Source organism: Kluyvera genomosp. 2 (genome assembly GCF_036759865.1).
Classification (GTDB): domain Bacteria; phylum Pseudomonadota; class Gammaproteobacteria; order Enterobacterales; family Enterobacteriaceae; genus Kluyvera; species Kluyvera ascorbata_B.
Genome location: NZ_JAPKIA010000018.1, coordinates 57,672 through 115,342, shown reverse-complemented (window position 1 = coordinate 115,342; position 57,671 = coordinate 57,672). Strand labels below are relative to the sequence as shown.

The following is a 57,671-nucleotide window of genomic DNA, read 5'->3' as shown; positions in this document are numbered from 1 at the left end:
ACCACGACGAACGGACGACGGCCAAAACGGTCGCTCAGCAGCCCCATTACCGGCTGCACGAACAGCATACCGATCATAATGGCGATGATAATAAGTACCCCGTGGTCTTCCGAGTAGTGCAGGTTATGCGACAGGTAGCTCGGCATATAGGTCAGCAGCATGTAGTAGGTGACGTTGGTTGAGATAACCAGGCCGATACAGGCCAGCAGGCTGCGCCAGTGTTTGGTGGCAATCTCTTTAAACGACACTTTCGGCCCATCCTGCAGACCCTGACGATCGCCCTGTTCCAGCTTGTCCACGTGCTGCTGAAACGCTGGCGTCTCTTCCAGCGCATGGCGCAGATAGAGGCCAATGATACCCAGTGGCAGCGCGACGAAGAACGGAATACGCCAGCCCCATTCAAGGAAGTTCGCTTCGCCGACCGCCGTGGAGAGCAGAACCACCAGCCCAGCACCCAGCACAAAACCGGCAATCGAGCCAAAGTCCAGCCAGCTGCCCATAAAGCCACGCTTACGGTCTGGGGAATATTCGGCCACGAAGATCGACGCCCCGGTATATTCACCGCCCACGGAGAAGCCCTGTGCCATTTTACACAGCAGCAGCAGCACCGGCGCCCAAATACCTATCGTCTCATACGACGGAATAAGGCCGATACAGAATGTACTGAGGGACATAATAATGATGGTGATTGACAGAATCTTCTGTCGCCCGTATTTATCCCCGAGCATCCCGAAGAATAGACCGCCCAGCGGACGAATCAGGAACGGCACCGAGAACGTCCCCAGCGCAGCAATCATCTGTACGCTAGGATCGGCGTCCGGGAAGAAGACTTTACCCAGCGCGTAGGCCACAAACCCATAAACACCGAAATCAAACCACTCCATCGCATTGCCCAGCGAGGCGGCGGTGATCGCTTTGCGTAGTTTAGCATCATCGATGATGGTGACGTCACGTAACGTGATCGGTTTTACTTTTTTCCTTCTAAGCATGGTTTTCCTCGTTCAATTTCGCCTTGAACGCACACCCAGTGGCGACAAACAATGCGATTGTTTGCGAAGGTGCGTAAAGGGAACCGTGGAGATTCTGGTTCCACTTATCCAAGCGTAGCAGGTTTGCATGTCTGCGTGAGTCTGGCCGTTGCGGACAATCAAACCTGTTGAGCCTGATGGCGAGTCAGTTAAAAATCGGCCCCTCTAAAATGACCGGCTGAGGGGTAATCCTATTTACCCTAACAGCGATTAATAATGTGATCAACTTAACAAAAGAATAGCACTCACATCGATAGGGGTAATATTTCACTGACATTTGAGCAGCCTTCCGCTGTATCAGACCTCGTCTTTTGACGGTTTTTCCACTCATTTTCCTTCCAAGTATTTCACAACAATTTCACAGCAAATATTAAATTAACCATCACTCATATTTTACTTATGGAATATGTGATCCATTTAACTAAAACACCGTTTTATTTTCATTGAATAGGCATTCCACAAAATGCATTATAGCTTCCGAAACAACGTTATACATGCCAGAAAACGCCGCCTTTCCGCCGCGATTCCAGGGATGATAAACGCACGATGATAGCAACATAACTAATTGATAATATTATACTTAACCTCTTCTGCCTTGAAGAAAGGGTACGAAGCGAGGATGCCTCATGAAAATTAAAGCAACAATGGAACGAATCCCCGGCGGGATGATGCTTATCCCGCTATTGTTAGGCGCCGTATTGAATACCTTTGCGCCAAACACCGGCGAATATTTTGGCTCCTTCACCAAAGGCATGATTGGCGGAACGGTACCTATTCTGGCCGTCTGGTTCTTCTGTATTGGGGCATCCATTGACCTGCGCGCGACCGGCACGGTATTACGCAAATCCGGCACCCTGGTTCTGACCAAAATCGCCGTCGCGTGGGTCGTTGCTATGATTGCGGCGATGTTTATTCCAGATACCGGCATTCAGACCGGCTTCTTCGCGGGTCTCTCCGTACTGGCGATCGTTTCCGCGATGGATATGACCAACGGCGGCCTGTATGCCAGCCTGATGAATCAGTACGGCACGAAAGAAGAGTCCGGTGCGTTTGTTCTGATGTCGCTGGAATCCGGCCCGCTGATGACCATGGTTATCCTCGGCTCCGCAGGTCTGGCCTCCTTCGAACCGCATCACTTTATCGGCGCCGTTCTGCCGTTCCTGATCGGCTTCACGCTGGGTAACCTGGACCACGATCTGCGTACCTTCTTCAGCAAAGCGACGCCGGTACTGATTCCGTTCTTCGGCTTCGCGCTGGGTAACACCATCAACCTGAACGTGATTCTCGACACCGGTCTGCTGGGCATTGTTCTGGGCGTTGCGGTTATCGTCATCACCGGTATTCCGCTGATTATTGCCGACCGTGTTATCGGTGGTGGTAATGGTACTGCAGGCGTCGCGGCCTCTTCCGCCGCCGGTGCCGCCGTCGCCAACCCGGTTATCATCGCGCAGATTAACCCTTCGTTCGCTCCGGTGGCCGCCTCCGCTACCGCGCTGGTTGCCGCAAGCGTCATCGTTACCGCGATTCTGGTGCCGATTATTACCGCGCTCTACGCCAAACGTTATGGCGCACCGCAGTCGGCTGAAAATAAAGCCAAAACCGTACCAGAGTCCGCCCATCACTAATCCGTCCCCTCTCCCCCTGGGAGAGGGTTAGGGTGAGGGGAAATCGGTGCACTCCCCCCTCACCCCGGCCCTCTGTCCTGTACAGTCCAAGGGGGAGAGGGGGAAAATCCCCCTTCGTTTTCTGACCATTCGTCAACCCATTCCTCGATACCACCGACAAATGCAGGGTTTTATTGTATAATCAGGGCTATTTTCGGCGATTTGCCGTTTTACAGGTCTTTGCCTTTCGCACTGCACATTTGAGGATATATCCATGTCATTACCCCACTGCCCACAATGCAACTCCGAATACACCTACGAAGACAACGGCATGTTCATCTGCCCGGAGTGTGCGCATGAGTGGAACGACGCTGAGCCGGCGCACGACGCTGACGAGCTGATCGTTAAAGACGCTAACGGCAACCTGCTGGCCGATGGCGACAGCGTGACCGTCGTCAAAGACCTGAAGGTCAAAGGCAGCTCTTCGATGCTGAAAATCGGCACCAAAGTGAAGAACATCCGTCTTGTTGAAGGCGACCACAACATCGATTGCAAAATCGACGGTTTCGGCCCAATGAAGCTGAAATCCGAGTTTGTGAAAAAGAACTGATTGAGTTTGTTGCAGAGTATTGCCGGATGGCGCTTCGCTTATCCGGCCTACAAAATGCACGGCTCGTGGTAGGCCGGATAAGATGCGTAGCATCGCCATCCGGCAATATGCTCCCCGCCCCGCTTCGCCCCCTGAACCGACACGCACTACACTTAATGAGCACTTCTTACCTGAGGTAACGATCATGCCGTTAAGTCCCTATCTCGCCTTTTCCGGCAACTGCGCCGATGCCATTGCCTACTATCAGCAGGCGCTGGGTGCGGAGCTGCGCGCCAAAATCACCTTCGGTGAAATGCCGCCGTCCGCGATGGATGACGAGGGGGGCTGCCCCTCCGGCCAGCAGTTCCCCGACAGCGCCATCGCTCACGCCAGCGTCCACATTGCGGGCAGCGACATCATGATGAGCGACACCGCCGCGCCGGATGACCACGCCTATTCCGGCTTTACGCTGGTGCTCGACACCCAGGACGTCAAAGAGGGTAAGCACTGGTTCGACAACCTTGCCGCCAACGGCAAGGTTGAGATTCCGTGGCAAGAGACCTTCTGGGCGCACGGTTTCGGCCGCGTCATCGACAGATACGGCGTGCCGTGGATGATCAACGTCGTCAAACAGCAGGAACCCACCCTCTGATCCCCGGGAGGCCACGCCTCCCGTTTTGTCACGAAATTCTCGCTAATTCTTCATCGCCAGATCATCTCCCGTTAACCCAAATGTCACACGAGTTCGCCACGATAGGGCCACCTTTTTTGGGGGGTCCCAACATGCAAACGATTATTCGCGTTGAAAAACTCAACAAAACGTTCAACCAGCATCAGGTGCTGCACGCCGTTGACCTGAACGTGCACGCCGGTGAGATGGTGGCTCTGCTTGGCCCGTCCGGCTCCGGCAAATCCACCCTTTTACGTCATCTGAGCGGCCTGATCGTGGGCGATAAAACGCCGGAATGTCGCATTGAGCTGCTGGGGAAAACCGTCCAGCGGGCGGGTCGCCTGGCGCGCGACATCCGCCAGAGCCGCGCTCACACCGGCTACATCTTCCAGCAGTTCAACCTCGTAAACCGCCTGAGCGTGATGGAGAACGTGCTGATTGGCGCGCTCGGCAGCACGCCGTTCTGGCGCACCTGCTTTAGCTGGTTCACCCGCGAACAGAAGCAGCGCGCGTTACAAGCGTTAACGCGCGTAGGCATGGCGCACATGGCGCACCAGCGCGTGTCGACGCTTTCGGGCGGCCAGCAGCAGCGCGTGGCGATTGCCCGTGCGCTGATGCAGCAGGCGAAAGTGATCCTCGCCGACGAACCTATCGCCTCGCTGGACCCGGAATCCGCGCGCATCGTGATGGACACGCTGCGCGACATTAACCAGACCGACGGCATCACCGTAGTGGTGACGCTGCATCAGGTCGACTATGCGCTGCGCTACTGCGAACGCATCGTCGCGCTGCGTCAGGGACACGTGTTCTACGACGGCAGCAGCCAGCAGTTTGATAACGAACGATTTGACCATCTCTACCGCAGCATTAATCGCGTCGAAGAGAACGCGCAGGCTGCTTAACGTCCCCACCATGAGGAATGGAAATGAGTTATAAAGCCGTTGCCGCGCTGGCTTTTACCAGCATGTTTAGCCTCAGCACCCTGTTAACGCCAGTACACGCGGAGGAACAGGAGAAAGCGCTGAACTTCGGCATTATTTCGACGGAATCACAGCAGAACTTAAAACCGCAATGGGAACCGTTCCTGAAGGACATGGAAAAGTCGCTGGGCGTAAAGGTTAACGCCTTCTTCGCACCGGACTACGCGGGGATTATCCAGGGGATGCGCTTTAACAAGGTCGATATCGCCTGGTACGGCAACCTCTCCGCCATGGAAGCGGTGGACCGCGCTAACGGTCAGGTATTCGCTCAGACCGTGGCCGCCGACGGCTCCCCTGGCTACTGGAGCGTGCTGATCGTCAACAAAGACAGCCCAATCAACAACCTCAACGACCTGCTCGCCAAGCGTAAAGAGCTGACCTTCGGCAACGGTGACCCGAACTCTACCTCCGGCTTCCTGGTCCCAGGCTACTACGTCTTCGCCAAAAACAACGCTTCCGCCAGCGACTTCAAGCGCACGGTCAACGCCAGCCATGAAACCAACGCCCTGGCCGTTGCCAACAAGCAGGTGGATGTCGCCACCAACAACACCGAAAACCTCGACAAGCTGAAGGTCTCCGCGCCGGACAAGCTGAAAGAGCTGAAGGTTATCTGGAAGTCACCGCTGATCCCAGGCGACCCAATCGTGTGGCGTAAAAAACTGTCTGAGTCCACCAAGGACAAGGTGTACAGCTTCTTTATGAACTACGGCAAAACGCCGGAAGAGAAGGCGGTGCTGGAACGTCTGGGCTGGGCACCGTTCCGCGCTTCCAGCGACCTGCAACTGCTGCCGATTCGCCAGCTGACGTTGTTTAAAGAGATGCAGGCCGTGAAGGGCAACGGCACGCTGAACGCCGACGAGAAGACCAGTAAGACCGCCGAGATTCAGGCGCGTCTGAGCGACCTTGACCGTACCACGGCGGCGATTGGCGCGATGACGTCAGTGACCAAAGCGGTGCAGTAATGCTTTTCCCCCTCTCCCCTATGGGGAGAGGGAACCAGATGGTAGGCCGGATAAGGCGCTTGCGCTGCCATCCGGCAATAACACACGCACGGAGACCAACCATGCAACACACCATCACCGTTCCCCCGCCCAAGCGCAGTTGGTTTTCGCTTATCAGTTGGGCCATTCTGCTGGCGGTGCTTGTCGTCTCCTGGAAAGGGGCGGAAATGAACCCGGTCACGCTGTTCAAAGACGCGGGCAACATGGCAACCTTCGCCGCCGACTTCTTCCCGCCGGACTTTAGCCTGTGGCAGGACTACCTCAAAGAGATGGCCGTCACCCTGCAAATCGCCGTCTGGGGCACCGCGCTGGCCGTCGTACTCTCCATTCCCTGCGGCCTGATGAGCGCCGAAAACCTGGTACCGTGGTGGGTTTACCAACCGATGCGTCGCCTGATGGACGCCTGCCGTGCCATCAACGAAATGGTTTTCGCCATGCTGTTCGTGGTTGCCGTCGGCTTAGGCCCGTTTGCCGGGGTACTGGCGCTGTTTATTCACACCACCGGCGTGCTCTCCAAGCTGCTGTCCGAAGCGGTCGAAGCGATTGAACCCGGCCCGGTCGAAGGCATTCGCGCCACCGGGGCTAACAAAATCGAAGAGATCCTCTACGGCGTGCTGCCGCAGGTCATGCCGCTGTTAATTTCCTACTCGCTGTATCGCTTCGAGTCCAACGTCCGCTCCGCCACGGTGGTGGGAATGGTGGGCGCAGGCGGCATCGGCGTGACGCTGTGGGAAGCGATTCGCGGTTTCCAGTTCCAGCAAACCTGTGCGCTGATGGTGCTCATAATCCTCACCGTCAGCCTGCTGGATTTCCTTTCTCAGCGTTTGCGTAAGCACTTCATCTGATTAGCGAGGTCTTGTTGGCTATGCACTTGTCTACACATCCGACCAGTTATCCGACGCGTTATCAAGAGATTGCCGCTCGCCTGGAACAGGAGCTGCGCCAGAACTACCGCTGCGGTGACTATCTGCCCGCCGAGCACCAGCTGGCGGCACGCTTTGAAGTCAACCGCCATACGCTGCGTCGCGCCATCGACCAGTTGGTGGAGAAAGGCTGGGTCCAGCGCCGTCAGGGCGTGGGCGTCCTGGTATTGATGCGCCCGTTCGACTACCCGCTCAACGCCCAGGCGCGCTTTAGCCAGAACCTGCTCGACCAAGGCAGCCACCCCACCAGCGAAAAGCTGCTGTCGGTGCTGCGCCCGGCCTCCGGACACATTGCCGAGGCGCTGGGCGTTAGCGAGGGCGACAACGTGATTCACCTGCGCACCCTGCGGCGAGTCAACGGCGTGGCGCTGTGCCTGATAGACCACTACTTTGCCGATCTCAGCCTGTGGTCGACGTTACAAACCTTCAGCAACGGCTCGCTGCACGACTTTCTGCGCGAGCAGACCGGTATTGCGCTGAAGCGTAGTCAGACCCGCATCAGCGCGCGTCGGGCGCAGGCCAAAGAGAGCCAGCGCCTGGAGATCCCCAACATGGCGCCGCTGCTGTGCGTGCGCACCCTGAACCATCGTGAAGGCGATACGCAGGCGATGGAGTACTCCGTCAGCCTGACCCGCGCCGACATGATCGAATTTACTATGGAGCACTGAATGCACGACGAAACCGCTCGCCGCCAGCACTGGATGTCGGTGCTGTCCCACAGCGACCCCGCGCAGCTTGCGGCAAAAATGGTCGCCCTGAATGTCACCGCGGATTACGACACGATCCGTGCGGCAGAAACCGGCCTGGTGCAGCTTCAGGCCCGCATGGGCGGCACCGGCGAACGCTTTTTTACCGGCGACGCCACGCTGACCCGCGCCGCCGTTCGACTGCGCAACGGCACCGTCGGCTACGCCTGGACGCTGGGACGCGACAAGGCACACACCGAGCGCTGCGCGGTGATTGACGCCCTGATGCAGCAGCCAGCCCACTACCAAACCTTACTTGAAACCCTGATTACCCCGCTGGACGCAGACCGCGCGGCGCGCATTGCCGCCCGTCAGGCTGAAATCAACGCCAGCCGGGTCGACTTCTTCACCCTGGTTCGCGGAGATAACGCATGACCCTGGAAACCGCTTTTACCCTTCCCGTGCAGGACGCCCAGCACAGCTTCCGCCGCCTGCTTAAAGCCATGAGCGAACCCGGCACCATTGTCTCGTTGCATCAGCTCAAACACGGCTGGCAGCCGCTCAACGTCGCCACCACCAGCCTGCTGCTGACGTTGGCCGATAACGATACGCCGGTGTGGCTCTCTGACGCGTTGCATAACGATATTGTCAGCCAGAGCCTGCGTTTTCATACCAACGCTCCGCTGGTTGAACAGCCACAGCAGGCGACGTTCGCCGTCTCAAACCACACCATCAGCAGCGAGCAGCTTAACGCCCTGTGCGAAGGCAGCGCCGTCGCGCCAGAAACCAGCGCCACGCTGATTGTTCAGGTATCCAGCCTGAGCGGCGGCCGCATGCTGCGTCTGACCGGCGCGGGCATTGCCGAGGAGCGAATGATTGCTCCCCAACTGCCAAACTGCATTTTGCACGAGCTGACCGAACGCCCGCATCCGTTCCCGCTTGGCGTGGATTTGATCCTCACCTGCGGCGAGCGCCTGCTGGCTATTCCGCGCACCACTCACGTTGAGGTTTGCTGATATGTACGTTGCCGTCAAAGGGGGCGAAAAGGCGATAGCCGCCGCCCATCAGCTTCAGGAAAACCGACGCCGCGGCGATCGTGCACTGCCGGAACTCTCGGTCGCCCAGATTGAACAGCAGCTCAATCTGGCCGTGGATCGGGTGATGACCGAAGGCGGCATCGCCGACCGCGAACTGGCGGCGCTGGCGCTGAAGCAGGCCAGCGGCGATAACGTGGAAGCCATTTTCTTGCTGCGCGCCTACCGCACCACGCTGGCGAAGCTGGCGGTCAGCGAGCCGCTACAAACCGCCGACATGCGTCTGGAGCGCCGCATTTCCGCCGTCTATAAAGACGTGCCCGGCGGTCAGCTTCTCGGCCCAACCTACGATTACACCCACCGTCTGCTGGATTTCACGCTGTTAGCCAACGGCGAGGCTCCGCCCTTGAGCACTACCGACGCCGGACAGACGCCCGCGCCTCACGTCTTTAGCCTGCTGGCGAAACAGGGGCTGGCGAAAACGGAAGAGGATAACGGCGCAGCGCCGGACGACGTTACCCGCACGCCGCCGGTATACCCCTGCTCGCGATCGTCCCGCTTACAGCAGTTGATGCGCGGCGACGAAGGTTACCTGCTCGGTCTGGCCTACTCGACCCAGCGCGGCTACGGGCGCAACCACCCCTTCGCCGCCGAAATCCGCAGCGGCTATGTCGACGTTTCGATCATCCCCGAAGAGCTGGGTTTTGCCGTTAACGTCGGTGAACTGCTGGTAACAGAGTGCGAAATGGTGAACGGCTTCGTTGACCCCGCTGACGAACCGCCGCACTTCACCCGTGGCTACGGTCTGACGTTCGGCATGAGCGAGCGCAAGGCGATGGCGATGGCGCTGGTCGACCGCGCCCTCCAGGCCTCGGCGTACGGCGAAGAGGCGGTTGGCCCGGCGCAGGATGAAGAGTTCGTTCTCGCCCATGCCGATAACGTCGAAGCCGCCGGCTTCGTTTCGCATCTCAAACTCCCCCACTACGTCGATTTCCAGGCCGAGCTGGAACTGTTGAAACGCCTGCAACGGGAGCAGAAAAATGGCTAATCTCAGCGGCTATAACTTCGCTTATCTTGATGAGCAAACGAAACGAATGATCCGTCGCGCGATTCTGAAAGCGGTGGCGATTCCCGGCTATCAGGTGCCGTTCGGCGGCCGGGAAATGCCGATGCCCTACGGCTGGGGCACCGGCGGTATTCAGCTGACTGCCAGCGTCATTGGCGAGACGGACGTGCTAAAGGTGATCGACCAGGGCGCGGATGACACTACTAACGCCGTCTCCATCCGTCATTTCTTTCAACGCGTAACCGGCGTCAACACCACCGAGCGTACGGAAGAGGCAACGCTGATCCAGACGCGTCACCGGATCCCAGAGACGCCGCTGGCTGAAGATCAGATCCTGATCTTCCAGGTGCCGATCCCGGAGCCGCTGCGCTTTATTGAACCGCGCGAGACCGAAACCCGCACCATGCACGCGCTGGAAGAATACGGCGTGATGCAGGTCAAGCTGTATGAAGACATCGCCCGTTTTGGCCATATTGCTACCACCTACGCTTACCCGGTGAAGGTCAATGACCGCTATGTGATGGACCCGTCGCCCATTCCAAAATTCGATAACCCGAAGATGGACATGATGCCCGCCCTACAGCTGTTTGGCGCCGGGCGCGAGAAGCGAATCTACGCCGTACCGCCCTTCACCCGCGTAGAAAGCCTCGATTTTGATGACCATCCGTTTACCGTGCAGCGCTGGGACGAACCGTGCGCCATCTGCGGCTCCACCCACAGTTATCTCGATGAAGTGGTGCTCGATGACAGCGGCAAACGCATGTTTGTCTGCTCCGACACCGACTACTGCCGCCAACAGAGCGAGGCCAAACCCGCATGACGCAACCGTTACTTTCCGTTGATCGCCTGACCCATCTCTATGCGCCGGGCAAAGGCTTCAGCAACGTCTCGTTCGATCTGTGGCCGGGAGAAGTGCTGGGCATCGTCGGTGAATCGGGCTCCGGCAAAACCACGCTGCTGAAATCGATCTCCGCACGCCTGACGCCGCAGGCGGGGGAGATTCGCTATCAGGACCGATCGCTGTACGCGATGAGCGAGGCTGAACGCCGTCGCCTGCTTCGCACCGAGTGGGGCGTGGTGCACCAGCACCCAATGGATGGCCTGCGCCGTCAGGTGTCGGCGGGGGGCAATATTGGTGAACGGCTGATGGCCACCGACGCGCGCCACTACGGCGACATTCGCGCCACCGCCCAGCGCTGGCTGAAGGAGGTAGAGATCCCGGCATCGCGCATTGACGATCTGCCCACCACCTTCTCCGGCGGTATGCAGCAGCGCCTGCAGATTGCCCGTAACCTGGTTACCCACCCGAAGCTGGTGTTTATGGACGAGCCGACCGGCGGGCTGGACGTGTCGGTACAGGCACGTCTGCTCGACCTGTTGCGCGGTCTGGTGGTAGAGCTGAACCTAGCGGTGGTGATTGTCACCCACGACCTGGGCGTCGCGCGCCTGCTCGCCGACCGTCTGCTGGTGATGAAGCAGGGTCAGGTGGTGGAAAGTGGGTTAACGGACCGGGTACTCGACGATCCACATCATCCCTATACCCAGTTGCTGGTGTCGTCGGTGTTGCAGAATTAATTATCGAGCAGCGCATTGCCGGATGGCGGCTGCGCCTTATCCGGCCTACGGGTCCGCATCGCTTGTAGGCCTGATAAGCAAAGCGCCATCAGGCAACAGGCCGTACAAATGTTAAAGAGGCAAAAATGAACGCGATCCGCGTCGAAAACGTCAGTAAAACCTTTGTTTTGCACCAACAGAACGGCGTCCAGTTGCCGGTTCTGCGTAACGCCTCTCTCACGGTGAATACCGGGGAGTGCGTGGTGCTGCACGGCCACTCCGGCAGCGGTAAATCCACTTTACTGCGTTCGCTGTACGCCAACTACCTACCGGACGAAGGCCATATCCATATCAAACACGGTGACGAATGGATCGATCTGGTCAGCGCCCCGGCACGTCAGGTGGTGGAAGTTCGCAAAAACACCGTCGGCTGGGTCAGCCAGTTTCTACGCGTGATCCCACGAATCTCCACGCTGGAAGTGGTCATGCAGCCGCTGCTCAATACCGGCGTAGCACGCGACACCTGCGCCGCGAAAGCCGCCGGGCTGCTGACGCGATTGAACGTCCCCGAGCGCCTGTGGCACCTCGCACCGTCGACTTTTTCCGGCGGCGAGCAGCAGCGCGTCAACATCGCACGCGGCTTTATCGTCGACTACCCGATTCTGCTGCTCGACGAACCCACTGCCTCGCTGGACGCGAAAAACAGCGCAGCGGTGGTTAGCCTGATCAATGAAGCCAAAGCCCGCGGCGCAGCCATTGTGGGCATTTTCCACGACGAAGCCGTCCGCAACCAGGTCGCTGACCGCCTCCATCCAATGGGTACGCCTGCATGATTATCAATAACGTAAAGCTGGTGCTGGAAAACGACGTGGTTCTCGGTTCCCTGGAAGTACATGAGGGTAAAATCCGCGCCTTTGCTGAAAGCCAGAGCCGCCTGCCGGAAGCTCTGGACGGCGAGGGCGGCTGGCTGCTGCCGGGGTTAATTGAGCTGCATACCGATAATCTGGATAAATTCTTCACCCCACGCCCGAAGGTTGACTGGCCCGCACACTCGGCGATGAGCAGCCACGACGCGCTGATGGTCGCCAGCGGAATCACCACCGTACTGGACGCCGTGGCGATCGGCGACGTACGCGATGGCGGCGATCGTCTGGAAAACCTGGAAAAGATGATTAACGCCGTTGAAGAGACACAAAAGCGCGGCCTCAACCGTGCCGAGCATCGCCTGCACCTGCGCTGTGAACTGCCGCATCACACCACGCTGCCGCTGTTTGAAAAACTGGTTGGCCGCGAGCCGGTATCGCTGGTATCCCTGATGGACCACTCGCCCGGTCAACGCCAGTTTGCTAACCGGGAAAAGTACCGGGAATACTACCAATGTAAGTACTCACTTACTAATGAACAGATGCGCCAGTACGAGGAAGAACAGCTGGCGCTCGCCGCCCGCTGGTCGCAGCCCAACCGCAGCGCCATTGCCGGGCTGTGCCGGGAGCGCCGGATTGCGCTGGCCAGCCACGATGACGCGACCCACGCGCACGTCGTGGAATCGCATCAGCTCGGTAGCGTGATCGCCGAATTCCCGACCACGTTTGAAGCCGCCGAGGCCTCGCGTCGCCACGGCATGAACGTCCTGATGGGCGCGCCGAATATTGTGCGCGGCGGTTCGCACTCCGGCAACGTAGCGGCCCACGAACTGGCGCAGTTGGGCCTGCTGGATATCCTCTCCTCCGATTACTACCCGGCAAGCCTGCTGGACGCCGCCTTCCGCGTCGCCGATGACGAGCAGAACAGGTTTACGCTCCCGCAGGCTATCGCGCTGGTGAGTCAGAATCCGGCCCGCGCGCTGAATCTGCACGATCGCGGCATCATTGGCGAAGGCAAACGCGCCGACCTGGTGCTGGCGCACCGCAAAGGCGAACACATTCATATCGACCACGTCTGGCGTCAGGGAAAAAGGGTGTTCTGATGAAAGGTAAACTGATCTGGTTAATGGGCCCATCGGGTTCCGGTAAAGACAGCCTGCTGGAAGTCCTTCGTCAGCAGGCGCATCCTCAGCTACTGGTCGCGCACCGCTATATCACCCGTCCGGCCAACGCGGGCTGCGAGAACCATATTGCGCTTAGCGAAGCGGAGTTTTTTACCCGCGCCGGGCATAACCTGCTGGCGCTGAGTTGGCACGCCAACGGCCTGTATTACGGCGTCGGCGTAGAAATTGACCTCTGGCTGCACGCGGGCTTCGACGTCATCGTCAACGGCTCGCGCGCGCACCTGGCGCAGGCAAAAGCCCGCTATGCCGATGCGCTGCTGCCGGTCTGTTTACAGGTGTCACCCGATATCCTACGCCAGCGCCTGCAGGCGCGTGGCCGGGAGAATGGCGCAGAGATTGCCGCTCGCCTGGAACGCGCCGCCCGCTATGCGCCACCCAACTGCCCTACGCTCAATAATGACGGCAGTTTGCTACAGTCAGTAGAGATTTTACTGACCCTGATGGGGCGCAAGGAGAGGGATCATGTCTGTCTGTGAGCTTCGCTATGCTACCTTTGACGATATTGACGACGTCTACGCGCTGATGTGCGAACTGAAGCAGGCCGAGTACTGTCGCGATGCCTTTGACACCGGTTTTGCCGCCAATCTTCAGAATCATCATTTGCACTACCAGCTGGCCCTGATCGACGATAGCGTCGTCGGCATGGTCAGCTTACATTTGCAGTTCCATCTGCATCACGCCAACTGGGTGGGTGAGATTCAAGAGCTGGTCGTCATGCCGCTGACGCGCGGCTCCGGCGTCGGCAGCCGCCTGCTGGCCTGGGCAGAGCAGACCGCGCGCGATGCGGGTGCGGAGATTTGCGAGCTCTCGACCAGCACTCGTCGCCTTGATGCGCACCGCTTTTATCAGCGCGAAGGCTACGCCCCCAGCCACGTTCGATTCACCAAAGCGTTATGAGGAAGCGGAATGAGTTTAACCCTCACTCTCAGCGGCACCGGCGGTGCGCAGGGCGTCCCGGCCTGGGGCTGTGATTGCGCCGCCTGCGCCCGCGCCAGGCGTGCGCCACAATACCGGCGCCGCGCGTGTAGCGGCGTGGTTCGCTTTAACGACGCGATCACCCTTCTCGACGCGGGTATACACGATCTTTGCGATCGCTGGCCCGCCGGATCGTTCCACCAGTTTTTGCTGACTCACTACCATATGGATCACGTCCAGGGGCTTTTCCCGCTGCGCTGGGGCGTGGGCAAGACGGTGCCGGTTTACGGGCCACCGGACGAGCAGGGCTGCGACGATCTCTTCAAACATCCCGGGCTGCTGGATTTCAGCCATACCGTCGCACCGTTTGTCGTGTTTGATTTACAGGGGTTGCAGGTGACGCCCGTCCCGCTGGAACACTCCAGGCTGACCTTTGGCTACCTCCTGGAAACGCCGCACAGCCGTATCGCCTGGCTCTCCGACACCGCAGGCCTGCCGGAAAAAACGCTGACTTTTTTAAGCAACAACCGCCCGCAGGTCATGGTTATTGACTGCAGCCATGCGCCCTGTGAAACGCCGCCGCGCAACCATAGTGATTTAACCACGGTACTGGCGCTCAACGAACGCCTCCGCTGCCCGCGTATCATTCTCACCCACATCAGCCACCAGTTTGATGAATGGATGATGACGCATCGCCTGCCGCCGGGTATTGAACCCGGCTATGACGGCATGATGATTAACCTCGCCTAGCGGTCATCATCGTCCTCGAGACGTTGCTCTTCATCAGAAAGCTGTTGGCGTTCTCGATCGAGCTGCCGTTGACGATCGTCAAGCTGACGCCGCCGATCGTCCAACTGACGTCGACGATCGTGATACTGCTGACTGCTCTGTGAGGTCGAGCGACGATCGTCCCAGCCGCGATCGTCGCTATCCTCACGATCGCTCGCCGGGTTATAGGCATCGTTAATGGCTTGCTGAATATTGCCAATGGCATCGTCGATGATGTCGGCATGCGCCAACGGGCCGCTCAGCGACAGAGCGCAAAAAAGGGCTGCGGTCAGATAACGTTTCATAGAACCAGTCTCGTCGGGATACTGCCCTCAGACTAGGCTCCAGCGTAGAAACTGTGTAGCGGAGGAATCTCAATTCGAAGGGGAATAATATTCTTTAAGAATTATTCAATCATTAAAATACAGAAAAACTATTATTTATATTATTTCGCACAAATACCTTATTAAAAAAACGATCGCCCTCACATCCGCCTTTACGCAAAAAAAACAAATCGCTTTAGTATAGATCGCCATATCTAAGCATAAATTAATTCATTGGATTAATAATAAAATGGAGATTTATATGGGCAGCAAAAGATTATTTTCTTTCAGCCGAACCTGTCTTGCCATTACTCTGGCCAGCGTATGCAGCCACGGTGCCTATGCGGTTGAATCACCCCAGCCGGCAACATCGTTCACGCAGCAGGTTAATCAGCAGTATGTTAGCGCATTGCCGTTCAGCGACCGTCAGGATTTTGACGATGCGCAGCGCGGATTTATTGCGCCGCTGCTCAATCACGGTGAATTAAAAACGCCAGATGGCAAAACGTACTATCGCGCGGAAGATTACAAATTCGATCTCAACGCCACTGCGCCGGAAACCGTCAACCCGAGCCTCTGGCGTCAGGCGCAGCTCAACGGAATTTCCGGCCTGTTCAAAGTGACCGATCGCATGTATCAGGTACGCGGTCAGGATATCGCTAATATCACGTTTATCGAGGGCGATACCGGCATTATCGTCATCGACCCGCTGGTCACTCCCGCAACGGCCAAAGCCAGCCTCGATCTCTATTTCCAGCACCGCCCACAAAAGCCGATCGTCGCCGTTATCTATACCCACAGCCACACGGACCACTACGGCGGCATTAAGGGAATCGTCTCCGAAGCCGATGTCAAAGCGGGCAAAGTACAAATTATCGCCCCAGCCGGTCTGATGGCTGAAGCCATCAGTGAAAACGTGATGGCCGGCAATATCATGAGCCGCCGCGCGCTGTACTCGTATGGCCTGCTGCTGCCACGCAACGAACAAGGCAATATTGGTAACGGCCTGGGCGTCACGCTGGCGAGCGGTTACCCCACCATCATTGCCCCCACGGTGTCGATTAACAAAACCGGCGAGAAAAGAACGATCGACGGTCTGGAATTCGAATTCCTGATGACGCCAGGCAGCGAAGCGCCAGCGGAAATGCACTTCTATATCCCGGCGCTCAAAGCGCTGTGCACGGCGGAGAACGCGACCCACACGCTGCATAATTTCTATACCCTGCGCGGCGCGAAAACGCGCGATACCGGCAAATGGGCATCCTATCTGAATGAAACGTTGGATAAATGGGGCGGCCAGGCTGAAGTCCTGTTTATGCCGCACACCTGGCCGGTGTGGGGAAACCAGCAAATCAATGACTATATTGGTAAATATCGCGATACCATTAAGTATATTCACGACCAAACGCTGCACCTGGCCAATCAGGGCTACACGCTCAATGAGATCGGCGACAAGGTGAAACTGCCGACGCCGCTGGCCAATAACTGGGCCAGCCGCGGCTACTACGGTTCAGTCAGCCACAACGCCAGGGCGGTGTATAACTACTATCTCGGCTACTACGATGGCAACCCGGCAAACCTTCACCCCTACGGCCAGGTCGAGATGGGCAAACGCTACGTGCAGGCGCTGGGCGGCTCTGCTCATGCCATTAATCTTGCCCGCGACGCCTATCAACAGGGCGACTACCGCTGGGCAGCAGAACTGCTCAAGCAGGTTATTGCCGCCGACCCTGGCGACCAGATTGCCAAAAACCTGCAGGCCAATACCTTTGAACAGCTGGGTTACCAGGCAGAGTCTGCCACCTGGCGCGGCTTCTACCTGACCGGCGCAAAAGAGCTGCGCGAGGGCGTACGCAAGTTTAGCCACGGTACAACCGACTCGCCGGATACCATCAAAGGCATGACGGTCGAAATGTTATTTGACTATATGGCGGTGCGTCTGGATAGCAATAAAGCGGCAGGCAAAGACATTAGCCTGAACTTCAATCTGGGCAACAACGAGAATCTGAATCTGACGCTGAACAACAGCGTGCTCAACTACCGCCATACCCTGCAACCGAAGGCCGACGCCTCGTTTTATATCAGCCGGGACGATCTGCATGCGGTGCTCACGGGCCAGGCCAAAATGGCTGACCTGATTCAGGCGAAAAAAGTCAAAGCCATCGGCAATGCCGAGCAGCTTAACGCCATTTTTGCCTGCCTTGATAAATTTGAGCTGTGGGTCAATATCGTCACGCCAAATTAATAGCAAATAACCGGGTCAGCGGTATGATTACCGCTGACCACGGTTAAATTCACAATTTAAATAGATCTTTTTTTATAATTAAAATTATAAATAAGTTATAGATGCGGTGGCAAAATAAAATCCTTTTTCTCACCCTGCGAAAATAGCCATACTGTCGCTTTACGTTATTTCATATTCACTCCGGATATTGTTCGAAATACACAGGATGTATTTTATTATGCAAATCGTTAAATCCAGGGCCATCCGTTCGCTAATAAAAGGGGCCTGTTTCACGCCGCTCGTGATGCTCGCCGGGTGTTCATTGCCCCCCGCCATTCCGTTTATTGGCGCCTATTACCCCGGCTGGCTTCTGTGCATGATTGTCGGCGTTATTCTCACGCTGCTCTCCCGGCGAATTCTTTTACGTAAGCGTCACGCCATGCCGTTGGCCGGCGTGGTTTATACCGCCCTCTTTGCCCTCTACTCCATGCTGTTCTGGCTGGTCTTTTTCTAATTTATATTGAGATGCGCTAATGGAAAGCACGCAGAAAAACGTTCCTCGTCGTAAAGCCCACGCGCTGGCGCTGGCCCTGCTCGCCCTCGTCGTGATGGTATTCGTTATCTGGCGCATGGAAACGTCGCCTTCCACTAACGATGCCTATGCATCCGCAGACACCATTGACGTGGTGCCCGAAGTCAGTGGCCGTATCGTTGAACTGGCGGTAGCAGATAACCAGCAGGTTAAGCAGGGAGACCTGCTGTTTCGGATAGACCCCCGGCCTTATGAAGCCAGCCTCGCCAAAGCAGAAGCCTCGCTGGCCGCGCTGGATAAACAAATTATGCTGACCCAGCGCAGCGTTGATGCCCAGAAATTTGCGGCCGGCTCCGTTGAAGCCACCGTAGCCAAAGCGCGCGCGGCGGCCAAACAGGCCAGCGATACGCTGAAGCGCACCGAACCGCTGCTGGCCCAGGGATTTGTTTCCGCCGAAGACGTCGACCGCGCCAGAACCGCCCAGCGCGCCAGCGAAGCCGATCTTAACGCCGTGCTGTTGCAAGCGCAGCAGGCCGCTAGCGCGGTGAGCGGCGTTGATGCGCTGGTCGCCCAGCGCGTCGCGGTGCAGGCCGATATTGCGCTGACTAAGCTGCACCTTGAGATGGCGACGGTTCGCGCACCGTTCGACGGCCGCGTGGTCTCGCTGAAAACCGCCATCGGCCAGTTCGCCTCGGCCATGAAGCCGGTCTTCACGCTGATTGATACCCGCCACTGGTATGTGATCGCCAACTTCCGAGAAACCGAGCTGAAAAATATCCGCCCAGGCACCCCCGCCACCGTACATCTGATGAGTGACAGCGGTAAAGCCTTCAGCGGTAAAGTAGACTCCATCGGCTACGGCGTGCTGCCCGACGACGGCGGTATAGTGATGGGCGGACTGCCGCGCGTTGCGCGCTCCATCAACTGGGTACGCGTGGCCCAGCGTTTCCCGGTGAAGATTATGGTCGACAAGCCAGACGCAGAGACGTTCCGCATCGGAGCCTCGGCGGTTGCCACGCTTGAGTCGCCATAATGAACATACTCTCCTACCTGCCGCTACCGTTGGTCAGGCTGCTGGCATTTTTCCGTGAGGAGCTGAGCGAGAAGCGGCCCGGGCGATTCACCCACACCATGCAGCTATGGGCGGGCTGTCTGCTGGTGGTGCTGATCTCCATGACCTTCGAGATCCCTTTTATGGCCATCTCGCTGGCGGTGCTGTTTTACGGCGTACAGTCGAACGCGTTTTACACTAAATTCGTCGCCGTGCTGTTCATCATGGCGACGGTACTGGAAATCGGCAGCCTGTTTCTTATCTACAAATGGTCGTACGGCTATCCGCTGGCACGCATGATTATCGCCAGCGCTATCCTGATCGGCTGCATGTTTATGATGCGCACCCATCGCCTGGGGCTGCTGTTCTTCGCCGTGGCAATCATCGCGGTCTATGGTCAGACGTTTCCCGGCATGCTCGATTACCCGGAAATTGTTGTACGCCTCACCCTCTGGTGCATTGTGGTTGGCCTGTATCCAACGCTGCTGATGGTACTGCTTGGCGTGCTCTGGTTTCCTCTGCGCGCCGGAAAGCAGATGCAGGAAGCGCTGTGTGCCAGGCTCGATGACGCGCTTGGCCATCTGGCAACGCCCGCCGCACCGCTGGCGGAAAAATACGTCGAGCGGGAAGCGCTGGCGCTGCAGAAGCTGAATGTCTTCTGTATGGCCGATGATGCCGACTGGAAGGCGCGCAGCGCCTGGTGGCAGTGCTGCGTCTCCACCGTGACCTTCCTGTATACCACGCTCAACCGCTACTCAGGCACCGCACCGCGTGCGCTCACCGACAGGCTAAGAGATGAAATGCTGTCGCTACGTCAGGCCATTGCCGCCGGTCAGTGCTGGCAGAGCCGCTGGACGCTCAGCGACGATGAGCACGCCATCGCCCGGCAATACGGCCTTGAGAACCTGTGCGAACAGCTACGTCTGCTGGGGCAGATGGATCCTGACACGCCGCCCACGCCCGCCGTGAAGCCACCATCCATGGCCGCAGATGCCTTCACGAATCCTCACTACATCCGCTATGCGCTGAAAACGCTGCTGGCCTGCATGATTTGCTATGTCTTTTACTCCGGCGTCGACTGGGAAGGGATCCACACCTGCATGCTGACCTGCGTGATTGTCGCCAACCCCAGCATCGGATCGTCGTATCAGAAAATGGCGCTACGCTTCGGCGGCGCAGTCTGCGGCGCTGTACTGGCGCTATTGGTCACCATTTTCATCATGCCGTGGCTGGATAACATCGCCGAGCTGCTGTGTCTGCTGGCCCCCATTTTCCTGTTCGGCGCATGGATAGCTACCGGATCGGAACGATCGTCCTATATCGGCACACAGATGATCGTCACCTTTGCGCTGGCGACGGTCGAAAACGTCTTTGGCCCGGCTTACGATCTGACCGAAATACGCGATCGCGCCGTCGGTATTCTGATTGGCACCGCCGTTTCCGCCGTCGTGTATACCTTTGTCTGGCCGGAAAGCGAAGCCCAGGCTCTGCCGAAAAAGCTGGCCGCCGCACTGGGTATGCTTGGCAAAATGCTGCGTCTTCCGCAGCAGGAACCCGCGACCCAGCGCAGCTATTTACAGCTGCGCATCGGCTGCCATGCAGCCTTTAATGCCTGTGAAGAAATGGCCGAACGCGTCGCGCTGGAGCATCAGCTTGACGCCGACGCGCGAAGCGCGCTGCTGGCCAACAGCCGCGCCGTTATCGCCTGCGGTCGCGAGATCCTCTACCGCTGGGAGGGCGCTTCCGCTCCCGAGCCTCGGCTCGCCGAAGCCCTGGAGCACTACGCCGCAAGTCTGGAAAATGGCATCACGGCGTCGGTAGCCCCTTTTGAATATCCCCCTTCACTCGCCGCGCATGCCCAAGGCGTGATGCAGCAGATAGCCCATTTACCCGACTGGACTCACCGGGCGGCCCTTCCGGCCGGAAAACAGGCGCAAGGAACCCCATGACCATGATCCGTTCTCTTTCTCCTTTACTCCTTTGCAGTCTGCTTGCGAGCACGACGGTGCTCTCAGGCTGCGCGCTGATCCGCGAAGATGCCTCGCCGCATCAGCAGCTGGCGCCGGAGCAAATCAAACTGGCCGATGACATCCACCTGGCCAGTAGCGGCTGGCCGCAGGCGCAGTGGTGGCGGCAGTTTAACGACCCACAGCTGGCGGCGCTGATAGACAAAACGCTCTCCGGTTCCCACACCCTTACTGAAGCCAGGCTGCGTGAAGAACAAGCGCAGTCTCAGGCCGAACTGCTGGAGGGCGGCTCGCAGCTGCAAATGGCGGCACTAGGCATGATTAACCGCCAGCGAGCCTCCGCCAACGGCTTTCTTGGCCCCTATGCGCTGGATGCGCCGAAGCTTGGTATGGATGGCCCATACTACACGCAGGCCACCGTTGGCCTGGTCGCCGGGCTGAATCTCGATCTGTGGGGCGAGCACCGTTCGGCCGTCGCAGCGGCCATCGGCGCGCAAAACGCGGCCGTCGCAGAAACTGCCGCCGTCGAACTGTCGCTTTCGGTGGCCGTCGCGCAGCTGTACTACAGCATGCAGGCCAGCTATCAGATGCTCGACCTGCTGGAGCAAACCCGCGATGTGATTGATTACGCGGTACGAGCGCATCAGAGCAAAGTGGCCCAGGGGCTGGAAGCGAAGGTGCCGTATCACGGCGCACGGGCGCAGATGCTGGCCGTCGATAAGCAAATCGCCGCAGCCAAAGGCCAGCTCAAAGAGACGCGCGAATCGCTACGCGCGCTGGTGGGCGCGGGGGCCGATACGCGGTTAGACATCAAGCCAACGGCGCTGCCACAGGTACAGACGGGGATCCCGGCAACGCTCTCCTACCAACTGCTCGCTCGCCGGCCGGATCTTCAGGCCATGCGCTGGTACGTGCAGGCCTCGCTCGATCGGATCGATGCCGCGCGGGCCCTATTCTACCCCAGCTTCGATATCAAAATGTTCTTCGGCCTTGATGCGATTCATATCAACGATCTGTTTAAGGGGACCAGCCGACAAATTAACTTTATCCCCGGCCTGCGCCTGCCGCTGTTTGACGGCGGTCGCCTCAACGCCAACCTGAAAAACACCCGTGCCGCCAGCAACATGATGATAGAACGCTACAACCAGTCGGTACTGAATGCGGTGCGCGATGTCGCCATTAACGGTACCCGTCTGCAAACGCTCAACGACGAGCGGATGATGCAGGCCGAACGGGTAGATGCCACCCGCTATACCCAGAGCGCCGCCGAAGCCGCTTTTGGCCGCGGTCTCGGCAGCCGCCTGCAGGCAACCGAAGCGCGTCTGCCGGTGCTTGCCGAGCAGATGTCACTGCTGATAATCGATACCCAACGCGTGATTCAGAGCATCCAGCTGATCAAATCGCTGGGCGGCGGCTATCAGGCCGCCCCCGGCGAGTAGGCCTGATAAGCCTAGCGCCATCAGGTAGCTGGCGCAGGTTGCCGGGTGGCGGCTTCGCCTTATCCGCCCTACAGGTCTCAGGCCCGTCAGGCAGTCCCCGCCGCGTGATTACCGTCACGCGGCTTTTCCCTTCGACACGTCAAATATGACGACAGCCTGTTTTTCGTCAGGGTTTTGCCCAGAAATCACCCGTATTATCAGGGAATGCCCACAATAAAAAAGTGGCATAAAAGATGCATACTGAGGGCGACAGCGCGTATGCGCGATTTGATTAACTGGAGCGAGACCGATGAAAAAAGTCGTCACGGTTTGCCCGTATTGCGCATCAGGTTGCAAAATCAACCTGGTGGTCGATAACGGAAAAATCGTCCGGGCAGAGGCGGCTCAGGGGAAAACCAACCAGGGTACCCTGTGTCTGAAAGGCTATTACGGCTGGGACTTTATTAACGATACCCAGATCCTGACGCCACGTCTGAAAACCCCCATGATTCGTCGCCAGCGTGGCGGCAAGCTGGAATCCGTCTCCTGGGACGAGGCGCTGAATTACGTAGCCGATCGCCTGAGCGCGATCAAAGCGAAATACGGCCCGGATGCTATTCAGACAACCGGTTCCTCACGCGGAACGGGTAACGAAACAAACTACGTCATGCAAAAATTCGCGCGCGCCGTTATTGGTACCAATAACGTCGACTGCTGCGCACGTGTCTGACACGGCCCTTCGGTTGCAGGTCTGCACCAATCGGTCGGTAACGGCGCAATGAGTAACGGCATCAATGAAATTGATGGCACTGACTTAGTCTTTATTTTCGGCTACAACCCGGCGGATTCTCACCCTATCGTGGCGAATCACGTCATTAACGCCAAACGTAACGGGGCGAAAATCATCGTTTGCGATCCGCGTAAAATTGAAACCGCGCGCATTGCCGACATGCACATTGCTTTAAGAAACGGCTCAAATATCGCGCTGCTTAACGCGATGGGGCACGTCATAATTGAAGAAAATCTGTACGACCAGGCGTTTGTCGCTAACCGTACCGAAGGTTTTGAAGAGTACCGTAAGATTGTCGAAGGCTACACGCCAGAGTCCGTCGAAGACATTACCGGCGTCAGCGCGCAGGAAATTCGTCAGGCGGCGCGGATGTATGCCAGCGCCAAAAGCGCGGCGATTCTGTGGGGTATGGGCGTCACCCAGTTCTATCAGGGCGTAGAAACCGTGCGTTCCCTGACCAGCCTCGCCATGCTGACCGGCAACCTCGGTAAGCCAAGCGTCGGCGTTAACCCTGTCCGCGGCCAGAACAACGTTCAGGGCGCGTGCGATATGGGCGCGCTGCCGGATACCTATCCGGGCTATCAGTACGTGAAAGATCCGGCCAACCGCGAGAAGTTCGCCAAGGCCTGGGGCGTGGAAAGCCTGCCTGCGCACACCGGCTATCGCATTAGCGAACTGCCGCACCGCGCGGCGCATGGCGAAGTTCGCGCGGCGTACATTATGGGTGAGGACCCGTTACAGACCGATGCCGAACTCTCTGCGGTACGTAAAGGGTTCGAAGATCTGGAACTGGTTATCGTCCAGGATATCTTTATGACCAAAACCGCGGCGGCGGCGGATGTGATTTTACCGTCAACGTCCTGGGGTGAGCATGAAGGCGTCTTCACCGCGGCGGACCGTGGCTTCCAGCGCTTCTTTAAAGCCGTGGAGCCGAAGTGGGATCTGAAAACGGACTGGCAGATTATCAGCGAAATCGCCACCCGTATGGGCTACCCGATGCATTACAACAACACCCAGGAAATCTGGGACGAGTTGCGCCATCTGTGCCCGGATTTCTACGGTGCCACCTACGAGAAGATGGGCGAACTGGGCTTTATCCAGTGGCCTTGCCGCGATACTTCGGATGCCGACCAGGGGACGACCTACCTCTTCAAAGAGAAGTTCGACACCCCGAACGGCCTGGCGCAGTTCTTCACCTGCGACTGGGTAGCGCCTATCGACAAGCTCACCGAAGAGTATCCGATGGTACTGTCGACGGTGCGTGAAGTCGGCCACTACTCCTGCCGTTCGATGACCGGCAACTGTGCGGCGCTGGCGGCGCTGGCGGATGAACCGGGCTATGCCCAGATCAACACCGCCGATGCGGCGCGTTTAGGCATTGAGGATGAAGCGCTGGTGTGGGTGAACTCCCGCAAAGGCAAAATCATCACCCGTGCGGCAGTTAGCGACCGTCCGAACAAAGGCGCGATTTACATGACCTACCAGTGGTGGATTGGGGCCTGTAATGAACTGGTAACCGAGAACCTGAGCCCGATTACCAAAACGCCTGAGTATAAATACTGCGCCGTCAACGTTGAGCCAATTGCCGACCAGCGTGCCGCAGAGCAGTATGTTATTGATGAGTATAATAAGCTGAAGGCTCGTCTGCGCGAAAGCGCAATGGGCTAAGCGGACTCGTTTCAACGCCCCCATTCGGGGGCGTTTTTTTATCCTCGCATTCTCTTTATACTGCCCACTTCCTCGACCACCTACATAAAACAATGAAACGACTTTTAGCACTGCTGTGGCTCGCCACGCTGTCAGTACACGCCGAAGAGCCGGGCAGCCAGTATCAACAGGCCGCCGAGGCCGGAGACGCGCGCGCGCAGTATTATCTGGCCGATACCTGGTTTAGCTCAGGCGATTTGAGTAAAGCCGAATTCTGGGCGCAGAAATCCGCCGACGCCGGCGATGCCGACGCCTGCGCGCTGCTGGCGCAGATCAAAATCACTAATCCGGTTAGCCTGGATTATCCGGCGGCCAGAGCGCTGGCGGAGAAAGCTACCCACGCAGGTAGCAAATCCGGTGAGGTCATCCTGGCGCGAATTTTAATTAACAGCCAGGCGGGCAAGACCGACTACCCGCGCGCCATCAACCTGCTACAGCAGGCATCGATGAATACTGAAAACGACTTTGCGGTCGATGCGCAGATGCTGCTGGGGCTGCTTTACGCCAACGGCGTAGGCGTGAAAGAAGACGATGAAAAAGCCACCGACTACTTCAAAAATAGCTCGGCGCTGTCACGTACCGGCTATGCCGAATACTGGGCAGGCATGATGTTCCAGAGCGGTGAGAAAGGGTTTATCACGCCCAATAAACAAAAGGCGCTACAGTGGCTGAATCTGAGCTGTACGGAAGGGTTTGATACCGGCTGCGAGGAGTTTGATAAGTTAAGCTCTGAGTAGGTCGGATAAGGTCTCGCCGCCATCCGGCAATGTACGCAGGCTTGCCTGATGGCGCTACGCTTATCAGTCCTACAAAACCACAAAAATAACAACGCCGGGCATGCCCGGCGTTGTTGTTTCTTTTCTATTACTGATCGGCAGTTTTATCAAACTTGCCCAGCATTTCGCGCTCGTAGGCCAGCGCTTTTTTGCGGTCAAATTTGTGTTCCCACTTGGCAATCACCAGCACCGCCAGCGCATTACCGACCACGTTCAGCGCGGTACGCGCCATGTCGAGAATACGGTCAACCCCAGCAATAAAGGCCAGGCCTTCCAGCGGAATGCCTACGCTGCCCAGCGTAGCCAGCAGCACCACAAAGGAGACGCCCGGTACGCCGGCAATCCCTTTTGAGGTCACCATCAGCGTCAGAACCAGTACGATTTCCTGCCAGATGGACAGATCGATACCATACAGCTGGGCAATAAAGATAGCCGCGATGCTCTGGTACAGCGTAGAGCCATCGAGGTTAAAGGAGTAACCGGTCGGCACCACGAAACTGGTGATCGACGCCGGCGCGCCGTACGCTTCCATCTTCTCAATAATACGCGGCAGCACGCTCTCGGAGCTGGCCGTAGAGTAAGCCAGAATCAGCTCGTCCTTCAGGATGCGAATCAGGATCCAGATTTTCAGCCCGCAAATGCGCGCCACAATACCCAGAACCACCAGCGCAAAGAACAGAATCGCAAAGTGCACCAGCAGCACCAGCTTGGCCAGCGGCCACAGCGAGGCGAAGCCAAAGTTAGCGACCGTGACGGCAATCAGCGCGAACACGCCGACCGGCGCGTAGCGCATAACCATATGGGTCACTTTAAACATGGTTTCGGAAATTGAACGGAATACCGTCACCAGCGGCTCACGGTGCGTCGCGGGCAGCGAAGAGAGGCCCAGGCCAAACAGCACCGAGAAGAAGATGATCGGCAGCATATCGCCTTTCGCCATGGAGGCGATGATATTGGTCGGCACCAGCGACAGAATCGTGCCCATCAGGCCATGCGCGTGGCTCTGCACTTCTGCCGTTGTGCTCTGGTATTTCGAAATATCCACCGTCGCCAGCTGCGACATATCAATACCGGCAGCCGGCTGGAACACGTTGGCCATGGTGATACCGATAATGATCGCAATGGTCGTGATCACTTCGAAATAGATGATGGTTTTGGCGCCAATTCGCCCCAACTGTTTTGCATCGCCAACGCCGGCGATGCCGACAATCAGCGTCGAAATAACAATCGGCACCACAATCATTTTAATCAGATGGATGAAAATATCGCCAGCCGGGGACAGCAGATTCATAACCAGCCAGTCACGGCTATCGCTATGATAATGCAGATAACTACCCAGAATAATACCCAGCACGAGGGCGATGAGAATTTGCCAGGCTAAGCTGACACGTGTTTTCTTCATAACGGCAAACTTCCTCAATGAAAAACACCATGCCATACAGGAATGGTATTCACTTGAAAGGGGGTGATTTGTGTTGCGTTTACTTTTAGAGGTTTTTAACGCGCAGTATCAGTATCATCTGTACGGTGTCTCGCGCAACCCTTTCAGAACAGGGCTTTTCACTGACAAAAATCATATTACTGCTAATTTCCACCAGTGATTATTTATAAGTTTTTGTTATAAAAACAAAATTTTTCCTCCATTTTCTATAAATCCCCTTCCGTAATTATTTTCGTTCAAAGATTCAAGTGAACGTTATTTAAACAATTCCAATAATGCGTGATCTGCCGCGCAAATAGTAAACAAAGCGACACGCGCCTCTGTTATTAACTTTTATGAGACATATTATTAACATCTTACAAGGAGAAAAAAAGCATGAGCCAAATTCATAAACACTCTATTCCTGCAAATATTGCAGACCGCTGCCTGATAAACCCGGAGCAATACCTGGCCAAATACCACCAGTCAGTCACCAACCCGGACGCGTTCTGGGGTGAAGAGGGAAAGATCCTCGACTGGATTCGGCCGTATACCAAAGTTAAAAACACCTCCTTTGCTCCCGGCAATGTCTCCATCAAATGGTACGAAGACGGTACGCTGAACCTGGCGGCTAACTGTCTCGACCGCCACCTGGCAACCCGCGGCGACCAGACAGCCATCATCTGGGAAGGCGACGATGCCAGCCAAAGTAAACACATTAGCTATCGCGAACTGCACCGCGATGTTTGCCGCTTCGCCAATACCCTGCTCTCTCTGGGCGTGAAAAAAGGCGACGTGGTGGCTATCTATATGCCGATGGTGCCGGAAGCGGCGGTGGCCATGCTGGCCTGCGCCCGCATTGGTGCCATCCACTCGGTGATCTTCGGCGGCTTCTCGCCGGAGGCGGTGGCCGGTCGCATTATTGATTCCAGCGCCCGCCTGGTCATTACCTCTGATGAAGGCGTGCGTGCCGGACGTAATGTGCCGCTGAAAAGGAACGTCGATGACGCGCTGAAAAACCCGAACGTCAAAACTATCGAAAACGTGGTGGTGCTCAAGCGCACCGGCGGCAACATCGATTGGTACGAAGGCCGCGACCTGTGGTGGCATGACCTGCTGGAAAACGCCAGCGACCAGCACCAGCCGGAAGAGATGAACGCCGAAGACCCGCTGTTTATCCTTTATACCTCGGGCTCCACCGGCAAGCCGAAAGGCGTGCTGCACACCACCGGCGGCTATCTGGTGTACGCCGCAACCACCTTTAAATATGTCTTCGACTACCATCAGGGCGACATCTACTGGTGTACCGCCGACGTGGGCTGGGTTACCGGCCACAGCTATCTGTTGTACGGACCGCTGGCCTGCGGCGCCACGACGCTAATGTTTGAAGGCGTGCCTAACTGGCCAACCCCGGCGCGCATGTGCCAGGTGGTTGATAAACATAAAGTGAATATTCTCTATACCGCACCAACCGCCATCCGCGCGCTGATGGCCGAGGGCGATAAAGCGACGACGGGCACCGATCGTTCATCGCTGCGCATCCTGGGTTCCGTAGGTGAGCCAATTAACCCGGAAGCCTGGGAATGGTACTGGAAGCAGATCGGTAACGAGAAGTGCCCGGTGATGGACACCTGGTGGCAGACCGAAACCGGCGGCTTCATGATTACGCCGCTGCCGGGCGCTATCGAGCTGAAAGCGGGATCCGCCAGCCGTCCGTTCTTCGGCGTACAACCCGCGCTGGTGGATAACGAAGGCCATCCGCAGGAAGGGGCGACCGAAGGCAACCTGGTTATCACCGACTCCTGGCCGGGCCAGGCGCGTACCCTGTTTGGCGACCACGAGCGCTTTGAGCAAACCTACTTCTCCACCTTCAAAAACATGTACTTCAGCGGCGACGGCGCGCGTCGTGATGAAGATGGCTACTACTGGATCACCGGCCGCGTCGATGACGTGCTGAACGTCTCCGGCCACCGCCTTGGGACTGCAGAAATTGAATCAGCGCTGGTATCGCATCCGAAGATTGCCGAAGCGGCCGTCGTCGGCATTCCGCACAGCATTAAAGGCCAGGCCATCTACGCCTACGTCACGCTGAACCACGGCGAAGAGCCGACGCCAGCGCTGTACGCCGAGGTACGCAACTGGGTGCGTAAAGAGATTGGCCCGCTGGCAACACCGGACGTGCTGCACTGGACCGACTCGCTGCCCAAAACCCGTTCTGGCAAAATCATGCGCCGCATTTTGCGCAAGATCGCTGCGGGCGACACCAGCAACCTCGGCGATACCTCAACGCTCGCCGATCCTGGCGTGGTGGATAAACTGCTGGAAGAGAAGCAGGCCATCACGATGCCGTCATAACGACAGTTTGCCCGGTGGCACTGTGCTCACCGGGCCTACGCGAATTGTAGGCCGGATAAGACGCCAGTCGCCATCCGGCAACAGACAGCTCTAAAACAACAACAACCTGTACCTCTGGAGACTCTGTGATGAATGATCAAATTTGTCAGCAGATAGAAGATAGTGCGCATTTCAGGGAGCTCGTCGAAAAACGGCAACGGTTTGCCACCTTCTTATCGCTGATTATGTTAGTCGTGTACGTCGGCTTTATTTTACTCATCGCTTTTGCCCCTGGCTGGCTTGGCACGCCGCTCCATCCGGGCACCAGCGTCACGCGCGGTATCCCGATTGGGATCGGTATTATCGTCATTTCCTTCCTGTTGACCGGCGTCTATGTCTGGCGGGCTAACAACGAATTCGATCGCCTGAACAAGGCCGTACTGCGTGAGGTAAAAGCATCATGAAGAAAGTCCTGACGGCGCTTGCCGCCACACTTCCTTTCGCAGCCAACGCGGCCGATGCGATTAGCGGGCACGTTGAGCGTCAGCCGACCAACTGGCAGGCGATTATCATGTTCCTGATTTTCGTTATGCTGACGCTGTATATCACCTACTGGGCCTCGAAGCGCGTACGTTCACGCAGCGATTACTACACCGCTGGCGGCAACATTACAGGGTTTCAGAACGGGCTGGCGATCGCCGGTGACTTTATGTCAGCGGCGTCATTCCTCGGTATTTCCGCGCTGGTGTACACCTCCGGCTACGATGGGCTGATTTACTCGCTCGGTTTCCTCGTTGGCTGGCCGATTATTCTGTTCCTGATTGCCGAACGTCTGCGTAATCTCGGTCGCTACACCTTCGCCGACGTCGCCTCTTACCGCCTGAAGCAGGGGCCAATCCGTATGCTTTCCGCCTGCGGTTCACTGGTGGTCGTGGCGCTGTACCTGATTGCCCAGATGGTGGGCGCGGGCAAGCTTATCGAACTGCTGTTCGGCCTTAACTACCACGTCGCCGTCGTGCTGGTGGGCGTGCTGATGGTGATGTACGTGCTGTTCGGCGGCATGCTCGCCACCACGTGGGTACAGATCATTAAAGCGGTACTGCTGCTGTTCGGCGCCAGCTTCATGGCCTTTATGGTGATGAAACACGTCGGCTTCAGCTTCAATAATCTGTTCACTGAAGCCATGGCGGTGCACCCGAAAGGCGCAGCCATCATGAGCCCAGGCGGGCTGGTGAAAGACCCGATATCGGCGCTGTCGTTAGGCCTCGGCCTGATGTTCGGTACCGCTGGTCTGCCGCATATCCTGATGCGTTTCTTCACCGTCAGCGATGCGAGCGAAGCGCGTAAGAGCGTGTTCTATGCCACCGGTTTTATGGGTTACTTCTACATTCTGACCTTTATCATCGGCTTTGGCGCGATCATGCTGGTAGGGGCGAATCCGGCGTTTAAAGATGCCGCGGGCGCGCTGATTGGCGGCAACAACATGGCGGCGGTTCACCTGGCCGATGCCGTAGGCGGTAACCTGTTCCTGGGCTTCATCTCTGCGGTCGCCTTTGCCACCATTCTGGCGGTGGTTGCTGGCCTGACGCTGGCGGGCGCTTCGGCGGTGTCTCACGACCTGTACGCTAACGTCTTTAAGAAAGGCGCGACCGAACGTGAAGAGCTGAAGGTTTCTAAAATCACCGTACTGGTGCTGGGCGTGGTGGCGATTCTGCTGGGTATTCTGTTCGAGAATCAGAACATCGCGTTCATGGTAGGCCTGGCGTTCTCCATCGCGGCAAGCTGCAACTTCCCGATCATTCTGCTCTCCATGTACTGGTCGAAGCTGACCACCCGTGGCGCGATGATTGGCGGCTGGCTGGGCCTGCTGACGGCGGTGGTGCTGATGATCCTCGGCCCAACCATTTGGGTGACGATCCTCGGTCACGAGAAGGCTATCTTCCCGTATGAATACCCGGCGCTGTTCTCGATTGCCATCGCCTTTATCGGGATCTGGTTCTTCTCTGCTACCGATAACTCCGCCGAAGGTAATCTTGAACGCGAGCAGTTCCGCGCGCAGTTCATTCGTTCGCAGACCGGTCTGGGCATCGACCAGGGCCGTGCGCATTAATGTTATCCTCCCCGGCCTTCCAGGCCGGGGATCACAGTTTTATCCCCCGCAGATGAAGCCCGTCACGTTTATTCACCGGGAATACGTATCCCACTTCACAATGATTATTTCCGGGTTGTGAAGCGCCTTCCACTCCAGAATTTTTCTCCGCTTTTTTTATTATTCTGCTCCCCTTACCCACTCGCTGACGAAAAATTATTTCTATGCTCCCCTGACTAATATTATTAGCTAATAACAAAAATAGCCTTTTATTAATTCATTGTATTTATCCTACAGGAGCAATAATTCATGAAACGTTTATTCTGCGTCAGCCTGCTCTGCGCGAGCGGCCTGCTAACGGCTGCCTCCAGCTTCGCTCAGCAGGATGTCACCCTCAGAATGTCATGGTGGGGAGGGAAATCACGCCACGAAGTGATGCTCAAAGCGTTGGAAGACTTTGAAGCTCGTCATCCGGGAATTAAAGTGCACGCCGAGTATATGGGCTGGGACGGCTATCTTGAGCGCATGACCACGCAGATATCCGGCGGCCAGGAGCCGGATGTGATGCAAATTAACTGGCCCTGGTTCCCCATTTTTTCCCGCACCGGCGATGGGTTTTACGATATCAACAAACTGGGTGATGTATTCGACCTCAGCCAGTACCCGGCGAAAGAATTAAAATCCACGACCATTAATGGCAAGCTAAATGCGATTCCCATTTCGCTGAACGTGCCCGGGTTTTATTACAATACGGAAACCTGGAAAAAGGCGCAGCTCACCTACCCGCAAAGCTGGGACGACCTGTTTGCCGCTGGCAAAATATTTAAAACGCGGCTCGGCGATGAGTATTACCCGCTTATTTTTAACGATCAGGATACCTTCCTGATGGTGAACTGTTATATGTCGCAAAAGTACAATACGCCAATGTTTACCGCCGATGGTAACCACTTCGCCTGGAGCAAAGCGCAGTGGCATGAAGCCTTCAATTTTATTCAGCGTCTGGTCAACGATCACGTGATGCCCGGCCCGAAATACCTCGCCTCGTTCGGTAAATTCGATTTTATCGACAGCAAATACTGGCAGGACGGCAAATGGGCGGGCACCTACACCTGGAACGTGGTGATTCAGTACTATGCGCCAAAGCTGACGCCGCCGGCGAAGCTGGTGCTGGGTGACTATGTCATGTACCCCGGAGCCACTAACGCCAGCGCCTATTTTAAAGTGTCGTTGACCTATGCCATCAGCAAGGTAACGAAGCATCCGAAGGAGGCGGCAAAGCTATTGAATTTCTTGCTCAACGATCCGCAGGCCATTGCAGCCATCAGGCTGGAGAACGGCATTCCGTTGAGCAGCATTGCGATCAAAACGCTCACCGACAACGGCACGCTGACCAATGACAATCCGTCGGTCGCCGGATTTAACGCCGCACAGAGGTTAACGTCTGAATCAACGGCCACGTCGTGGATGGAGGATCAGAAAATGCAGTCCTTTTTCAAGGAGGCGCGACAGAATATGGACTACGGGCGGATGACGCCGGAACAGGCGGCAGATGACTTTGTGGCAAAGGCTGAGCGGTTGATGAAGCGGTCTGCGGCGCGTCATTAGCGGCGGTGATTGCCCCTCTCCCCACGGGGAGAGGGTTGATGCCGCAGTCCGCGTGATTCGCTGCCTTACGGCAACATCAGCAGCAGCGTTTTAATCTCAAACGGCGTAAACATCAGCGTCACGCTTCCCTCGACGACCGCGATCTCCTCTTCCACCTCTTCCATCAGGTTGGCAAGGTAGCAGCACGTCACGCCCGCCGGTAACCGGAGCGTTGCCGCCGCCTGCACGCCGTCAAACTCATAGGCACGCAGCACCAGCGCGCGGACGTTTTCCGCTTTTTTGACCGTCTCCAGGCACACATGCGGCGAGTCGCAGGCCACAAACGATGCGCCCTCTTCGGCCTCCTGCGGCCGCGCAGCACCCTGATACACCCGCAGCGGGTTGTTGAATAAATACGCCTCGCGGTTTACTGCCCCCACCACTTCATCGCCGCAGTGTGGGAACAGCGCATAGGAAAAACGATGCTCGCCGGCATCAGCGTTGACGCCCGGGTAGAGCTGCGAGCGCAGCAGATTGAGATCCAGCACGCCGTCTTTGGCGTAGTGCCCGTATTTACTGTCGTTCAGCAGCGCCACTCCGTAATCCGGCTGCGAGTAGTCAATCCACTTATGGGCACAAATCTCAAACTGCGCCGCGTCATAAACGTTATTGACCCTGGCGCTGCGGCGAATTTTGCCAAACTGAATGTCACAGCTTACCCGTTCACTCAGCACGTTCACCGCAAAGGCGGTGCGCAGCATTTTCTCGCGTTCATGCCAGTCCACGACGGTTTCAAAGGTCAGCCGTTTGCTGCCGGGTTGCAGGCTGATTTTCTGCGTCAGCGTCGAGCGACCATAGCGATAGTACTGCTCAACAACGGCGGCTGCGCCTTCGCGTCGGGCCGAGGTCGCGATCATCTCAAAGCACGCCGGTTCACGCTGACGGTAGGTAATGTCGATATCCCAGCAGTCGCCGCAGATGTCGTCATACACCGCCAGCCGGTTGCCGACGGTGCCAGGTTGCAGCAGCGAGCGGCCGGCCTGCTTGTCCACCAGCGCCACGATATGCCCCTGCGCATTAAACTCAACGCACAGCAGATCGTTTTCCAGCCGCTGCGGCTGCGCCACCGCCTGCGGAAGCGCCGCAGACACGGTGGGTTCAACGATCCGATAACCAAATGCCGGTACCGCCACGCGTGCGGGCTGGCCCGCCAGCATCAGCCACTCTTCGCGATCGAAACCGCTCAGATTATGAATGACGAACGCATCGGGCCGCTCGCCTGCGCGCGCAAGGCCATCGCCGATGAATTGTTCCACCTGCGCCAGCAGCGCCTCATAGCGGGCGACAGATTCGTCGTACACGCGCTTGATGGATGAGCCCGGCAGAATATCGTGGAACTGGTACAACAGCGCTTCTTGCCAGATAGCCTCAAGCTGCGCCGTTGGGTACGCCGTTTCATCGTGCAGCCAGCGGCGGCTGGCGACAAACTCCAGCTCGCGCAGCGCATTTTCCAGCTTACAGTTAAACCACTTGTTGCGCGCCTGCGTTGTCAGCGTGCCCTGATGCTTCTCCAGATACAGCTCGCCGTGGTAATGCGGATAGCGCTCGCAGCGCTGGGCAATATGCTGGAAGAAGTCGATCGCGTAGCCCTGCTTCACCGGCGCGATACCGCTGAGGTTTTTGATTCGCCGCAGCCGCGCCAGATGCTCTTCGCCAGGGCCCCCGCCGCCGTCGCCAATACCAAACAGCATCAGCGCCTGGTCGCAAACGGCCGCTTCACGGTAGGCCGTTTCAATACGCCGAATGCTACGCGGCGCGGCTGGGCCGTTGTAGGTCTCTTCCGGCAGCATATGCGCCAGCACGCTGCTGCCGTCAATTCCGTGCCAGATAAACGTATGGTGGGGAAAGGCGTTATGCTCATTCCACGACAGCTTCTGCGTCATAAAGTAGTCAACGCCAGACTTGCGCATAATCTGCGGTAGGTTGGCATTGTAGCCAAACACATCGGGCAGCCAGAGCATCCGCGTCGTCTGGCCAAATTCACGCTGAAAGAACTGGCGCCCGTAGAGAAACTGACGCACCAGCGACTCACCGCTGGGCACGTTCGTATCCGCCTCTACCCACATGTCGCCCTGAATCTCAAAACGCCCTTCTCGCACCTGACGCTGCACGCGCGCATACAGCTGCGGGTAGCCCTCCTTCACCCACTGAAACAGCTGCGGCTGGCTGGCGCCAAAATGGTAGTCCGGATCGTCGGCTAGCTGTGCCAACGCCGTCGCGAAGGTGCGCGCGCCCTTGCGTTTGGTTTCCCGGATCGGCCATAGCCAGGCAAGATCGATATGCGCATGGCCGATCCCCACCACGCTGACCGTCGGATCGCCGCCACGCTTATTTAGCTCTACCGCCAGCGCCCGCCGGCAGGCCGCAATCGCTTCATCATCGTAGCGGGACAGACCGTTAAGCGCCTCGCTCAGGCAGGACAACACGCGCTTGAAGCGGGCGCAAGCGCGATCCAGACAGCCCAGCAGATCGGCCAACACCCAGGCATCGTAGTAAAGATCGCGCAAAGCCGCATTGCAGGTGGCAATATGCGCCTGTGCCAGCACGCCGCTGCGCAGCGATCCAAAGAGATCGTTACAGGCCAGATCCAGCCACAGATCGACCTCTCGCCGCCCCTCCAGCGGCAACACCACTTTCCCCGCCTGGCCAAGACTGGGCTCAAAGGTGGAGTCGACGTTGGTCAGCCCCCGCAGCGGCGTGCCATCGCTCGCCACCACCAGCGCTTCGCCGCCGCAGTCGAACAGCACCACCGCCTCTTCCACCTTCACACCGTCCGGCACCACGCCGCGCACGTTCACCCATGCACAGTCCCACAGCGCTCCCCAGCGTTCTCCGAGGTGAAATTCATGCGGCTCGCCCTGTTCACGCCGGGCAAAAGGCACCGGTTCTGGCGTCAAAAATCCATTTACCGTTAATTCACACACCGGCGTATAGATCGCCATTTTTATTTGTTGAATTTGATAATCAATATCACGCAGTAATTTATCATCGAAGCTGAGCATGCAATATTCCTTTATAGGCGAAGGGCGGGCGGAAAGATAAATAAAGCGCAGGTAGTAGATAAGTTATGAATATTGAAATCCGTGACTCGCGACAAAAACAGAAAAATAAGAAGGTAAATATTTAATACCTATTTATTTAATAAATAATTAATACTCAATATATTTTCATGCTCAACTCCATCCTATTTATCCCTTAAGATTCATCTTGCATAAGATCACATTATTCACCGCAGCAGGTGATAAGCATCACGATTGCTTTATAAAAAAGAATGACGATGATCACTTTAAATTTTTAATCTCTGTGACCAGTACCTCATTTTCATCGTCGATGCGCCATAACGCGGCCTGAGCATGCCGCCGACGCGCGACATTTCAGGTCTCACTTTTTATGCTTAGCTCATTCGGACTCGGTCAGGCTGCGCGCAAAGCGGGCCAGGCGTTGAGGGCTTAACAGCAGCGGCAAAAACAGAGGGCTGCCCGCGGGCGGCGACGTTAGCCAGCGTTCCAGCGTGTCGACATAGTGCAAAAGCTGGTTTTGATGCTGGCGCAGCGTATCGGCAGGCAGCGCGTTATCGCCGTAGCGGTCGCGCCAAAGCAGGTCAACGGTGGCCCCGGCTACCCGGGAGAACATCTGGCTGTAGATTTCCGCATTGCGCCAGGCGGCGTGCAAAATCTCCAGCGAATCGTCAGGGCAGGTTATGCGTGGCAGTAGCTCACGCAGCGTCTGCACCGCGTTGGCAGCAAGGAAGCAGGCGGCTTCCTTTTCAAGGCTAATCAGCTGGCGCTGCTCCTGGCCTAAGGCCGGATCGTCGGCCGGAATCAGCGGCTGCCAGGCCTGAAGCCAGTTGGCGCTGCGGGTGTCCATATGTAGCACCTGCTGCGCCTGGGAAATACCGTCCGGTACCTGGCTCTGATAATGCAGGCGGCGGCCCAGCAGGTTGGGCGTTTTACACAGCCAGTCGTAGCTGGAAGGAAACAACGCCGCCAGCCGCTGCCGGTCCTGCGGCGTGCGAAAGCGCAGCTGTCGCTGCTCGACCCAGCGGTCGAACACCGACGCCGTCGCGCCGTCCGTGACCTGGTTCGCGGCCATCAGGCCAATCAAATTGATGCTGTTTGCCGAGTCCATGACCCGGCTGTCGGGCATCCACTGCCAGCTCACGCGGGAGGTAATCGCCTCCACTTCGTTGCCGGTGGCGCTGATGGCCCAGCTCAGACGACCGCTGATTTCATCGGCCAGGTAGCACGGTAGCGCCGTCCAGCCGTAGCCGGTGCCGACCAGATCGTATTCGATCCACTTTTTGTGGCCGGGCAGCCCGACGATGTGCGGATGGTTAGCAAAACCAGGATGGTAGTCAATTTCGGTGGCTTTGACGGCGGCACGAACGTCATCCGGCAGCGCGGAGAGCACCGTCGCCAGCTGCTGGCGCGGCCAGCTGTCATCAATAAAGTCGCGCAGCACCAGCTTTTTACCGTGGCTGCGCAGCTGGCTCCAGACACTGTAAAGCCCCTGCTGCCAGCCCGCGGTCTGGAAGGCTGGCGTCGTCAGGCCAAGCACCACGCCGCTGAGATGCGGTAGCGCCGGAAGAAGCGGGGAAAATATTGCCGCATAAAAATGTGGCCAGAAATCCGGTGAGCTTTTTTCGTCGAACGTTAATTCCGGGAATTTACGCTTGATGATGTCGTCCGTCGGCGCGGCCTCACCCTGAAGCCAGAAGGAGAGATTATTTTCCGCCAGATAACGATCGACGCGTTTTAAATACTGCAACGCGTAATTTTGTTGATGAATAAGGTTCTCGACGTTCAGCTTCTGACTCAACGGCGAGGGCGTAGCCAGAATAGAAAGCAGTTCCTGTTGGTGCAGGATGATACCGGTGAAACCATGCTGTTTCGCACTTTTAACACCCTGAATAAACCAGGGCCAGTTCCAGATAAAAGTGCTATTCAGCTCCATCAGCTGATGTGGAATACGTTTCATCGCCCTCACCCTGCAAATAAATATGTGCTTATCATAATCGAGGATGTCATGAAAAAATATGCGCTGGTCGGTACCGGGGGTCGTGCGGGTCTGTATATTTCCGCCATTGGCGGACAGTGGCGTGAGAATGCGAAAATGGTCGCCTTTTGCGATACCAATCAGACGCGCATGAACTACGCCAACCAACTGTTGCAAAAAGAAGGCGCCGAGCCGGTTTCGACCTGGAAAGCGGCACAGTTTGAAGAGATGATCCGCGAAACGCGTCCGGATATCATCATCGTCACCACCATGGACCGCACCCACGATGATTACATCGTCCGCGCGCTGCATGCGGGCTGCGACGTGATCACCGAAAAGCCGATGACCATCGATGAAAAGCGCGCGCTGCGTATTCTCGACGCGATTGAAGAGACCGGGCATTCCGTCCGCGTAGCGTTCAACTACCGCTACGCGCCACACCATAGCAAAGTGCGCGAACTGCTGATGCAGGGCGTGATTGGCAACGTGACCTCGGTGCACTTCGAGTGGCTGCTCAACACCGAACACGGCGCAGACTACTTCCGCCGTTGGCACCGAGAAAAACGCAACAGCGGCGGCCTGCTGGTGCATAAATCCACCCATCATTTCGACCTGATGAACTTCTGGCTAGCGAGCTACCCTGAGCGCGTTTACGCCGAAGGCAGCCTGCAATTTTACGGCAAAGAGAACGCCGAAAAACGCGGCGTAACCCAGTTCTATCCACGCACCCACGGCTACGCGGAGGCCAAAGATGATCCGTTTGCGCTCAACATGGCGGACAACGCTCAACTGAAGGCGCTGTACCTCGACGCCGAGCATGAAGATAACTACTTCCGCGATCAGAGCGTGTTCAGCGACGGCATCACCATCGAAGACACCATGTCGGTGCTGGTGAAGTATCAGAACCAGGTGCAGCTCACCTATTCACTGAACGCCTACCTGCCGTGGGAAGGGTTGAACGTGGTCTTCAACGGTACCGAAGGCCGTCTGGAGATGAAAATCGTCGAGAAATCCTACGTTAACGCCGGTGGTAAACGCGAGAACGAAGGCAGCCTGGAACAGTGTGATATCACCGTGTTCCCGATGTTTGCCGAACCGTGGAAAGCCGAGTTCAGCCTGGGCGAAGGCGGCCACGGCGGCGGCGATAACGCCATGCTGGCCGACCTGTTCGGCGAGCCGGGCAATGACCCATTACAGCGCGCAGCCGACCATCGCGCGGGGGCCATGTCCATCCTCACCGGTATTGCGGGCAACATCTCCATGCAGCAGCAGCGCCCGGTGAACTTTAAGGAGTTTGAGCTGGTTTCCCGTCTGGCGAAACGCTAAGCGTTTCATTCCGGCGCGGCCCGTACCGCGCCGGAGCGACCGGTCAGTATTTTGCAGTTACTCACCTGTTTAATAACATGATTTCTGGCTCTGTCCCGGAGACAATAATGAATAAACTCGTTTCAGGTGTTATCGCATCGCTGTTATTTTCCTGTACCGCTACCTGGGCCCAGCAGCCCGTTGAACTGCGTATGTCGTGGTGGGGGGGCAACAGCCGCCACCAGGCTACCCTTAAGGCGCTCGAGGCCTTCGAGAAAAAATACCCCGATATCAAAGTAAAGGCCGAATACACCGGCTGGGACGGCCATCTCTCACGCCTGACCACACAAATCGCAAGCGGCACCGAGCCGGACGTGATGCAGACCAACTGGCCGTGGCTGATTATTTTCTCCAAAAATGGCGAAGGCTATTACGATCTTAACAAACTGAAAGACCAACTCGATTTAAGCCAGTATCAGGCGAAAGATCTGCAGTCCACGACCGTGAAAGGCAAACTTAACGGCCTGCCTATCTCGGTCAACGCGCCGGTCTTTTACTACAACGACGTCTCCTGGAAAAAGGCCGGGCTGGCCTATCCGAAAACCTGGGATGAGCTGTTTGCCGCCGGAAAAGTGTTCCAGCAAAAGCTGGGCGACAACTACTACCCGTATGCCATGGTCGACCAGGACGTTATTTTGCTGTTGAACGCCTACATGATGCAGAAATACCAAAAGCCGATGTTCGATAACGACGGCAAGTTTACCTGGGATGACGCGCAGTGGGCCGAAGCGTTTAGCTTTGTGAAGCGCCTGAGCGACGATCGGGTGGTGCCTTCACCCAAGAAGCTTTCGTCATACGGCAAAGGCAATCTGTATGAAATGAAGCCATGGATTGCCGGAGAATGGGGCGGCACGTTCACCTGGAATATCTCCATCCGCATGTACATCAATAACCTGACGCCCCCTGCCCATCTGGTGCTGGGGGATTACGTTATGCAGCCTGGCACAACCGAATCCGGCGTCTACTTTAAAACGGCGCAAATGTTCTCAGTGGCCAAATCGACCCGCCATCCAAAAGAGGCCGCCATGCTGGTCAATTTCCTGCTTAATGACCCGCAGTCTATTGCAGTGCTGGGGCTGGAGCGCGGTATTCCGCTCAGCAAAGCAGCAGAAACGTTGCTAACACAACAAGGGGTTATTGACCCGAACGATCCGGTGGTGGCGGGACTACGCCAGGCTCAGGCGCTGCCGACGACGGTTGTCGCCACGCCGTATATTGAAGATTTACAGGTTGTCGATCAGTTCATGTCCGCACGCGAGAAGCTCGATCAGGGCAATCAAACGCCTGCTCAGGTGGCCGCCGATTTCCGCCAGCAGGTGGAGCGTATCGTTCGGCGTTTGAACCGCGGAGCCTGATGGTGCCGCGCTTACCCGGCCTACCACGTCGAATGTAGGCCGGGTAAGCGTACGCGCCACCCGGCCTACCACGTCGAATGTAGGCCGGGTAAGCGTACGCGCCACCCGGCAAAATTCACCACCGAGGCCTAGAACATAATCCAGCCAACCAGCGGAGCAACCAACACCATCACCACGCCGGAAAGCATCATCACCAGGCTTGCCACAACCCCTTCCTGCGGGCCAAGCTCATAGGATCGCGCCGTACCGGCGCCGTGCGATGCCGCGCCAAATCCGGCCCCTTTGGCCATTCCTTCGCGAATCGCGAGCCGCAGAAAAAGGACGTCGCCAATCGCCATACCAAATACGCCGGTCACAACGACAAACAGTGCCACCAGCTCCGGCTGGCCACCGAGCGATTTCGCCGCCGCCAGCGCAAACGGCGTGGTGATTGAACGCACCGCCAGGCTGCGCTGAATTTCATCCGACAGCGTAAACAGCCGCGCCAGCCACACGGAACTGGTCACCGCCACCACCGTTGCCGTCACCACCCCGGCGGAAAGCGACATCCAGTGGCGTTTGATAATCGCCAGATTATCGTACACCGGCACCGCAAACGCGATGGTCGCCGGCCCCAGCAGCCACAGCAGCCAGTGCGCCTCGCCCATGTAGTTCTGGTAGGAGATATGACCAAACACCAACATCAGCACCAGCAGTACCGGCGTGAGCACCAGCGGCATCAGCGGCAGCTTACGAAAGCGGCGATACAGGCGCTTATTGGCAAAGTAAAGTACCAGGGTAATCACCAGGCATAACACGCTCAGCTGAAAGTTACTCATGGCGCATCCGCTTCAGTTCGTAGCGATAAACCTTATCGACCACCCACGCGGTCGCCCCTAGCACCATCATCGTGCTCAGCGCGATGACAAGAAAAATACGCCAGCCGTCGACCATCAGCAGCTGAGCGTAATTCACTACCGCCACAACCGCCGGCACGAAAAACAGCAGCATCTCCGCCAGCAGCCAGCGCGACCCGGCACGCACCCACTTCAGCGGCACCACGTGGCAGACAATCAGCGCCAGCAGCAGCATCATACCCACCAGGTTGGCGGGCAGCGGCAGATGCCACCAGCGCACCAGATATTCAGCAAAAACAAACAGTCCTGCGTACAGCACAACCTGTACCGGCACCTGCAGACGGTTTAACACGGAGGGCACAACGCGCCCTAAGGCCTCAGCCATGGAGGGATGTCCAGAAAAAATCACAGGCGCACAGTATAGTGAGGCAACGATGATGACAGAAATGAATTAAACTCATCGGTAGCATAGTTTAGAGGCATAATCATGGACATTAGAACGCTGCGCTACTTTGTCGAAGTCGTTCGCCAGCAGAGCTTTACCCGCGCCGCAGAGAAGCTCTTTGTCACGCAACCGACGATCAGCAAGATGCTCAAAAATCTGGAAGATGAGCTGAACTGTACTCTGCTGATTCGCGATGGGCGCAAACTGCTGATGACCGATACCGGACAAGTGGTGTTCGAGCGCGGGCTGGCGATTCTCGATGAGTTTCGCCAGTTGGAAGCCGAGCTCAGCGACATTAATCATCTTAACAAAGGCGTGCTGCGTCTCGGCATTCCGCCAATGGTCGGCATGCTGATGGCCGGGCCGATTGGTCTGTTTCGTCAGCGCTACCCCGGCGTTGAGCTAAAAATCGCCGAATTCGGCGGCTTAACCGTGCAACAGGCGGTGATGAACGGCGAACTGGACCTGGCCATGACGGCGCTGCCGGTAGAAGAAGAGAGCGCGCTGACCACACGGCTCTTGTTCAGCCACCCACTTTGCGTACTGGTACCGCGCTCCGGCGACTGGCTGGAGCAAACCTCGGTGTCGCCGCAGCAGCTCGCCGCCCATCCTTTGCTGATCTACAACGAAGATTTCGCCCTGAGCCGCCAGCTGATGCAGCTGTTTGCCCGTCACAACGTGAAGCCGCGTATTGCGGTGCGCAGCGGTCAGTGGGATTTTCTCGCCGCGATGGTGCAGGCGGGCGTCGGCGTGGCGATTCTGCCGGAGCCGATTTGCCGCAGGCTTGATGAGAAAACCCTGCGCTGGCTGCCGCTGGAGAGCGATTTGCGTTGGCAGTTGGGAATGATTTGGCGGGAAGGTGTCTATTTGTCTCACAGCGCCCAGGCGTGGCTGAAGTGCTGTGAGGGGTTTAAGGTGCCGGAGTAGAAGTTCAGGCGCGGTGTGTTCCCTCTCCCTTTTTAAGGGAGAGGGAACACACCAGCGCACGCTTTATCCGTATTACGCGTCTTCTATCAACAGCGCTTCCAGCAGGTCGAGATCGTGCAGCAGCTTCTGTAGCGTCTCATTGCTGATCTGCCTTGTCGCACGCAGGTGGTACAGCTCCCCGCGCTCCGAGCGCAGCGCCGCGAGGCGGAAACGGCGTTCCAGCTGTTCTTCCAGCATCGACGTCTCCACATCATTACGCCCGTCGGCCCGACGGCGCAGGTTACCAATTACCCTTGAACTGACTTCAGTAAGCAGCTGGTTATCTATGTTCTCGTTGGCATCCGCCGCCAGACGCTCTTCCATTTTCTGAATAGCGACAATTGCCACATCGGCCGTTGCCGCGCGCGCCAGACGCTCTTCATTACGCTGCTGGACATGATCGGTGGATTCGATATGACGCAGCAGAATCGGCAGCGCCACGACGCCGACAAACAGCGAAAACAGAATGACCCCGGCAGCGAGAAAAATCAGCTCATAGCGCGCCGGGAACACGTCGCCGCTCGGCAGCAGCAGCGGAATAGAGAGAACACCGGCAAGCGTAATCGCCCCGCGCACCCCGGCAACCGAAGAGATCAGCAGTTCGCGCGTGGTCCAAGAGCCGAACTCCAACGGTTTCTTTTTCAGGAAGCGCTGGCTGAGCTTACGCATCGTCCATAGCCAGCCAAAACGCACCAACATCAGCGCCGCGTAGATCAGGATAATGTCGGTAAACAGCATCCACGTTTCCACGTTCGGGTCGGCTTCCGCAGCCACCAGCGAGCTGTGCAGGATGTCCGGCAGCTGCAGACCCAACAGCAGGAATACCATGCCGTTGAACACAAACTCGAGCATCGACCACGTACTGTTGGCGCGCAGGCGCATGGCCAGGGGCGCGGTACGCATTACGCCGGAGCGGGTGATGGTCATCCCGGCGGCGACCGCCGCCAGAATGCCGGAGACGCCGATATGTTCAGCAATCAGGTAAGAAGCAAACGGCAGCAGGAACAGCAGGACAATCTGCGTGGCAGGCTCATCGCCGCCCCAGCGGCTGAGAAAGCGCATTGAGCGGCCGTACAGCCAGCTCACCACGAAGCCCGCCAGGATACCGCCGATCGCCACCTTGAGGAACTCTACCGTGGCCCCGCCAACGGTAAAGACCATGGTGCCCATCGCGACCGCCACGGCAAACTTCAGCGACACCAGGCCAGAAGCGTCGTTCATCAACGCCTCGCCCTGTAGTATGCCCATAATTTTTTTCGGAATACGCCCTTCGCCCACGATGCCGGAAAGCGCCACCGCATCGGTTGGCGACAGCACCGCCGCCAGCGCAAACGCCGGAATCAGCGGAATGCCAGGGACAATCCAGTAGATCAGGAAGCCAATCCCGACCACCGTCACCAGCACTAACGCCAGCGCCAGGCCGAGGATCTCCCTGCCGTGTTCGATAAACTCGCGGGTCGGTGTCTTCCAGCCGTCGGCAAACAGCAACGGCGGGATAAACAGCACCAGAAAAAGCTCAGGATCGAATTCAACGTGCAAACCAAAGGTCGGCCAGGCCAGTAGCGCACCGATGAGGATTTGCATTAAAGGAAGTGGGACCTGGAAGGGCAGTACGCGCGTAACCACCCCGGAGAGCGAAACCACGAGGGTCATGATAAGTATGGTAAAGAATATTTCCATGCGTTCCCTGTTTACAGCGTTGTCTTATTATTCAAAGCATGAAGCGTCGTGCTTCTAATCATACGCGTATCAGAGTAACGCAAAAGGAAACGAGAAGTGGCCGAAAAGAGAAAAAAAGTCCAGACCCGTAGTTCGACGGGGGTGAACAAAAAAAAAACCCGCCAGCCGGCGGGTTCTTGAGAGACCAGAATAGACTTAGATAGCCCAGCCGCCTGCGTAGAAAACCACCAGCGCGACGGCGATAAGCACGGTACCGATATTCAGTTTACGCCATTCGCCGGATACCACGCGGCCTACGACCAGCGTCGCGAAGCCGATCATAATGCCGGTAACGATGTTACAGGTCAGCACAATCATCACCGCGGTGATCAGACCGGACATGGCGTCAACGAAGTCGTTGAAGTCGATGCGCGCCACGTTGCTCAGCATCAGCAGGCCAACGTACATCAACGCCGGTGCCGTAGCATAGCCCGGAACCAGGTAGGACAGCGGGGACAGGAACAGAATCAGCAGGAACAGAACGCCGACGGTAATGGCCGTCAGGCCCGTTTTACCGCCTGCCGCGGTACCCGCAGCAGATTCGATATACACCGCCGCCGGTGCGGCACCCACGACCGCCGAGAACACGCTGCTCAGGGAGTCGGTAGTCAGCGCTTTACCGCCGTTGATGATCTGACCGTCTTTATCCAGCAGGTTTGCCTGCCCGGCTACCGCGCGGATGGTGCCGGTAGCGTCGAATACCGCCGTCATCACCAGCGCCAGCACGCTTGGCAGAACGACCGGGTTCAGCGCGCCCATGATATCCAGGCTGCCGATCAGCGAGTTGCCGTTGTCATCGCTCAGCGACGGCATAGCGAAGACGCCAGAGAAGTGCACGTTCGGATCGAAAATCAGGCCGACGATAGACACCCCAATAATGGTCAGCAGAATGCCGCCCGGGACCTTGAGTTTTTCCAGCCCGATGATCATCGCCAGCCCCACCAGCGTCATCACCACCGGGAAGCTGTTGAACTGGCCCAGCGCCACCGGCAGGCCGTCCAGTGGGTTTTTCACCACCATGCCCACGCCGTTAGCGGCGATCAGCAGCAGGAACAGGCCGATACCGATGCCCGTGCCGTGCGCAATGCCCTGCGGCAGATTGCGCAAAATCCAGCTACGAATACCGGAAGCTGAGATAATGGTAAACAGCACGCCCATCAGGAACACGGCGCCCAGGGCTACCGGCACGCTGATGTGCTGGCCCAGCACCAGGCTGAAGGCGGTGAAGGCGGTCAGTGAAATGGCGCAGCCAATGGCTAAAGGCAGGTTCGCCCACAGCCCCATCACGATAGAGCCGACACCGGCTACCAGGCAGGTCGCCACAAAGACGGCCGCGGGCGGAAAGCCCGCTTTGCCCAGCATACCCGGCACGACGATCACCGAGTAAACCATCGCCAGGAAGGTCGTCAGACCGGCGACAATCTCCTGACGAACGGAGCTACCACGAGCAGAAATTTTAAACCAGGCGTCTAATGAACCGCCGGTACGCGCTGAAGGCGTAGACATAGAAAACATCCCCTGAGAGTTTTTATCATTCGTGCGTCTGCGTGGTGGAACATCCACTGCCAGCTAAGCGTCATCTCCATGTGCTACATTGCGGCAAAGGGGAGCCACAAAAAAAGCAAACGATTAACTCCGCGCAGACAAAACGAGAATCGGAATACCTCATCTTCGCGGGTGCGATATGAGGTGAGCCTGGTCATTTTCGGCACAAGATGCGGCCGGAAATTCAAGGCAAACGATTATCTGGCTTTTATGCCCTCTTTTTCAACAGAAGTTTGCCCTGGTTTATGAAAATTAACGATTGCCGATGAAGAATTGGCCAACCCATGCGCAAACGTTATCGTTTATGCGCAATCCGGCAACAATTCTGTGGCAAAGATGTCGCTAATCGATAAGCGTTATTCGTCTTCCAGCAAACGTGCGCCGGTACCTTCCTGACCGAGTTTATCGCCCGGGTTACGCAGTGGACAATCGCGCAACGACATACAGCCGCAGCCAATGCAGCCATCGAGCTGGTCGCGCAGGGCCTCCATGGCATGAATACGCTTATCCAGCTCTTCCCGCCATTGGGTGGTGAGGTGCTTCCAGTCGCGCGGCCCTAACGTGTGGTTTTCCGGCAGCACGCTAAAGGAATCGCCGATGGTCGCCAGCGGAATACCGAGACGTTGCGCGATTTTAATGATCGCCACATAGCGCAGCACATCGCGCTTATAACGGCGCTGGTTGCCGCTGTTGCGCGTGCTATGAATCAGCCCTTTACTCTCATAAAAATGCAGTGCAGAGACCGCAACCCCAGTTCGTTTCGCTACCTCACCGGGCGTTAGCAGAGATTTTATGCGGGTCGATTTTTTTTCCATAATACGCTTTACCTCAAGTTAACTTGAGGAATTATACTCGCCGACAGACAAAAAATCGACGCGAAAATAGACAACGGGGAGAGCCTTATGTCACATCGGGATATTATTCATACGCTCATTGAATGGATAGATGAACATATCGATCAACCGCTTAATATCGACATCGTGGCCAGAAAATCCGGCTATTCGAAGTGGTATCTGCAACGGATGTTCCGCACCGTGATGCACCAGACGCTAGGGGAGTATATTCGCCAGCGACGCCTGCTGCTGGCGGCAGAAGCGCTGCGCACCACCCAGCGCCCCATCTTCGATATTGCCATGGATCTGGGCTATGTCTCACAGCAGACGTTCTCTCGGGTATTCCGCCGTGAGTTCGACCGCACGCCGACGGATTATCGCCACCATATCTCCGCATAGTATTGCTCTGCCGCGGCTCACGGGGCCGCGGCGTTGACAAAAATCCTGCGTTTACCTCTGGTGAATAAAACAACAAACGTGATATAGTTCACACATTGAGATGAAACAAAAACACTGTTTCATTCGATTTGTGAATGCCTTTAGATAGCCTGAGCGCCTCGCGCCTCAATCAATAAGTGCTGTCAGGGCAGCTTGTTGTTTATCTCTGAGGATAAGGTCTCATGGTTTCGATTACCGCAGGCGTTGCGTTGTTACGCTGGCCGTTGACCAGCGCGGTACTGATGTTTCTCGCCAGTACGCTGAAAATTCAATTTCGTAAATCTGACTATGCCGGGCTCGCCGTCATCAGCGGTCTGCTAGGGGTAGCCGCCGCCTGCTGGTTTGCGACCGGATTACTGGGCATCACCCTCGTGGATATCGCCACTATCTTCAACAATATTAAAGATGTGATGGTGGAAGTGATGAGCCAGGCACCGCCGGAATGGCCGGTCGCCCTCTACTGATAATGAAGCCCCGATGCGTCGGGGCTTTTTATTGCCCGAACCTATGAAAAAGCCCTATCCCGGAAAGGGCTTTTGACGCCGCTCAGCTAAAATAAAAAGATCCCCCTGCGGAGCGTCGCCTCATGAACGCCATGCCTTTTTATCGCCTGATTACGGCCAGCTTCAGCGCGCTGCTGCTTATCTGCGCCGTCGCACAGGCGGAAGAAAAAACCGATGCGCTGGAAATTAACATCGACAGCGTTATGCAACCCTGGCGCGGCGACCTGCCGGGCATGCTCGACAGGCGCGTTATTCGGGTCCTCACCACCTACAGTAAGACCTTCTTTTTTATTGATAAAGGTCAGCAGCGCGGCGCCACACACGATATTTTCGCCGAATTTGAAAAAGCGCTGAACGCCCGGCTCGCCAAAGAGAAAAAGCTGCAACAGCGCCATCTCAAGGTGCGTATCATTTTTGTGCCGGTCACTCGTGATAATCTTCTTTCCGCGCTTAACGCCGGCAAGGGCGATATTGCCGCCGCGAACCTGACGATAACCCCCTCGCGCCAGCAGGCGGTCGCCTTCACCGACCCTATCTACAACAATATCCAGGAACTGTTAATCTCCGGCCCCGCCTCCCCCACGGTAAAGAATATTGACGATCTCTCCGGCAAGACGGTCTTTGTCCGCCGATCGTCGAGCTACTATGAGAGCCTGGTCGCGCTTAACGCGCGCTTTGCTTCAGCCTCCCGGCCGCCGGTCATTATCCAGCCCGCGCCCGAAGCGCTGGAAGATGAAGATCTGCTGGAAATGCTGAGTGCCGGGCTGATCCCGCTTATCATCGTCGATCGTCACAAGGCGCTGTTCTGGAAACAGGTTTTCCCTAAAATTCAGGTTCATGAAGATATCGTCCTGCGCGAAAACGGCAGTATTGCCTGGGCTGTGCGCCAGGATGAGCCGCAGCTGTTGGCGACGCTCAACGGCTTTATCAAAGATAACCGCCAGGGCAGTACGCTGGGAAATACCCTGCTGCTGCGCTATCTGAAGAACGCGAAATACGTTAAAAACGCCGCCGCGGAAAAAGAACGGCGCAAGTTTTTGACGATGGTGGAGATTTTCCGCAAGTACGGCGACCGCTATGACGTTGATTGGCTGCTAATGGCCGCGCAGGGTTACCAGGAGTCACGACTTAATCAGTCGGTGCGCAGTCATGTCGGCGCGATTGGCGTGATGCAGGTGATGCCTGGCACCGGTAAAGCGTTGAAGGTGGGCGACATTAAACAGCTGGACCCGAACATTCATGCCGGGGTGAAGTATATGCGCTGGATGATTGACCACTACTACGGCGACGAGCCGATGACGCAGCTGGATAAGGCGTTGTTTTCTTTTGCCGCGTACAACGCCGGGCCCGCACGCATTGCGCGTTTGCGCCAGGAGACAGCAAAACGCGGTTTTGACCCCAACGTCTGGTTTGGCAACGTGGAAAATCTGGCTGCCGAGAAAATTGGCGCCGAGACGGTGACCTACGTGAGCAATATCTACAAGTACTTCATCGCCTACCGGCTGATTCTGGATGAGATGAACCGGAAGCGGGCGGCGATGGGGAAACCGCCGATTTTGCCCGCGACCGATAAAAACAACGGCTAGCCCCGGTTACAGAATCTGCTTGACCCGCACCCCCTGCAAGCGTCGCAGGGTTATGGTGCTGGCGCCCTGGTAAGCATCCTGAATATGCGCCGAGATCAGCGCTATCGCGCGCGCTTCATCGCGCTGTTCAATGGCTTCCAGCAGCTCAGCATGCTCTCTGTAGGTCTGGGTAATACGGGATTCATATTCAAAATCGAGCCGCCGCATAATGCGAATGCGGTTGGTGATATTGGTCAGAATAGCCGTTAACTCCCGGTTGCCCGCAGCCTCGGTTAGCGCCAGATGGAACTGCTCGTCCAGCGAGGCAATATCATCGCACGCCAGCATCTCCTGCGGCGCAACCCGCCAGATAGCGTTCAGCCCGGCGAGTACCTGCCGATTCACTTTTACTGACGTAGAACTGCATAGACTGCGCACCGAATTCACTTCAATCAGCGCGCGCGTCTCGTACAGATCTTCATAGACATCGAAATCGATGGGGAAGACTTCCCACCCGTTACGTAAACAGCGCCTGACCAGCCCCTCGTTTTGCAGCCGCAGCAGCGCTTCGCGAACCGGCGTGCGGGAACACCCCAGGCGGCGGGCAATGTCCACCTCCGTAAAACGATCGCCGGGCAGCAGGACGAACTGATAAATCTCCTGTCGCAGCTGCAGAAATACGCGATCTGAATGCGCAAGAAGCGGCGTGGGTTCCGATGTCGTGAACGTCATAAAGTGCTCCGCGATTAACTGTGCTGGCGAATAAAGCGTGCACGCCAGGGTTTCAGCACCCACAGTGCCAGCCCTGCGGTGACGAAATCAAGGGTAATCGCACAGCCGAAGACCACATGCCACCCTTGAGTGTGCTGGTACAACAGCGCAGCCAGCGGCCCGCCAAAGATGGAGCCTATCCCCTGCGAAATATACAACCAGCCGTAGTTCGAGGCGGCATTCTCACTGCCGAATGTGTCGGTCAGCGTCGAGGGGAACAGAGAGAAAATTTCGCCCCATCCGAAGAACACCACCCCGGAAAGCAGCACAAACAGCAGCGGGTCCTCGCGACAGGCGAGCCATAGCGTCATCGCAACCCCTTCAAGGGCAAAGGCGATGAACATGGTTTTTTCACGACCGTAGCGGTCAGAAATAAAGCCGAACAGCGGCCGTGTCAGCCCGTTAGTAAAGCGGTCGATGGTCAATGCCAGCGGCAGCGCGGCCATACCGAATACCACGGCTTTGCTGATGCCGAAATCCTCGGCAAAGATGGCCATCTGCGAGGTGACCATGAGCCCGGAGGTGGACATCATCGCCATCATGGCGAACATCAGCCAGAACAGCGGCTGGCGCAGCATTTCACGAGAGGAAAACTGACGCGTTCCCTGCACGATTTTCCGGCTGGCGGGCTGCGCGGTCGAATTGGGCGGCAGGCTCAGCCCCTGACTGGCCAGCAACCCCACGGCGGCGAAGACGATGCCGAACACGGTCATGGTCTGCTCCAGACCGTAGTGACCCAGAGAAATCGAGATCGGGAAGGTGGTTAATATCGCCCCCATGCCGTAACCCGCAGCCACCGCCCCCGCAGCAAAACCACGGTTTTGCGGAAACCACTTCACCATCAGCCCCACCACGCCGATATACACAATCCCGGTGCCCAATCCACCGATGCAGCCGTACACCAGGTACAGCGCCATCAGGCCGTTAATATGAGCGGAGAGCACCCAGCTCATTCCCGCCATCACCGTGCCAATGGAAATCAACAGCCGGGGGCCAAATCGTTCAACCAGCCGCCCCTGAAAGGGGGAAAAAAAGGTCTGTAGAATAATTAACAGCGAAAAGGTCACCTGCAGCTCCGGCAGGCCTACGCCCAGCTTTTCCGTCAGCGGTTTGGTCAGCAGCGTCCACACATACTGCGGACTGGAGATAGAGGCCATACAGATAAGACCCAGCACCAGCTGCGCCCATTTGCCCAATTTTGGTGCCACCAAAGGTTCTCTGAGAACGGTCATTTTACGCTCCAATAGACGAAAAAATGTCGCCAGAAAGCGGGCACGCTTTGCGCGCCGCGTCATTCCAGGAATGTTTCATTTGGAAAAATGCTGGGTTACCAGCGGGCGACGCCACCGTCGCTGCGCGGGTCGCTTCCGCCTTCCAGCATGCCGTTGCGGTGCCGGAGGATTGCCCCGGCATGCCCCATGAGGTCGTCATAAGGGGGGTATATCTCGACGTCATGGCCGTACTGTTTGAGGGTCTCGGTAGTCTCCGCTCTAAGGCGGCTTTCAATCTTAAGCGTGTCGTTGCTCTCACCCCAGGTGCGCCCTAATAACCAGCGCGGCGCGGCGACCGCCGCCTGAGGCGTCATGTTCTGATGGAGGATGCGGTCAAAGATGGCTGCCAGCGTCTGCGGCTGGCCGTCGCCGCCCATGCTGCCGTAGACCAGCGCGTCGCCATTGCTCAGCCTCGCCAACCCTGGGTTAAGGGTATGGAACGGCAGACGACCCGGCTGTAGGGGGTTAGTGGCATTGGGATCCAGCGAAAAACTACTTCCGCGGTTCTGCCAGATGATGCCGCTATCGGCAAGAACCACCGCGCTGCCAAATTCGTGATAGATACTCTGAATAAAGCTGACCGCCGTGCCGGAAGCATCAATAACGCCCATCCAGATGGTATCCGCCGGCCCGCGACCTTTACCCCAGGCCTGCGCCCGGTCGGGAACAATCTGCGCGCTGAGCTGAGCGATGCTGTCTGCCGTCAGCAGCGATTGTGGATCCAGTGTCATGTGGGCCGGATCAGTGATATGGCTATCGCGCAGGCTGAAAGCCAGCTTGGTGGCTTCGACACAGTGGTGGACAAAATCGGCTTCGTCGGCAATAGCCCCCTTGTTACGCTGCTGCTCAATCATGCCCGTAATCAGCAGCGAAACCAGGCCCTGCGACGGCGGTGGAAGGTTATAAACCGTCCCTCTCTCCGTTTCCAGCGCCAGCGGCTTCACCCGTGCGGCACGATAAGCGTCAAGGTCGCTAAAGCGCAGCAGGCTTCCGGCTGCCTCCAGTTCGCTGGCGATCAGGCGGGCGGTCTCACCGTGGTAAAAATCACCCAGCCCATGGGTTGCCAGCCGTTCCAGCGTGTTGGCGAGTGCAGGCTGAAGCAGCAATTCATCTGGGCCGAGCGCCTGCCCTTCAGGCGCAAACAGACCGCAAAATCCTGGATACTGGCCCAGCTGTGGCAGCCGTACGGCAATCTGTTGATGCAGCCCTGCGGTAACCGGCACGCCATGACGCGCATAGTGTATGGCGTCCTTTAACAAGCGCGTTAACGGCAGCGGCGCATTTGCCTCATATTCTCTCGCCCACTCCAGCGCACGTTCCCAACCGCCAATCGTGCCCGCAACGGTATTGGCCGCCAACGGTCCGCGCACCGGCACCTGTGCATAACCCGCCTGGCGATAAAAATCGATATTCGCTTTTTCCGCCGCGAAGCCACAGGCCTGAATCGCCACAGGTTCTTCGCCGGGCCGGGAGATTAACCAGAATCCATCACCGCCGATGCCGTTCATATGCGGGTAAACCACAGCAATAGTCGCCGCCGCAGCCACCATTGCTTCAACCGCATTACCGCCATCGCGTAAAACGGCCACCGCGCTTTCCGCAGCCAGCGAGTGCGGCGCAACGGCCATGCCCTGCATACATTTTGCTGATTGGATCTGAGTCATCATCTGCACCTTGCCTACATGTGTGTATACACTGATGTAGGCACAAAACGTGCCAGATATAAATTTATATTAATTTTCATTTAGTTAATCTAATTAAGCCGAAAATAATGAGCGCAATACAGAGCAATTGACGCACCGAAGCGGTGCTGATGTGGGCAGATGGTGCGCAATAAAAAAGCAAAAACCCTGCCGGAGCAGGGTTTTGAACGTCTTAATAAGGGCCGTTGAGCGGCGGCTTATCAGAACGGGATATCGTCATCGAAATCCATCGGCGGTTCGTTAGACGGTGCCGGAGCAGACTGCTGCTGCGGGCGAGACTGCGCGCCGCCGCTGAACTGGTTGCCGCCCTGCGGCTGCTGAGGTTGACCCCAACCGCCCTGCTGCTGGCCGCCGCCCATGTTGCCGCCTGCCGGTGCACCGCCGCCCTGACGGCCGCCGAGCATCTGCATGGTGCCACCCACGTTGACCACGACTTCGGTGGTGTATTTTTCAACGCCGGACTGATCGGTCCATTTACGGGTACGCAGCTGGCCTTCGATATAAACCTGAGAGCCCTTACGCAGGTATTCACCTGCCACTTCCGCCAGCTTGCCAAACAGCACTACACGGTGCCATTCGGTCTGCTCTTTCATTTCCCCGGTCGCTTTATCACGCCAGGATTCGGAAGTAGCCAGCGTAATGTTGGCGACTGCGCCACCATTCGGCATATAGCGTACTTCCGGGTCCTGGCCCAGATTACCGACGAGAATCACCTTGTTGACGCCTCTGCTGGCCATGATTGTCTCTCCTGATACGAGTCTAGTTACTTAATAAGTGTAAACGGGGGATTGTAGCATTACAAAGTGGCGCTTTGATAGCATGTGAGGTCTATTCAGACAAACAAACTGGGTGACGACATTTTTGCATTGCACGCTGGAAGCAGGCACCCAATACTGTATATTCATTCAGGTTAAATTGTGTCATAATTAGCCGTTTCTGCCGTTTGTCCTTCAAACAAACCAGGCAATCCGTGTATCTTCTACCGGGAAAGGTGAATGGATAAGATCGAAGTTCGGGGCGCCCGCACCCATAATCTCAAAAACATCAACCTCGTCATCCCTCGCGACAAACTGATTGTCGTGACCGGGCTTTCGGGTTCTGGCAAATCCTCACTGGCATTCGACACCCTCTACGCCGAGGGACAGCGTCGCTACGTAGAATCGCTTTCTGCCTACGCGCGTCAGTTCCTGTCGTTGATGGAAAAGCCGGACGTCGATCATATTGAAGGCCTGTCGCCGGCGATTTCTATCGAGCAGAAATCGACCTCGCACAACCCGCGTTCAACGGTAGGTACTATCACCGAAATTCACGACTACCTTCGTTTGCTGTACGCACGCGTCGGCGAGCCGCGTTGTCCGGATCACGACGTGCCGCTGGCGGCGCAAACCGTTAGCCAGATGGTCGATAACGTGCTGTCGCAGCCGGAAGGCAAACGCCTGATGCTGCTGGCGCCGATCATCAAAGAGCGTAAGGGCGAGCACACCAAAACGCTGGAAAACCTGGCAAGCCAGGGCTACATCCGCGCGCGTATTGACGGCGAGGTCTGCGACCTGTCCGATCCACCGAAGCTTGAGCTGCAAAAGAAACACACCATTGAAGTGGTCATCGACCGCTTTAAGGTCCGTGACGATCTGGCCCAGCGCCTGGCAGAGTCATTTGAGACCGCGCTGGAGCTTTCCGGCGGCACGGCCGTGGTCGCCGATATGGACAATCCGAAAGCGGAAGAGCTGCTGTTCTCCGCCAACTTCGCCTGCCCGATTTGCGGCTACAGCATGCGCGAGCTTGAGCCGCGCCTGTTCTCGTTCAACAACCCGGCGGGCGCCTGCCCGACCTGTGACGGGCTGGGCGTACAGCAGTATTTCGATCCGGACCGCGTGATTCAGAATCCCGAGCTATCGCTGGCCGGCGGCGCAATCCGCGGCTGGGATCGCCGTAACTTCTATTACTTCCAGATGCTTAAGTCGCTGGCGGACCACTATCAGTTCGACGTAGAAGCGCCGTGGGAAAGCCTGGACGCGGCCGCGCAGAAAGCCATTCTGTACGGGTCTGGCAAAGAGTCGATTGAATTCAAGTACATCAACGATCGCGGTGATACCTCCGTGCGCCGTCATCCGTTCGAAGGCGTGCTGCACAACATGGAGCGTCGCTATAAAGAGACGGAGTCCAGCGCGGTGCGCGAGGAGCTGGCGAAATTCATCAGCAACCGTCCATGCGCCAGCTGCAACGGTACCCGTCTGCGCCGCGAAGCGCGCCACGTGTACGTTGAAAATACCCCGCTACCGACTATCTCAGACATGAGCATCGGTCACGCGATGGACTTCTTCAATAACCTGAAGCTTTCCGGCCAGCGGGCAAAAATCGCTGAAAAAGTGCTGAAAGAGATTGGCGATCGTCTGAAGTTCCTCGTTAACGTCGGCCTGAACTACCTGACGCTCTCCCGCTCGGCGGAAACCCTCTCCGGCGGCGAAGCGCAGCGTATCCGCCTGGCAAGCCAGATCGGCGCCGGGCTGGTTGGCGTGATGTACGTGCTGGATGAGCCGTCTATCGGCCTGCACCAGCGCGATAACGAACGCCTGCTCGGCACCTTGATTCACCTGCGTAACCTCGGCAACACGGTTATCGTCGTCGAACACGACGAAGACGCGATTCGCGCCGCCGACCACGTGATCGATATTGGTCCTGGCGCTGGCGTACACGGCGGCCAGGTGGTAGCGGAAGGCACGCTGGACGACATTATGGCGATACCGGAGTCGTTAACCGGCCAGTTCATGAGCGGAAAACGCAAAATTGAAGTGCCAAAACAACGTGTACCGGCCGATCCGGAAAAAGTGCTGAAGCTGACCGGCGCATCGGGTAACAACCTGAAGGACGTGACGCTGACGCTGCCGGTAGGCCTGTTTACCTGCATTACCGGCGTGTCCGGTTCAGGGAAATCAACGCTGATTAACGATACTCTGTTCCCGATCGCGCAAACCCAGCTGAACGGCGCCACCATCGCTGAGCCCGCGCCATATCGCGACGTGCAGGGGCTGGAGCACTTCGATAAGGTTATCGATATCGACCAAAGCCCGATCGGTCGTACTCCTCGTTCAAACCCGGCTACCTACACCGGCGTCTTTACGCCAGTGCGTGAGCTGTTTGCGGGCGTGCCGGAATCGCGTTCACGCGGCTATACGCCGGGCCGTTTCAGCTTTAACGTTCGCGGCGGGCGCTGCGAAGCCTGTCAGGGCGATGGCGTTATCAAAGTTGAAATGCACTTCCTGCCGGATATCTACGTGCCGTGCGACCAGTGCAAAGGTAAACGCTATAACCGTGAAACGCTGGAGATTAAGTACAAAGGCAAGACCATCCACGAAGTGCTGGATATGACCATCGAAGAGGCACGTGAGTTCTTTGATGCCGTACCGGCGCTGGCGCGTAAGCTGCAAACGCTGATGGACGTCGGCCTGACCTACATTCGTCTTGGCCAGTCGGCGACGACGCTTTCCGGTGGTGAAGCCCAGCGCGTGAAACTGGCGCGCGAGCTGTCAAAACGCGGCACCGGCCAAACGCTCTATATTCTGGACGAACCGACCACCGGCCTGCACTTTGCCGATATCCAGCAGCTGCTGGAAGTGCTGCATCAGCTGCGCGACCAGGGCAACACCATCGTGGTGATTGAGCACAACCTGGACGTCATCAAAACGGCGGACTGGATTGTCGACCTTGGCCCGGAAGGCGGCAGCGGCGGCGGGGAAATTCTCGTGTCAGGCACGCCGGAGACGGTGGCGAACTGTGAAGCGTCGCATACCGCTCGTTTCCTGAAACCGCTGTTGAAATAGCTAGGAGTACATCTGCTGTCGGAGCGCTTCCGGCAGCAGATCCACCGCCAGCTGGTAGGAGGCGTCCACCAGATAGTAAATCTGCGAGTTCGGCAGCGTACCGTCGAGGTACACGGTGCTCCAGTGCGCTTTATTCAGATGGCGACTTGGGCGCACGTCTTTATGCTGTTCGCGCAGCAGTTCTGCCAGCTCAGGGCTGGTTTTCAACGACACCGCCGGGCGGTCTTCTACATCCTTTACCATCGCAAAAAGTACGTCGGCCACTTTAATCTGTGTCGCCTTCCAATCGCTGTGTACGCTTTGTTCTGCGCCACGTTTCGCCATGCAGTACTGCAGCAGTTCCGAACTGGTCATTGTTATACCCCTTAGTCTCGCCAACTGTTCTGAGCAAAAAAACATC

General features: G+C 57.2%; 50 protein-coding genes (1 of these 50 only partly in view). 35 read left to right on the top strand and 15 right to left on the bottom strand.

All coding sequences use genetic code 11. The annotated features are described in order from the left end of the window. On the bottom strand, positions 1–989 hold the 5' portion of the coding sequence (proP, locus tag V6942_RS18920; protein WP_333501659.1) for a glycine betaine/L-proline transporter ProP. The gene continues 514 nt to the left of window position 1, outside the view; only the first 989 of its 1,503 coding nucleotides appear in the window; the start codon lies at positions 987–989; the stop codon falls past the left edge of the window. A gap of 665 nt (positions 990–1,654) precedes the next feature. On the opposite strand from proP, the gene kdgT reads away from it, so the two are divergent. The 17 genes from kdgT (at position 1,655) to phnP (ending at position 14,847) form a co-directional block, all read left to right on the top strand. Further along, complete coding sequence (gene kdgT, locus V6942_RS18915; protein WP_106928462.1) at positions 1,655–2,653, top strand: 2-keto-3-deoxygluconate transporter; 999 nt, start codon at positions 1,655–1,657, stop codon at positions 2,651–2,653. A gap of 253 nt (positions 2,654–2,906) precedes the next feature. After that, positions 2,907–3,242: a zinc ribbon domain-containing protein YjdM gene (locus tag V6942_RS18910; protein ID WP_106928464.1), complete on the top strand. Its 336-nt coding sequence runs from the start codon at positions 2,907–2,909 to the stop codon at positions 3,240–3,242. A 184-nt stretch (positions 3,243–3,426) separates the two neighbouring features. Further along, the gene (gene yjdN, locus V6942_RS18905; RefSeq protein WP_106928466.1) at positions 3,427–3,873 is read left to right on the top strand and encodes a VOC family metalloprotein YjdN; all 447 of its coding nucleotides are present in this window, start codon (positions 3,427–3,429) and stop codon (positions 3,871–3,873) included. A 131-nt stretch (positions 3,874–4,004) separates the two neighbouring features. Then, positions 4,005–4,793, top strand: coding sequence for a phosphonate ABC transporter ATP-binding protein (phnC, locus tag V6942_RS18900; protein ID WP_182966454.1), 789 nt, complete (start codon positions 4,005–4,007; stop codon positions 4,791–4,793). 23 nt (positions 4,794–4,816) lie between these two features. Then, positions 4,817–5,833, top strand: coding sequence for a phosphonate ABC transporter substrate-binding protein (gene phnD / locus V6942_RS18895; RefSeq protein ID WP_333501658.1), 1,017 nt, complete (start codon positions 4,817–4,819; stop codon positions 5,831–5,833). Positions 5,834–5,934: 101 nt separating this feature from the next. Beyond that, positions 5,935–6,717 carry a phosphonate ABC transporter, permease protein PhnE gene (phnE, locus tag V6942_RS18890; protein ID WP_106928472.1) on the top strand — a complete coding sequence of 261 codons (783 nt, stop codon included), beginning with the start codon at positions 5,935–5,937 and terminating at the stop codon, positions 6,715–6,717. 20 nt (positions 6,718–6,737) lie between these two features. Continuing rightward, on the top strand, positions 6,738–7,463 hold the full coding sequence (gene phnF, locus V6942_RS18885; protein WP_106928474.1) for a phosphonate metabolism transcriptional regulator PhnF: 726 nt from the start codon (positions 6,738–6,740) through the stop codon (positions 7,461–7,463). Next, positions 7,464–7,916 carry a phosphonate C-P lyase system protein PhnG gene (gene phnG, locus V6942_RS18880; protein ID WP_106928476.1) on the top strand — a complete coding sequence of 151 codons (453 nt, stop codon included), beginning with the start codon at positions 7,464–7,466 and terminating at the stop codon, positions 7,914–7,916. Beyond that, the gene (phnH, locus tag V6942_RS18875) at positions 7,913–8,497 is read left to right on the top strand and encodes a phosphonate C-P lyase system protein PhnH (protein WP_106928478.1); all 585 of its coding nucleotides are present in this window, start codon (positions 7,913–7,915) and stop codon (positions 8,495–8,497) included. Before phnG ends, phnH begins: the two co-directional genes overlap by 4 nt. Position 8,498: 1 nt before the next feature. Continuing rightward, positions 8,499–9,563, top strand: coding sequence for a carbon-phosphorus lyase complex subunit PhnI (locus V6942_RS18870; RefSeq protein ID WP_106928480.1), 1,065 nt, complete (start codon positions 8,499–8,501; stop codon positions 9,561–9,563). Next, positions 9,556–10,401 carry an alpha-D-ribose 1-methylphosphonate 5-phosphate C-P-lyase PhnJ gene (gene phnJ / locus V6942_RS18865; protein ID WP_106928482.1) on the top strand — a complete coding sequence of 282 codons (846 nt, stop codon included), beginning with the start codon at positions 9,556–9,558 and terminating at the stop codon, positions 10,399–10,401. Before V6942_RS18870 ends, phnJ begins: the two co-directional genes overlap by 8 nt. Then, positions 10,398–11,156: a phosphonate C-P lyase system protein PhnK gene (gene phnK / locus V6942_RS18860; RefSeq protein WP_333501657.1), complete on the top strand. Its 759-nt coding sequence runs from the start codon at positions 10,398–10,400 to the stop codon at positions 11,154–11,156. The genes phnJ and phnK overlap by 4 nt, the downstream gene beginning before the upstream one ends. Before the next feature lie 125 nt (positions 11,157–11,281). Further along, positions 11,282–11,968 carry a phosphonate C-P lyase system protein PhnL gene (gene phnL / locus V6942_RS18855; protein WP_182966467.1) on the top strand — a complete coding sequence of 229 codons (687 nt, stop codon included), beginning with the start codon at positions 11,282–11,284 and terminating at the stop codon, positions 11,966–11,968. After that, a complete protein-coding gene (gene phnM, locus V6942_RS18850; RefSeq protein WP_333501656.1) occupies positions 11,965–13,101 on the top strand; it encodes an alpha-D-ribose 1-methylphosphonate 5-triphosphate diphosphatase in 1,137 nt (378 codons plus the stop codon). The genes phnL and phnM overlap by 4 nt, the downstream gene beginning before the upstream one ends. Continuing rightward, a complete protein-coding gene (phnN, locus tag V6942_RS18845) occupies positions 13,101–13,658 on the top strand; it encodes a ribose 1,5-bisphosphokinase (RefSeq protein ID WP_106928490.1) in 558 nt (185 codons plus the stop codon). Before phnM ends, phnN begins: the two co-directional genes overlap by 1 nt. Then, positions 13,645–14,079, top strand: coding sequence for an aminoalkylphosphonate N-acetyltransferase (gene phnO, locus V6942_RS18840; protein WP_106928492.1), 435 nt, complete (start codon positions 13,645–13,647; stop codon positions 14,077–14,079). The genes phnN and phnO overlap by 14 nt, the downstream gene beginning before the upstream one ends. Before the next feature lie 9 nt (positions 14,080–14,088). Then, positions 14,089–14,847: a phosphonate metabolism protein PhnP gene (gene phnP, locus V6942_RS18835; RefSeq protein ID WP_182966473.1), complete on the top strand. Its 759-nt coding sequence runs from the start codon at positions 14,089–14,091 to the stop codon at positions 14,845–14,847. Here phnP and yjdP read toward each other — a convergent pair. Next, positions 14,844–15,170, bottom strand: a complete 327-nt coding sequence (gene yjdP / locus V6942_RS18830) for a DDRRRQL repeat protein YjdP (RefSeq protein ID WP_106928496.1) — start codon at positions 15,168–15,170, stop codon at positions 14,844–14,846. The genes phnP and yjdP overlap by 4 nt on opposite strands. 280 nt (positions 15,171–15,450) lie before the next feature. Between yjdP and V6942_RS18825 the strand changes: the two genes are divergently transcribed. From V6942_RS18825 to V6942_RS18795, 7 genes are all read left to right on the top strand, one after another. Continuing rightward, positions 15,451–17,433 (top strand): alkyl/aryl-sulfatase, encoded by a 1,983-nt coding sequence (locus V6942_RS18825; RefSeq protein ID WP_182966475.1) that lies wholly within the window; start codon positions 15,451–15,453, stop codon positions 17,431–17,433. Positions 17,434–17,650: 217 nt separating this feature from the next. Further along, positions 17,651–17,926: a YtcA family lipoprotein gene (locus V6942_RS18820; RefSeq protein WP_182966477.1), complete on the top strand. Its 276-nt coding sequence runs from the start codon at positions 17,651–17,653 to the stop codon at positions 17,924–17,926. Between the two features lie 19 nt (positions 17,927–17,945). Next, positions 17,946–18,977 (top strand): multidrug transporter subunit MdtN, encoded by a 1,032-nt coding sequence (gene mdtN, locus V6942_RS18815; RefSeq protein ID WP_106928500.1) that lies wholly within the window; start codon positions 17,946–17,948, stop codon positions 18,975–18,977. Then, positions 18,977–20,944, top strand: coding sequence for a multidrug efflux transporter permease subunit MdtO (gene mdtO / locus V6942_RS18810; protein ID WP_106928502.1), 1,968 nt, complete (start codon positions 18,977–18,979; stop codon positions 20,942–20,944). Before mdtN ends, mdtO begins: the two co-directional genes overlap by 1 nt. A 2-nt stretch (positions 20,945–20,946) precedes the next feature. Beyond that, positions 20,947–22,401 (top strand): MdtP family multidrug efflux transporter outer membrane subunit, encoded by a 1,455-nt coding sequence (locus tag V6942_RS18805; protein WP_333501664.1) that lies wholly within the window; start codon positions 20,947–20,949, stop codon positions 22,399–22,401. 289 nt (positions 22,402–22,690) lie between these two features. Then, the gene (fdhF, locus tag V6942_RS18800) at positions 22,691–24,838 is read left to right on the top strand and encodes a formate dehydrogenase subunit alpha (RefSeq protein ID WP_106928504.1); all 2,148 of its coding nucleotides are present in this window, start codon (positions 22,691–22,693) and stop codon (positions 24,836–24,838) included. A 92-nt stretch (positions 24,839–24,930) separates the two neighbouring features. Next, positions 24,931–25,614, top strand: a complete 684-nt coding sequence (locus V6942_RS18795) for a tetratricopeptide repeat protein (protein WP_333501655.1) — start codon at positions 24,931–24,933, stop codon at positions 25,612–25,614. A 127-nt stretch (positions 25,615–25,741) separates the two neighbouring features. Here V6942_RS18795 and gltP read toward each other — a convergent pair whose 3' ends face one another. Beyond that, positions 25,742–27,055 (bottom strand): glutamate/aspartate:proton symporter GltP, encoded by a 1,314-nt coding sequence (gltP, locus tag V6942_RS18790; RefSeq protein ID WP_333501654.1) that lies wholly within the window; start codon positions 27,053–27,055, stop codon positions 25,742–25,744. 414 nt (positions 27,056–27,469) lie between these two features. Here gltP and acs point away from each other — a divergent pair, with 414 nt between their 5' ends. From acs to V6942_RS18770, 4 genes are all read left to right on the top strand, one after another. Further along, a complete protein-coding gene (gene acs / locus V6942_RS18785) occupies positions 27,470–29,428 on the top strand; it encodes an acetate--CoA ligase (RefSeq protein WP_333501653.1) in 1,959 nt (652 codons plus the stop codon). Between the two features lie 128 nt (positions 29,429–29,556). Further along, positions 29,557–29,871 carry a DUF485 domain-containing protein gene (locus V6942_RS18780; RefSeq protein ID WP_106928512.1) on the top strand — a complete coding sequence of 105 codons (315 nt, stop codon included), beginning with the start codon at positions 29,557–29,559 and terminating at the stop codon, positions 29,869–29,871. Continuing rightward, positions 29,868–31,517 (top strand): cation/acetate symporter ActP, encoded by a 1,650-nt coding sequence (gene actP, locus V6942_RS18775; protein WP_035895955.1) that lies wholly within the window; start codon positions 29,868–29,870, stop codon positions 31,515–31,517. The genes V6942_RS18780 and actP overlap by 4 nt, the downstream gene beginning before the upstream one ends. A gap of 288 nt (positions 31,518–31,805) precedes the next feature. After that, positions 31,806–33,101 carry an ABC transporter substrate-binding protein gene (locus V6942_RS18770; protein ID WP_333501652.1) on the top strand — a complete coding sequence of 432 codons (1,296 nt, stop codon included), beginning with the start codon at positions 31,806–31,808 and terminating at the stop codon, positions 33,099–33,101. Positions 33,102–33,166: 65 nt separating this feature from the next. Here V6942_RS18770 and V6942_RS18765 read toward each other — a convergent pair whose 3' ends face one another. Both V6942_RS18765 and V6942_RS18760 read right to left on the bottom strand, forming a co-directional pair. Beyond that, positions 33,167–36,142 carry an alpha-mannosidase gene (locus V6942_RS18765; RefSeq protein ID WP_333501651.1) on the bottom strand — a complete coding sequence of 992 codons (2,976 nt, stop codon included), beginning with the start codon at positions 36,140–36,142 and terminating at the stop codon, positions 33,167–33,169. Between the two features lie 397 nt (positions 36,143–36,539). Beyond that, positions 36,540–38,117, bottom strand: a complete 1,578-nt coding sequence (locus tag V6942_RS18760) for a hypothetical protein (protein WP_333501650.1) — start codon at positions 38,115–38,117, stop codon at positions 36,540–36,542. A gap of 48 nt (positions 38,118–38,165) precedes the next feature. Between V6942_RS18760 and V6942_RS18755 the strand changes: the two genes are divergently transcribed. Next, the gene (locus tag V6942_RS18755; protein WP_106928520.1) at positions 38,166–39,461 is read left to right on the top strand and encodes a Gfo/Idh/MocA family protein; all 1,296 of its coding nucleotides are present in this window, start codon (positions 38,166–38,168) and stop codon (positions 39,459–39,461) included. Between the two features lie 104 nt (positions 39,462–39,565). Next, complete coding sequence (locus V6942_RS18750; protein WP_420107858.1) at positions 39,566–40,855, top strand: ABC transporter substrate-binding protein; 1,290 nt, start codon at positions 39,566–39,568, stop codon at positions 40,853–40,855. 128 nt (positions 40,856–40,983) lie between these two features. Here the strand turns inward: V6942_RS18750 and V6942_RS18745 are convergent, their stop codons facing one another. Together V6942_RS18745 and V6942_RS18740 are read right to left on the bottom strand one after the other, a co-directional pair. Next, entirely contained in the window at positions 40,984–41,673 is a 690-nt protein-coding gene (locus V6942_RS18745) for an LrgB family protein (RefSeq protein WP_106928524.1), read from the bottom strand. Next, complete coding sequence (locus tag V6942_RS18740) at positions 41,666–42,076, bottom strand: CidA/LrgA family protein (RefSeq protein ID WP_106928525.1); 411 nt, start codon at positions 42,074–42,076, stop codon at positions 41,666–41,668. The genes V6942_RS18745 and V6942_RS18740 overlap by 8 nt, the downstream gene beginning before the upstream one ends. A 102-nt stretch (positions 42,077–42,178) precedes the next feature. Between V6942_RS18740 and V6942_RS18735 the strand changes: the two genes are divergently transcribed. Further along, a complete protein-coding gene (locus V6942_RS18735; RefSeq protein ID WP_106928527.1) occupies positions 42,179–43,063 on the top strand; it encodes a LysR family transcriptional regulator in 885 nt (294 codons plus the stop codon). A 72-nt stretch (positions 43,064–43,135) separates the two neighbouring features. Here the strand turns inward: V6942_RS18735 and V6942_RS18730 are convergent, their stop codons facing one another. The 3 genes from V6942_RS18730 to soxR form a co-directional block, all read right to left on the bottom strand. Continuing rightward, positions 43,136–44,782 (bottom strand): Na+/H+ antiporter, encoded by a 1,647-nt coding sequence (locus V6942_RS18730; RefSeq protein WP_106928529.1) that lies wholly within the window; start codon positions 44,780–44,782, stop codon positions 43,136–43,138. A gap of 195 nt (positions 44,783–44,977) precedes the next feature. Then, positions 44,978–46,327 carry an NCS2 family permease gene (locus V6942_RS18725; protein ID WP_106928531.1) on the bottom strand — a complete coding sequence of 450 codons (1,350 nt, stop codon included), beginning with the start codon at positions 46,325–46,327 and terminating at the stop codon, positions 44,978–44,980. A 395-nt stretch (positions 46,328–46,722) separates the two neighbouring features. After that, on the bottom strand, positions 46,723–47,181 hold the full coding sequence (soxR, locus tag V6942_RS18720) for a redox-sensitive transcriptional activator SoxR (RefSeq protein ID WP_106928533.1): 459 nt from the start codon (positions 47,179–47,181) through the stop codon (positions 46,723–46,725). 87 nt (positions 47,182–47,268) lie between these two features. Here soxR and soxS point away from each other — a divergent pair, with 87 nt between their 5' ends. From soxS to V6942_RS18705, 3 genes are all read left to right on the top strand, one after another. Continuing rightward, positions 47,269–47,598, top strand: a complete 330-nt coding sequence (gene soxS / locus V6942_RS18715; protein WP_106928535.1) for a superoxide response transcriptional regulator SoxS — start codon at positions 47,269–47,271, stop codon at positions 47,596–47,598. Between the two features lie 221 nt (positions 47,599–47,819). After that, positions 47,820–48,101, top strand: coding sequence for a YjcB family protein (locus tag V6942_RS18710; RefSeq protein WP_106928537.1), 282 nt, complete (start codon positions 47,820–47,822; stop codon positions 48,099–48,101). 122 nt (positions 48,102–48,223) lie between these two features. After that, positions 48,224–49,726 (top strand): lytic transglycosylase F, encoded by a 1,503-nt coding sequence (locus V6942_RS18705; protein ID WP_333501648.1) that lies wholly within the window; start codon positions 48,224–48,226, stop codon positions 49,724–49,726. Positions 49,727–49,732: 6 nt separating this feature from the next. On the opposite strand, the gene V6942_RS18700 is transcribed toward V6942_RS18705, so the two are convergent. From V6942_RS18700 to ssb1, 4 genes are all read right to left on the bottom strand, one after another. Next, a complete protein-coding gene (locus tag V6942_RS18700; RefSeq protein WP_106928541.1) occupies positions 49,733–50,437 on the bottom strand; it encodes a GntR family transcriptional regulator in 705 nt (234 codons plus the stop codon). Positions 50,438–50,451: 14 nt separating this feature from the next. Further along, entirely contained in the window at positions 50,452–51,771 is a 1,320-nt protein-coding gene (oxlT, locus tag V6942_RS18695; RefSeq protein WP_374956747.1) for an oxalate/formate MFS antiporter, read from the bottom strand. A 32-nt stretch (positions 51,772–51,803) separates the two neighbouring features. Next, the gene (locus V6942_RS18690) at positions 51,804–53,411 is read right to left on the bottom strand and encodes a gamma-glutamyltransferase family protein (RefSeq protein ID WP_227674135.1); all 1,608 of its coding nucleotides are present in this window, start codon (positions 53,409–53,411) and stop codon (positions 51,804–51,806) included. Between the two features lie 239 nt (positions 53,412–53,650). Further along, on the bottom strand, positions 53,651–54,187 hold the full coding sequence (gene ssb1 / locus V6942_RS18685; RefSeq protein WP_064546676.1) for a single-stranded DNA-binding protein SSB1: 537 nt from the start codon (positions 54,185–54,187) through the stop codon (positions 53,651–53,653). 258 nt (positions 54,188–54,445) lie between these two features. Between ssb1 and uvrA the strand changes: the two genes are divergently transcribed. Continuing rightward, the gene (gene uvrA, locus V6942_RS18680; RefSeq protein ID WP_333501647.1) at positions 54,446–57,271 is read left to right on the top strand and encodes an excinuclease ABC subunit UvrA; all 2,826 of its coding nucleotides are present in this window, start codon (positions 54,446–54,448) and stop codon (positions 57,269–57,271) included. Here uvrA and V6942_RS18675 read toward each other — a convergent pair whose 3' ends face one another. Beyond that, complete coding sequence (locus tag V6942_RS18675) at positions 57,272–57,625, bottom strand: MmcQ/YjbR family DNA-binding protein (RefSeq protein ID WP_106928562.1); 354 nt, start codon at positions 57,623–57,625, stop codon at positions 57,272–57,274. Between the last annotated feature and the right edge of the window lie 46 nt (positions 57,626–57,671).

Bases quoted from the DNA above. Each gene is read 5' to 3' on its own strand.
- V6942_RS18725 (WP_106928531.1), bottom strand. From the start codon at position 46,327: ATGTCTACGCCTTCAGCGCGTACCGGCGGTTCATTAGACGCCTGGTTT.
- V6942_RS18730 (WP_106928529.1), bottom strand. From the start codon at position 44,782: ATGGAAATATTCTTTACCATACTTATCATGACCCTCGTGGTTTCGCTC.
- phnC (WP_182966454.1), top strand. From the start codon at position 4,005: ATGCAAACGATTATTCGCGTTGAAAAACTCAACAAAACGTTCAACCAG.
- V6942_RS18910 (WP_106928464.1), top strand. From the start codon at position 2,907: ATGTCATTACCCCACTGCCCACAATGCAACTCCGAATACACCTACGAA.
- yjdN (WP_106928466.1), top strand. From the start codon at position 3,427: ATGCCGTTAAGTCCCTATCTCGCCTTTTCCGGCAACTGCGCCGATGCC.
- oxlT (WP_374956747.1), bottom strand. From the start codon at position 51,771: ATGACGCGGCGCGCAAAGCGTGCCCGCTTTCTGGCGACATTTTTTCGT.
- V6942_RS18740 (WP_106928525.1), bottom strand. From the start codon at position 42,076: ATGGCTGAGGCCTTAGGGCGCGTTGTGCCCTCCGTGTTAAACCGTCTG.
- phnG (WP_106928476.1), top strand. From the start codon at position 7,464: ATGCACGACGAAACCGCTCGCCGCCAGCACTGGATGTCGGTGCTGTCC.
- V6942_RS18755 (WP_106928520.1), top strand. From the start codon at position 38,166: ATGAAAAAATATGCGCTGGTCGGTACCGGGGGTCGTGCGGGTCTGTAT.
- kdgT (WP_106928462.1), top strand. From the start codon at position 1,655: ATGAAAATTAAAGCAACAATGGAACGAATCCCCGGCGGGATGATGCTT.
- V6942_RS18700 (WP_106928541.1), bottom strand. From the start codon at position 50,437: ATGACGTTCACGACATCGGAACCCACGCCGCTTCTTGCGCATTCAGAT.
- acs (WP_333501653.1), top strand. From the start codon at position 27,470: ATGAGCCAAATTCATAAACACTCTATTCCTGCAAATATTGCAGACCGC.
- phnM (WP_333501656.1), top strand. From the start codon at position 11,965: ATGATTATCAATAACGTAAAGCTGGTGCTGGAAAACGACGTGGTTCTC.
- phnN (WP_106928490.1), top strand. From the start codon at position 13,101: ATGAAAGGTAAACTGATCTGGTTAATGGGCCCATCGGGTTCCGGTAAA.
- phnD (WP_333501658.1), top strand. From the start codon at position 4,817: ATGAGTTATAAAGCCGTTGCCGCGCTGGCTTTTACCAGCATGTTTAGC.
- phnE (WP_106928472.1), top strand. From the start codon at position 5,935: ATGCAACACACCATCACCGTTCCCCCGCCCAAGCGCAGTTGGTTTTCG.
- V6942_RS18745 (WP_106928524.1), bottom strand. From the start codon at position 41,673: ATGAGTAACTTTCAGCTGAGCGTGTTATGCCTGGTGATTACCCTGGTA.
- V6942_RS18690 (WP_227674135.1), bottom strand. From the start codon at position 53,411: ATGACTCAGATCCAATCAGCAAAATGTATGCAGGGCATGGCCGTTGCG.
- phnL (WP_182966467.1), top strand. From the start codon at position 11,282: ATGAACGCGATCCGCGTCGAAAACGTCAGTAAAACCTTTGTTTTGCAC.
- V6942_RS18760 (WP_333501650.1), bottom strand. From the start codon at position 38,117: ATGAAACGTATTCCACATCAGCTGATGGAGCTGAATAGCACTTTTATC.
- ssb1 (WP_064546676.1), bottom strand. From the start codon at position 54,187: ATGGCCAGCAGAGGCGTCAACAAGGTGATTCTCGTCGGTAATCTGGGC.
- V6942_RS18735 (WP_106928527.1), top strand. From the start codon at position 42,179: ATGGACATTAGAACGCTGCGCTACTTTGTCGAAGTCGTTCGCCAGCAG.
- V6942_RS18820 (WP_182966477.1), top strand. From the start codon at position 17,651: ATGCAAATCGTTAAATCCAGGGCCATCCGTTCGCTAATAAAAGGGGCC.
- phnJ (WP_106928482.1), top strand. From the start codon at position 9,556: ATGGCTAATCTCAGCGGCTATAACTTCGCTTATCTTGATGAGCAAACG.
- phnH (WP_106928478.1), top strand. From the start codon at position 7,913: ATGACCCTGGAAACCGCTTTTACCCTTCCCGTGCAGGACGCCCAGCAC.
- V6942_RS18710 (WP_106928537.1), top strand. From the start codon at position 47,820: ATGGTTTCGATTACCGCAGGCGTTGCGTTGTTACGCTGGCCGTTGACC.
- phnO (WP_106928492.1), top strand. From the start codon at position 13,645: ATGTCTGTCTGTGAGCTTCGCTATGCTACCTTTGACGATATTGACGAC.
- yjdP (WP_106928496.1), bottom strand. From the start codon at position 15,170: ATGAAACGTTATCTGACCGCAGCCCTTTTTTGCGCTCTGTCGCTGAGC.
- mdtO (WP_106928502.1), top strand. From the start codon at position 18,977: ATGAACATACTCTCCTACCTGCCGCTACCGTTGGTCAGGCTGCTGGCA.
- V6942_RS18770 (WP_333501652.1), top strand. From the start codon at position 31,806: ATGAAACGTTTATTCTGCGTCAGCCTGCTCTGCGCGAGCGGCCTGCTA.
- soxR (WP_106928533.1), bottom strand. From the start codon at position 47,181: ATGGAAAAAAAATCGACCCGCATAAAATCTCTGCTAACGCCCGGTGAG.
- gltP (WP_333501654.1), bottom strand. From the start codon at position 27,055: ATGAAGAAAACACGTGTCAGCTTAGCCTGGCAAATTCTCATCGCCCTC.
- phnP (WP_182966473.1), top strand. From the start codon at position 14,089: ATGAGTTTAACCCTCACTCTCAGCGGCACCGGCGGTGCGCAGGGCGTC.
- V6942_RS18870 (WP_106928480.1), top strand. From the start codon at position 8,499: ATGTACGTTGCCGTCAAAGGGGGCGAAAAGGCGATAGCCGCCGCCCAT.
- V6942_RS18795 (WP_333501655.1), top strand. From the start codon at position 24,931: ATGAAACGACTTTTAGCACTGCTGTGGCTCGCCACGCTGTCAGTACAC.
- actP (WP_035895955.1), top strand. From the start codon at position 29,868: ATGAAGAAAGTCCTGACGGCGCTTGCCGCCACACTTCCTTTCGCAGCC.
- V6942_RS18705 (WP_333501648.1), top strand. From the start codon at position 48,224: ATGAACGCCATGCCTTTTTATCGCCTGATTACGGCCAGCTTCAGCGCG.
- mdtN (WP_106928500.1), top strand. From the start codon at position 17,946: ATGGAAAGCACGCAGAAAAACGTTCCTCGTCGTAAAGCCCACGCGCTG.
- phnK (WP_333501657.1), top strand. From the start codon at position 10,398: ATGACGCAACCGTTACTTTCCGTTGATCGCCTGACCCATCTCTATGCG.
- phnF (WP_106928474.1), top strand. From the start codon at position 6,738: ATGCACTTGTCTACACATCCGACCAGTTATCCGACGCGTTATCAAGAG.
- V6942_RS18825 (WP_182966475.1), top strand. From the start codon at position 15,451: ATGGGCAGCAAAAGATTATTTTCTTTCAGCCGAACCTGTCTTGCCATT.
- V6942_RS18765 (WP_333501651.1), bottom strand. From the start codon at position 36,142: ATGCTCAGCTTCGATGATAAATTACTGCGTGATATTGATTATCAAATT.
- V6942_RS18780 (WP_106928512.1), top strand. From the start codon at position 29,557: ATGAATGATCAAATTTGTCAGCAGATAGAAGATAGTGCGCATTTCAGG.
- V6942_RS18675 (WP_106928562.1), bottom strand. From the start codon at position 57,625: ATGACCAGTTCGGAACTGCTGCAGTACTGCATGGCGAAACGTGGCGCA.
- uvrA (WP_333501647.1), top strand. From the start codon at position 54,446: ATGGATAAGATCGAAGTTCGGGGCGCCCGCACCCATAATCTCAAAAAC.
- soxS (WP_106928535.1), top strand. From the start codon at position 47,269: ATGTCACATCGGGATATTATTCATACGCTCATTGAATGGATAGATGAA.
- V6942_RS18805 (WP_333501664.1), top strand. From the start codon at position 20,947: ATGATCCGTTCTCTTTCTCCTTTACTCCTTTGCAGTCTGCTTGCGAGC.